Raw genomic sequence first — 57671 nt, 5'->3', positions numbered from 1 at the left:
TGCGCAGGGTGTGCATCATATCATGGGCATTGTAGTCCTTGAAAGTAAACCCGTTGCCCTCCCCTGTCACTTCGTTATAGGAATGCACGGTATCGTTCAGTCCGCCCGTCTCCCGCACTACCGGGATGCTGCCATAGCGGAGGGCAAGTAGTTGGCTGATGCCGCATGGTTCGAACTTTGAGGGCATAAGGAATAGATCGCTTGCAGCATATATTTTGCGAGAAAGACTCTCGCTGAACGTAATCTGTGAAGACACCTTATCAGGATATCTCCAAGCTGCTTCGCGGAACCAACGCTCATAAGACTCATCCCCGGTTCCCAGGACGACAAATTGAAACTCATCATTATAAAGCAGCTCATCCAACACCCGTGTCACAAGATCCAAGCCTTTGGAATCCACGAGGCGCGTAACCATAGCAACTAGCGGAACTTGCGGATTCACTGGTAGACCGAGCTCCTGCTGTAATCCCACCTTGTTCTCGGCCTTCTTGGCCAGATTAGAACGGTAACGGGTAAAGATATGGGAGTCCGACGCTGGATTGTAACTTTTAGTGTCAATACCGTTCACAATACCGCTCAAACTGCCTGCCCGCTCATTCAATAACCCGTCCAGCCCATAACCATAATAAGGTGTTCGAATTTCTTCGGCATAGGTCGGACTCACAGTAGTAATATGGTCGCTATATACAAGGCCACCCTTCATATAATTCACGTTGCCGTAGTACTCCACGCCGAGGAAATAGTTGCTGTCAAGACCAAGTAGCTCGCCCAGCACCTCATAGGGGAACACCCCCTGGTACAGCAGGTTGTGGATCGTAAACACCGTACGTATATCACTGTAAAAAGGGTTATGGCGATAATGCCCCTGCAGCAATAGTGGAATCACCGCCGCATGCCAGTCGTGGCAATGCAGCACATCCGGCTGAAAGTCTATGGCCGGCAAGCATTCCAGCACTGCCCGGTTAAAGAAGGCAAACCGCTCCCCATCGTCCATATACCCGTAAATGGCATCCCGCCCGAAGTAATACTCGTTGTCGATAAAATACACCGTGATCCCGTCATACACAAGCCGTTCAATGCCGCAATATTGGCTGCGCCAGCCGATTGGGACGTTGACTACGGTAACCGGTTGTAGCTGAGATGTGAATTTTTCAGGAATTCCGCGATACTTTGGCATAATGACTCTGACATCCACGCCTGCACCCTTCAGTGCTTTGGGTAGCGCACCAATAACATCGGCCAAACCGCCCGTTTTGATAAACGGATGACCTTCAGCTGCGGCAAATAAAACCTTCATGTTTATTTCCCCCTTCGGCTTCTGTATTTGTTCACGATTACTCAGGCGTTTGGTTCTTCTTGCTGACACGGGCTGCCTTCTTCAGCACCACAAAACTCAACGGTGGAAGAATCAGTTCAATGCTGTTGGTCTGATTGTGCCATTTCAGCTTGCTGCTCTTCAAAGGTGCATTAAGGAGAGCGGAACCACCATAAGCTGGGGACTCCGAACTGAATATTTCCTCGTAGATTCCTGCACGCGGCACTCCAATGCGATACGTGCTGCGTTCCACCGGCTGAAAATTTATGATAATGAGGAGCGTGTCCACTGAACGTTTACCCCGGCGAACGTAAGATACAACGCTCTGGCCGTTGTCATCGGCATCGATCCACTGGTATCCCTCCATGGCGTGGTCCTGTTCCCACAGAGCTTTTTCACTCCGGTATAGCTTGTTCAAAGCTGCAGTGTAAGCTAACATCTGACGATGACGCTCATAATCAAGCAACAGCCAGTCGAGCTGTTCCTGATCCTTCCACTCGATGAATTGTCCAAATTCACCACCCATGAATAATAGCTTTTTGCCAGGATGAGTGATCTGATAACCTAGCAGTTGGCGGAGGCCAGCAAATTTCTGCTCATAAGATCCAGGCATCTTGTCCAGCAACGATTTCTTGCCGTGTACGACCTCATCATGCGATAGGGGTAGAGTGTAGTTCTCGGAATACGCATAACAGATCGGGAAGGTAAGCAAATTATGATGGTAGGGCCGGGCCCCGAAGTCATGTTCTATGTATCCAAGGGTGTCATTCATCCAGCCCATGTTCCATTTGTAGTTGAAGCCAAGTCCTCCCTCATGAGCAGGTGCAGTCACTCCGGGCCAGGCACTGGATTCTTCGGCCATCATTAAGGCATGAGGATAATGCTGGAATATTGCTTTGTTCAAGTGCTGTAGGAAGGAAATAGCTTCCAGGTTCTCCAGCCCTCCGTTGGTATTGGAGCGATATTGGTGGTGCTGTTTCTCGAAGTCAAGACGCAGCATGCTTGTTACTGCATCCACCCGCATCCCGTCTATGTGGTACAGATCAAACCAGAACAGTGCATTGGAAATTAGAAATGAAGAAATTTCAGGCTTACTGAAATCAAAGGAAAGTGTGCCCCAGCCGGGCTTTTCAGCCAACAAGGGGTCGGCATACTCATACAGTGGCGAACCATCAAAACGTCTCAGACCATGGGCATCCTTGGCAAAGTGGGCGGGAACCCAATCTAAAATTACACCGATGTCTGCTTGATGGAGATGGTCAATCAGGTACATTAGCTCATGTGGTTCACCATATCGGCTCGTTGCTGCAAAATAGCCTGTCCCCTGGTAGCCCCAGGACAAATCATATGGATGCTCTGCCAGTGGCATGAATTCCACATGGGTGTAACTCATTTCCACCAAATAGGGAATCAATTGATCAACAAGTTCCTTATACGTATAGAATTGTCCGTCTTCCTTTTGTCGCCATGTGCCCAGATGCATTTCATAAATATTAAGGGGTTTGTTGTACGGAGTCTTGTTCTTGCGCCGCCAGGATGCATCTCCCCAGCGATAGCCCTGAAGATCGGTCACAACCGAAGCCGTTGCCGGGCGAACCTCGGCCTTAAAAGCGTAAGGGTCGGCTTTGAGGAAGCTTGTACCATCAGCGGCAATAATTCTATATTTGTATAACATTCCCAGGTTCATCCCCGGGAAAAACCGACTCCAAAATCCTGAATCGGGTATCTTATATAACGTGTCCATGTCCTGCGTTCCGTCCCAGCCATTGTGATCACCAGCCAGACCTACATATGTCGCATGAGGAGCCCACACGGTAAAGCGCACACCGGAAGTCCCTTCCCAAGCGGCAATGTGCGCACCCAGGATGTTATAGCTGTGATAGTGCGTGCCCTCATGAAACAAATAAATATCAATATCATCCGTTGACGGGAGGGTTTCTGTCCTTGGTGTCTCAGCCAATTCATCACCACCTTTTTATATAGGATGCACCTATAACATTACCCGAAAAAGTTCCATTTGAAAATGATTTGACTTGAAAAGAAATTTTTTATGGATAAGAAAATAATTCATGTAATTTTTGCAGTTTCACAGCAATATACTTCACCTATGTCGTTTCAAGACTGGACCCACAGTTTATATTACAAGCATTGACAAAAAATTGGGAGGGATAACAAATGAGCAAAAAAGAATGTATCGCCATGTTATTGGCCGGTGGGGAAGGACGAAGATTGGCCCCCTTGACGTCCAGCATGGCTAAACCGGCAGTCCCTTTCGGCGGACAGTATAGAATCATTGACTTTCCCCTCAGTAATTGTGTCAATTCCAATATTGACACTGTAGGCGTACTTACGCAATATGAAGCAGAATCACTACACAGTCATATCGGTGAAGGTGAGCCCTGGGGGCTCCATACAGAGAACGGCAAAGGTGTGACTCTTCTCCCGTCCGGGTCTGAAGGAAGAGATCTTTATTCAGGTACAGCCGATGCCATTTATAAGAACATTGATTTTATTGATAATCAGAACCCGGAGAATGTACTGATTCTCTCCGCTGATCATATTTACCACATGGATTATCAGAAAATGCTGGAATACCACATGGACAAAGATGCCAAAGCCACCATCTCTGTGATGGAGGTGCCTTGGGAGGAAGCCAGTCGCTTTGGAGTGATGAACGTGAACGAAGCGCTGAAGATTTCCGAATTCGCCGAGAAGCCCAAGGTTCCGCAAAGCAATCTTGCTTCTATGGGCATTTACCTCTTCCGCTGGGACTACCTGAAGGAGCATTTGCTACGTGATGCCGCCAACACTGATTCCAGTCATGACTTCGGCAAGGATGTCATTCCGAGTATGCTTGAATACAATGATGACCTGTTCGCTTATCGCTTTCAGGGATACTGGAGAGATGTAGGTACTGTAGACAGTCTCTGGGAAGCGCACATGGATCTTTTGACAGCAGATAATGGCTGGAAGCTTGAAAATGAAGTGTGGCCGATGTACAGTCGAGCACGCCGTACCAAGTTATCCGTTCATAAGCCACGCAGCCAAATGTCAGCAACCGACTGCCTGGTGAATGACTACTGCACACAGGAAGGAAACCTGCAGCGCTCTGTCGTCTTTGGAGGCGTTGAGATCGGTAAAATGTCCGTCATCAAACAAAGTGTTGTGATGCCTGGTGCCCGCATCGGACGCGGAGTACACATTGAGAATGCGATTATCGGCGAAGGTGCTGTCATCAAGGACGGAGCCATCATCAAAGGTAGCACCGACAACATTGTTGTCGTCGGGCCGCATGAGATCGTCGCTGCGAAGCCAGTAATTCGGACTCAGCCCTCTCGTCTTCTGCAGGATGTTTATGAGAAGACCGGCCGGCTTCGGGCCGCAGAAGGGTTTCCTTCCTAAGTTCATCGTTCACCGGAACAACACTTTACGTCCTGGGTCTGGTTTAAGGCTATAATGGACATTAATGGTGACTCAAAATAACGATTTTACTCATAACAACTATAAAACGCGCTTACCTCCATTAAAGAGATGCGCGTTTTTTGATGTGTTTTGAGATCTGAACCTCCGGTTAAACGGGCGTGTAGTCCTCTTGATAAATATTCGTGTAACGTTTCACAATATTTTCAGTGCCTACCTATTCGAAACTCAAACTTTAAATACAGCGTCGGCCTTTGGGATGTGCCCCCCAACAATACTTAAAAAGCTGCCTTTAGTACGGATACTCCGCACCAAAAGCAGCTTAATATGAAACATGAATACGCTAAGTTTAACGGGTAAGCTCCTGCCATTCCCGGTCTAGAAGGCTCATTTCAAGGCAATCTACATACCGTCCGCCGATCAGAGCCGCTTCTCGCTGTGTCCCTTCATGGACAAAGCCTGTTGCTTCATAAGACTTGCGAGCGCCGGTATTAAAGTCAAATACGCTTAGCGCAAGGCGATGCAGTCCAAGTCCTGCAAAACCAATCCGCAGCGTCTCCTGCAGCATTCGTGGCCCGATCCCCCGACCTCTAAGCTGTGGATCAACCACCAGTCGGCAGATACGAGCATGGCCGTCCTCCCGGTTGATTTGGCCTAGACTGACATGTCCTACGACCTCACCGCTGCCTCTGTGCACAGCACTATAAATCAGGAGCGGCGATTGTGCCGGATGATTGGTATTCTCCATATATTTCAGCAACTGTTCGTCGTCCAGGGGATAAGTCAGCGAAGATCCTGCCCATTGCTTCAGAAAATCCGGTGACAGACTCCAGCTCTGTAGCAGCGGAAAGTCATCTACTGAGAAATAGCGAAGCAGAATATCGTCTGGATCTTCACTGTTCTCATTATACTGATACAGATTTACGAGACGTCCGCCCCCCGCATCATTGGTACCCTGGTAACGGAAACCCAGGCTCTGATAATAACGGTTCAACTTGACATTATGCGCGACCGTATCCAGTCGAAGTCCCTTATGGCCCAGCCTCAGCGCCTGTTTAGCGGCGAACATGATCATTTGCTCTCCGAGACCGCTACCCCGGTAAGGTCCAGCCACCGTAAGACGGTGCAGATAAGCAAAGGCGTCATTATTCTTGTTCCCCCAATACTGAGGATCGCTGAATTGGAGGGTGAACAGCCCTACAGGAGTCTCCCCATCGAGCGCCAAGTACACTTCCCTCTCGTCAAAATATCCAGCGATCTCCTTGGCCGTGAATTGATCCGGGGACCATTGACGGATTCCGTTATCGACCATCCATTGGGCGGCCGCCTTCAGCATCCGTAGAATATCCTCCGTCCTATCCACACCTACACGTTCGACACGAATTGGATCTTGCGAGGCTTTGTTCTCACCATTCTCTCCTGTAGACGGTATCGCCATGTCCAATTTCCCCTATCCTGATGTTTATCTAAACTTGATCCAATTATTTTAGACCAATGCTTGCTCTGTAGCTAGCGGCAAAATGACTGTGACCTGTGTCCCTTTGCCCAGCTCACTATGCATTTCGATCCGGCCGTTATGCAGCTCGACGATCTGTTGAGTAATGGCAAGCCCCAGTCCGGTTCCACCATTGAGTGCATCCACCTGAAAAAAACGATCCTTGACCTTAGCCAGATGGGCTTCGCTGATCCCGATTCCGCTGTCCCGGACAATGATGGCGACTTCCTGATTAGATAGCGACTGCACAGTCAGCACAATACTGGAATCCTCATGGGAGAACTTAACGGCATTATCTACAAGGTTCAGGAATACTTGCTTCAGACGATTGGCGTCACCCTTAACAAATACAGCGTCATCGCATTCCAGAACCAGATGGATTCTCTTCTTCTCCGCTTTCGCCCAGACATTTAGAATGGTCTCCTGCAGCAGTACCTTCATATCGACGATGCCAATGGACAGCTTCATTTCATTCTGCTGCAGCTTGGAGAAGTCGAGAATCTCCTCCACCAGTCCAATCAGCCGATCACTTTCCTTGGAGATGATCCCCATGCCAAGCTTCGTTTCCTCCGGATCATAGCCTCCAGACACCAGAGTCTCACTCCACCCTTTGATACTGGTGAGTGGTGTGCGCAGCTCATGAGAGATGGACGAGATAAAGTCATCCTTGATCTGATTACTGCGTACTATCTCTTGGGCCATATAATTGATCGTGGTGGCCAACTCGGCAATTTCGTACCTATAGTTGCCCTTGATTCTTGTATTGAATTTGCCTTTCGCCATTTGGGCGGATACAGCCGTAATATTATTCAGCGGCTTAACGATGGAGTTGGCAAGTCCGAAGCTGAACAGCGCAACAATGGTCAGTACAGCTGCGCCGATCCCTACGGAGAGCAGGGTGAGATTCAACAGCCCGCTATTAATAAACTCAACCGAAGTGAGGTATCTCAGAATGTAGACATCCCGACCGTGAATTTGCAGCATTTTGGAGACCGCCATGACACTTTCGTTGGTTCCTGGCTGTCTGCCAACCCAGCGGCCTATACTCCCACCTGCCGCCTCTGGAACATCGCTAGTGGTAATTGTCCGGTCTGGCTGGAACCCTGTAGAGCTGGTGATGATATCACCGTTACGAGTCAGCACCTCAAGCTCTGTGTTATTAAACGAGAAGGTGTCCAGCAGATCCTGCAAGCGAACCGTGGAATCCATGCCCGTAACCTGGTATTTGTTAAAATAGGTCTCTGCCGTACTAAGCTGATTGGTAATCTTACTATAAATGCTGTCGTAGTAGTAGGTCCGAATAGCCAGCAGGAAAATCACTTCTACCAGGAGAAGCGCCAAGAAGACTACAAGAATGTAATGCAGTACGATCTGTCTGCGCATCCCCTTCTTTATCATTGTCCTTGGCCTCTCCATTTGTAGCCGTGGCCCCACACCGTTTGCAGATATTCCGGCTCAGAGGGATTATTCTCGATCTTTTGACGCAGACGGCGGATGTTCACGTCCACGATTTTGGGATCTCCCATATATTCCTTGCCCCACACATGATCCAGCAGCAGATCACGGCTGAGCGGTGTATTTTCCTTTTCCAGGAAGAACTGCACCAGCGAGAATTCGGTCGGGGTCAATTCAATGAGCTCCCCACTACGCTTGAACTGCTTGGAGATCAGATCCAGCGTAAAATGTCCGGATTGGAACGAGACTTTGGCCGATGGCTCCCGGTGAACGTTAACCCGGCGTAACAGCGACTGAATACGGGCAATCAGCTCTGTAGGACTGAACGGCTTGCTAACATGATCGTCAGCGCCTACCGACAACGCGTAGACCTTATCCTGCTCTTGAACTTTGGCTGTGAGGAAAATAATACCCAGCCGCTCGTTGCTCTCGCGTACACGGCGACACACTTCAAATCCATCAATACCGGGAACCATAACATCCAGGAGCGCAATATCAATATCAGGAATCGTAGTCAGCTTGTGCAGCGCTTCGTTGCCATCCGCCGCCTCCAGTACCTCGAACCCGTTACGTTTCAGATTGATGACAATAAAACTGCGGATAGACTCTTCGTCCTCCAGTATGAGCACTTTACTCATCTATTCCCTTCCTTTCGATCGGGGTAGTGATTTTGTTGTTGTTTCCCCCGTTGGTCTTCTGATCCAGCTTCCCTCGGTAGCCAATGAATGTATTTCCGTCGCGACCCCAGAGTTCCCAGTTGCTGTTCTTCAATTGCTCCCATTCATGTGGTGAGAAGAACGATACTTCGGCAACCGTCTCACCGGTATCCGCCAGAATAAACTTCAAGTATTTATCCAGAACAGACTTCGTATCCACCGTGACGTTGCCATGCCATTCCGGCGGAAAATTGATATAGAAACGGTCGGCGGGATCACGATACTGCTGCAAGGCAAACGTCAGGCCGTCCTTGCCATCCCATTTATAGTAGGAATTGAAGTAGGGTACCGTGTTGGGATCAAAATACTCCCAGCCTTTGGGCTTCTCCAGCAAACCGATTTCAATAATACCATCGCCATCGATATCCTCGCTAACAATTTTTCGGTCTTTCAGGGTCCGATCATCCCCAGGCACAACTACCCGCAGCTTGTTGTTCTCCATGACCACCACAGAGGTGTAGGCGGAACTGGACTCCACAGCTGCGTCCAGTACGATACCTTCTTTGTTCTCCGCTACTTTTCCTGCGACAATATTGTAATAATTATTAAAATACGGATCGATGTTATCCAGTTTATCCAGCACCTTGAAGCCGCCATCGGCGTATTGATAAGTCGTAATGGTCGCATATTCATTGCGCTTGAAAGAAACCACGGTAATGTCCTGGATACCATCGCGATTCAAGTCATCTATAATATATTTGGTATAAGGAACCTGCAGCACCTCTTCCAGCGTACCGTTAGAATAACTATAGACTACCATTCCTTTGTCTTCACCACGGGAGTACCCGGCAATAATATCCAGTTTCCCGTCGTTCGTAACATCCTTCAGATCAAGGGATTCAAGCACTGTACCATCACCATCAAAGACCAGCTTCTTGACCCAGGCATCTCCCTGCTTTTCCAGAAGCATGCCATGAATCTGCACAGCCTCTCCTGGTGTCTCATAGAAAACGATCGTCTCCATGATCCCGTCCTTGTTCAAATCCTCCGTACGGATCGAACTGTCATCGTCATTCTTTGGCCGGATCAGCGAAGAACCCGAAGGTATCATCGATGTAATCGCAGTCATCAATGTTGCCTTGTCCGCCGACAACCGCGGCGTTTTCATCTGGGATACCGGGTCGCTGATGAACGTACACCCCGTTAGCAACGACATCGCCAGTGACGCAGTGGCCAGCCGACTTATGATTCTTCTATTCAACATCATCACTCTTTTCCTTGATTAAAGGCTGAGACGCTCCTGCGAGGTCAAGCGACGGCCGTTAACGTTATGCTTGATAAGGCCGTCCTTCAAAACCCACAGACGTGAGGCGTAACGCTCTGCTAGCTCTATAGGCAGAACAGCGATGACCGTCAGGCCACTTTCCTTGCACAGCTTGCGGAGGTTCTCCATGACCCGCTCTGCGGACTTCGGATCGAGACCTGTTACGGGCTCATCCACCAAGATGACCTTGGCGCCATGCACCAGAGCGCGGGCAATGGCCACACGCTGCCGCTCACCACCACTTAACTGGCTTGCCTTAAGCTTCGCTTTGTCTAGCAGACCCAGAGCCTCCAATTCGTCCATGGCTCCCATATAATCATCTGAGCGGACCATTCCTGTTACCATACGCCACAATGGGGTTTGGGCGGATTGGCCGATCAGCACATTCTTCAGTGCGGTCCGATTGGGATTCAGCTCAGCATTCTGTTCAAGATAGGCCCATTCGCGGCGGATTTTCCGTTTGCCGGAGAAACCGCTCTTCAATATATCTTTTCCATCTACGCGGAAATTTCCCCGATCCCATTTTTCCCGTAGCGCCAAACAGCGCAGCAGTGTAGATTTGCCGCTACCGCTCCCCCCGAGCACCGCAACAAATTCCCCTTCTTCCAACTGAAAACCGATGTCATGCAGCACCGGAAGCTTGGTCTCCCCGACTGCTTTGGCTAAATGTTCAACTGTGATCATAGTTCAGCTCTCCTGTCCTCATCTCTATACTATAGTGTATTGGAAAGCGAGATTAAATTCCATGCGAACACCAGTTCTTATCATACTTCAAATTTGCTGGCGTGGCGAGAACAATACTCCCATCAGTCCAAATAAGATGAAGAGCAGCCCCATAAGCCCGAATACACCGCTGCCAGAGCCGAGTTCCAGCAGCAGCCCGCCCAAAGCTGGGCCGAGAATACTACCTGCACTAAAGTGAAAAGATGACACAACATTGGCCGCTGGCAGCAAGTTACGCGGAAGAATATCTGCTGCATAGGCTAGGCCAAGCGAGAAGAAAGAGCCCACAAAACCGCCAGCAAAAGCAAGCAGCACTAGTGAAAGCATGAAATGATCCCCAGCCAGCGGCAGCAGAGCGAAGCCCAGGCCGCCGCCGATACCGGCAAACATAAGAACTTTTTTGCGCCCGAACCGGTCACTCCACATCCCCAGCGGAAGCTGAAGCACAAGTCCCCCGATACCGGCAAAAGGCAACAGTGCAGCAATCTGATCCGAACTATAACCAATCCGCAGGCCATAAATTGGGAAGTTACTGTTCAGACTAGCCTCCATATAACCGTATAGGAGAGCAGGAATCAAGGCATACCAAGCTAGACTGTAACTTCGTCCAAATCGGCGCGCCTGCCCCTCCCTACTCTCTGAGGTTTCCGGGCGGGAGTCCGGGAGCTTGATCAATGACAGCAATAGAGCCATTAAGAACAGCGCAGCTAACACTAGGAAGGGCGTGGCTTGCCCGAAGCGCAACAGACTTATCCCCACAGGACCGAGACTGAAGCCAAGGCCATAGGACATGCCGTAGATGGAAAGATTGCGTCCACGGTTCTGTGCCGGAGTCATCAGCAGCACCCAGAGCTGGGCAGCGTAATTGATGGCCGAGTCCCCGATGCCGACCAGCAGTCGAAGCAAGAACCATGCCTTGATGCCCGGCAGTAGCGGGAATAGCAACAGGCTCACTAGTACGAGCGTGAGTCCTGCGGCAATGAGCTTCTTAAAGCCGATGGCTCCCAGCACCCGCTCGGCGATGAGCGTCATGCCGAACGAACCGATATACAGCGCTGCTGCGTTCAAACCGTTCAGGGACGAGGAGACCCCTTTTTGCTCCAAAAGAATGGATAAAACCGGAAGCAGCAGTCCTTGGCTGAGTCCGGCAGCAATAATAACCATGATGAGAATCAGGTAATTCACGTTGCTATTTCGCTGAACAGCGATTGAATGCGGGTCTGACACAGGTGAAAGCCTCCTACAAAACAAATAAAAGTAAACAAAAATAAACGTTATCCGAACTGCACCCAAAAGGCAAACACCGAACATTATAGTGGACAAGCCTCTTCAAAACAAGAGATAATATATAGAAGTGACGGATTTCCTGGGGGTGCAAGCTTCATGAACTATGAATTGAAAATTGATGTCTCACCGGTCTACGAGCTGATTGACAGCTTTATGTTATATGTTACGCGAAAATGGATTTCCAATCTGGATATCGGCCCCGACTGGGTCAAGGACGTGGAAAGCCGCTTTCCATCGCACCAGGCTGCGGAGATTATGAAGGCTGCTGAATGGCCATTCAGCGATTACGATGTCCTGTATGCCTGGGCTTACAGCCTTGGACCCGCCGAGAAGGTCCTAAGCTACCTGGATGAGCTGGAATCCACTTCGCTCGAAGATTGCTTCCAGCACGTGGCTCCGCTCATTACGGGCTTTACTCTGGAAGAATGTCAGCGTATTAAGAACAGCTACACCCCTCTGCTGCGGCTGTGGTACAGTCAATATTTCCGCCATGTGGAGCACAAGATCCTGCCGTTGCTTATCGAGGACGCCTCCGAGAAAAAAATGCTCCAGAGCAAAATGGACCCCATCGCCCTGATTGAATATGCTTCTGGCGGCGTCGTTATTGAAGATCTACCGAATTTGCAAACCATTGTTCTGCTTCCTACGGTGCACAATCGTCCGATCAACACCTATTGCTTCTATAACACTATGGTTATTATCCAATATCCGGTCGACGTGCCTCTAGATGATGAGGACGAGCCGCCTACTGTGCTGCTTCGCATGACCCGAGCTTTAGCTAATCCCACAAGGCTCAGATTGCTGCGGTATGTGGCTCATGAGCCGAAGACGCTTTGGGAGATGCAATCCGACCTGAACCAGTCGCGGGAGATGCTTATGCATCATCTGATGATCCTGCGGGTAGCTGGTCTACTGCGCATTCATCTGCGCGGTGAGCATAATGAACGCTTTAGCATCCGCCCGGACGGAGCCTCAGAACTGCAGATGTTCCTGGAATCCTATATACGTTTATAATAGAATGGATAGAGACTACAGATGGAGACAGACAGATACAGAATAAGGAGTGAGTGGCGTGAAATATATGACTCAACAAGTCATCTTCGATTTGGACGATACCCTCGTCCACTGCAACAAATACTTCGATCTCATTCTGGGACAATATTTCGAACTGATGGCAGAATGGTTCCAGGATTATGGACTGCCTACCAGCGAGATGCGGAGCAAACAGGCTGAAATTGATGTAGAAACCGTTAGCACAAGCGGTCTAGCCAGCGATAACTTCCCTAAGTCCCTGATTGGGACCTATCATTTCTTCTGTACCAAATTCGGCCGGAAAACCGATGTCTTTGAGGAGAAGCAGTTGATGAAACTGGGAATGAGTGTTTATGATCAGGAGATAGAGGCTTATCCTGGCATGGTTGAGACCCTGGATACCTTGAAACAGGAAGGTCATGATCTCTACCTCTACACTGGTGGAGACGATACCATACAGCAGCGTAAGATTGAACAAATGAAGCTGGACGTTTATTTTGATGACCGTATCTTTATCCGCAAGCATAAAAATGTCGAGGCCTTGGAGAACATCCTAGCCAGCGGTACTTTTGATCGCAAAGTGACCTGGATGATCGGAAACTCTCTACGTACAGATGTACTGCCAGCAGTAACAGCTGGAATCAACAGCATTTATCTCAAACAACAGAACGAATGGCTCTACAACATGATAGAGCTTCAACGCGAAATGCAGCAATCTGTCAAGACTATTTCTTCGATCTACGAGGTGCCTCCGGTCATCCGGACCGCTGCGCAGCAGATTCAAAGCCTTGGGTAAGACGTTCTTCTAGTGTTAGAAATGCCATAGGCTTCCTTTAGCAGATTTGATTATACTGTTCCAATGAATGATCAAAGCGTGCAGGAGGAAGTCAAGAATGAATAAACAAGTAAATTCAAAACATAGCAATAACAAGTTACTACCCATGCTCTTGTCGGTGGTCGGTGTTGTTCTGATTGCAGTTGCTGCCTTCTTCTTCACCGGCAAGAGCAGCACCTCCGAGCTCGACAGCTTGCCTAATTACACTGAGGTTAAAGGCAAGATTGTGGTTGACGGTTTAAGGTATGAGAAGCAGCCCCATCTGGGCAGCAGCACGGCCAAAGTCAAAGTGATAGAATTTGCGGATTTCAAGTGCCCTGCTTGCAAAAAGTGGACTGAAAAGTATCTGGACACCTTCATCAAGGACTACGTAGATACGGGTAAGGCGGAATTCTTCTTCATGAATTTTGCTTTTATTGACAGAGACTCCTATCTGGCCGCGAGTGCGGGTGAAGCTATCTATAGCCAGAGCAACGAAAAGTTCTGGGAATACGTCCACAAGCTGTACGCCAATCAGGGCGATGAAACCAAGATCTGGGCTACCGAGAAGTTCATCCTGAAGTTTGTCAAAGATAACATCGCTGGCATTGATTATGGTCAGTTCGAGCAGGATGTCAAGAACCATACCTACATGTTCGATGTAAAAGAGGATTTCAAAATTGCCGGCGCCTACGGAGTTAACGGTACACCCAAATTCATGGTGAATGGTGTACTGCTCCCCGATTCCTCTTACGAAGGTCTGACTGCGGCGATTCAAGCTGCTTTGAAGGAATAAGAAAGTAATGGAGCTATCCCAAAAGAGTCATCATGACGGTGGGAGGCTCCTTTTCCATTTTATCAAACAAAAAGAAATCGGTTCTTGGCAAAATGGCGTTCTGAGCGGACGAAGCATGCGTTGGAGCTGTCTTCATGATTGTGCTTCAATTGGTTGTGGACAAAATTAGGTGCAGTTGGGAATGGAAGTCAAACGAAGTGGAATATATGTATGTACAGATAGTAAGTAGAGTTAAAATCGTAGAACTATACGTTACTGATTACATGATCAACAATCCCCTTCTTTCTAAAATGAAAAATTATAACTACCCCGTTACGCCTGACTATCTAGGTGATAGCAGATTCGGCTCAACTGGCTTGCTAAGCCAGTGATCATCGGTCTGGACATGATTTTTACGAACGAATTTGGCGACACTGTGTTTAAAATCCTCATACGAAAAAGCGTCAGCCAGCCGCACGACATACCCTTCTTGCTCTCCCCCGCAATCCGATTGCTTGGTGTAACAAGCCTTTGCAACTTCCTCATTCCAAATTCCTTTATACAGCACCGGGACAGTTACCAGTCCCAGACGCTCCGCCCATGCATCAGTTTCCTCCCAAGACAAACATTGGTTACTGTGATCCCACACAGAAAAGAGCATAAAATAGGACGGTAGCGCTGAATAGTACAGCGAATGCTTGGCATAGACATTTTCCCCGCATAACCGATAGCCTTCGGGAATCAGGTACTTAATACCGCCATGCAGCGTCTTAACAAAATGCCTTGACGGATGATCCTTGCTGTCCAGCGACCGGGCATGAATGAAGTGATTGTACATCGTGGTGTTCTCTCCATCCATTTTCTCCGTAATGACCACTTCCCGGCCCTTGAAATGCTCCGTATTCCGCAAAATTTTGTCATCATCAGTATACCCTCTCGACCAGGGCAAGTGCATCGTCTTCGGATATTTCACTTTCATGTTTCTTCACCTCTTTACTTGCCAAAGCTATCGGCTTCAGCGAAAAAATACAGCTCTGCCAGCAGTTCGCCGCCTAGCAGATGATAAATGTTCGAAGCTCCTGCGTCGCCGCCATGCAGAATCTCCATATGGAAGCTGACCAAGTAGACGACATGCAGGACAAAATCGTCATCATAGCCCAGCGCTTTCAGCAGATTGCAGGCAATGATCGCGGAGACATGTTCATGACCGAAGTAAGAGTAATACTCCCGGGTCTGCTTCCAGACCTTGCAGAGCGGTTTACCTGTATCATGCAACAGCGCCGCCAGCTGCATCGCCAGCAAATGCTCACCCTCATAACATTGGTTGATGTATTCCAGCACACTATAGGTATGCTCAGACAACGTCTTGGAGTGGTAAGGGTTTCCCTGATCAAATCCCAGCATAATTGCAAAATAAGGAGATGTAGACAGGTAGCGGAACAACTCATCATGGCCTGCTTCAGCTGCTAGCAGCTGCTCCAATTCCTCACGCACGATCCCGGGATCAGCTTCAGCATGTACGATATGCAAGGCAGAGAAGCCTTCGCCTGGCACCGGAAACGCAAAGTTTTTAGCGTATTTAAGCAGGATTACCTCGTCCAGACGACGCTTTCGCAGCTTGTTCCGCGTAAGGGCTAGTTCGTAAGGAGCATCGCAGACGTGACATTCTATAGGGATCTCGCTGAATCTTTTCAGGAACTTCAGTCTACGTCCCCGGTCAATATTTGTAGCGTCAAAAACAACATTTCGGCCGTCAGCCAACACCTGCTCAATCTCTGCAAAAGCCGTATCAAAGACCAGGTAGTTGTTCTTCTGCTTGGATTCGCTACCGAACAACCGCTCCCGGATGTCATCTGTAGCCACTAGCACTGCCCGTTCACTGCGGCAAAGCTGCTTGGCGTAGGTAGTTTTTCCGCTGCCGGGAATACCGGTCAGCATATGAATGGTACTCATAGTTATCACCTCCTTTCAAATATTTATTTTATTGGCGCTACGGCTGCAGGATCGGCACATCCTTGAAATTATACCATACATATCCGTTGCCGATGGAACGGCTGGAAGCTAGATGAAGGTTGTACATCATCGTAGAATGTAACTCTTCCTCAGTCAATCCAGGATAAATGATCCGCTCTCCACTCGCGGCGAGTTCCCCTATTTCCCAACTAGTTGGCAGCCCATTCTCTACCTCTCTATTAGTCATTTCTATCCCTTCTCTACCGATACAGATAATGTGTACTTCATCAGAACTATGAGTTGCAGCTTTAACACCTAACTTAGAGTATAACGAATAAAGATTGGTCCTCACAATCGACCTAAGGGCTTAATGTAGGATAACATAAAAAAATCAAAGGACACCCGATTAGGCGCCCCTTCATCTTTATATCCGCTCTTTTACTTGAGTAATTGAAATACTTGTTCAACATCCTTATCCCCTCGGCCAGACAAATTGACGATGATTATCTGATCATGACTCATCGTCTGCGCTAGCTTCTTCGCATATGCAATTGCATGTGCGCTCTCCAAGGCAGGAATAATTCCCTCTGTGCGAGACAATTCCTGAAAGGCATTCAACACTTCCTCATTGCTGACTGTTGCATATTCTGCCCGGCCCGTCACCTTCAGGTGGCTATGCTCCGGCCCGATGCCCGGATAGTCAAGTCCCGCAGCGATCGAATAGGTCTTTCTTGGCTGGCCCTCCTCGTCCAACAGAACTAAACACTTGAAGCCGTGAATGATGCTCGGCACGCCTTCGGTTAAGGACGGCGCTTGATCGGGCTCAACACCAATTAAGCGAACAGTCAGCTCGTCGATATAGTGAGCGAATGCACCAATCGCATTGCTTCCACCGCCTGTACATGCCACTACGGCATCTGGCAAACGACCTTCTTTTTCCATAATCTGCTGTTTCGATTCCTCGCTAATAATGGCCTGAAAGTGCTTGACCATCGTCGGGAACGGATGCGGCCCTACTGCAGAACCTAGCAAATAAAAAGTATTTTTATAATTCCGAACCAGATCGTCCAACGCTTCATCTACCGCGTCCTTTAGTCGTCCTTGACCTTTATGTACGGGTACAACCGTTGCGCCGAGCAGTTCCATTCGAAACACATTAAGGGCTTGCCGCCGCGTATCCTCGGCTCCCATGTAGATGATGCATTCCATATTAAACATAGCACAGGCCGTTGCTGTAGCTACACCATGCTGTCCTGCACCGGTCTCAGCGATAATCCGCTTGGCCCCCATGCGCTTAGCAAGCAGGATCTGGCCAATCGCATTGTTGATCTTATGTGCCCCTGTATGATTCAGATCCTCACGCTTTAAGTAAATCTTCGGCCCACCCCAGGCTTTGGTCAGCCGCTCCGCATACGTCAGCGGATTCTCACGGCCAACATATTCACGGAGATAATAACGAAGCTCTTCCTTAAAATCCGGATCGTCTTTATAAGTGTTGAATTGGTCGCTCAGATAACTTAGCACTTCCTGCAATTCCGGCGGAACAAAGCTGCCGCCAAACTCTCCAAAGTATCCCTCTTGCTGCAATTGATCGTTCATTAGAAAGCGCCTCCATTAATCGACATAAGATGGTAACTACTCCTACCATCTTACCATAATTGACTGGAAACAAATCACAATTGACCTTTGTTTAATAAAATTTTGACTTCATTCCGGATTCTATCAGAACTAGTCATCGGACAACTCTCCCTCAAGAAACTTTATGAGATGCAATTCAGGATGCTCAAGGAACTCTGTAAAGCTGCATAAATTAGCATAGACCTGGTGCTCCATATCATAACAGCCTACTAAACCTTTTTTCTTTGGATTCCAAAGCAGTTGCAAGCTAGAGTAATTGTCGATGTCGGCGGAAAGACGCAACAGCTTTTGCCTACCCACTTTCATCTGGATCGTATCGGTCAATGTGAAAAAGTCGATATATTCGATTTCATATTCATTTGGCGCCAGCTCAACGCGTAGCTTGTCTCCTGTAAGAAAGCTGACCAGTTCATGTGTTAATTTATATTTTTTAAGCTCAAGCTTCTTGTTCGCCACATTATGAAAATCAGTCGGTTCCAGCGATTTCAGATAGTCAGCCAAGTCAGTATACTTATTGCTGACCGCAATCGTATACGGCCGCTCGCCATCTTTTTCCGCCAAAGTAACGTCTGCGCCGTGTTCGATCAGAAATTTGACCATAGCCATAGACCCCATACGTGCAGCCACCGTTAACGGAGTTGCTTCATAAGGATAGACCATATCCAGTTTATTATAATTGACCTCCACTCCCTGATGTAGTAAATACCTGAGTGTCTTATAGTCATGATCCGATACCGCTTGACGCAATACAATACCGCCATGCAGCTTGATATCTAATCCTAGCTCATGAATAAGCGGAATGTTCTTTTTGTTGCCATAGTAGGCCTGTGAATATGCACCCGATCCTGTGTGATTGAGCTTGTCCATCTTGGCTCCCTGCGCAACAATATAACGAACGATATCCTCCTTACCATAGCGAACAGCTCGCAAAAAGGCTGGATTATGATGGACATTCAGATTGACGCCATGCTCTACCAGCAGCTTCACAACCTCCGTTTGCTGCGATATAAGCGCCAGATCCAACGGACTAACGGTGATATGCTTGCTAAGTACGATACCCTCTTCAATATCCCAATCTGATGAGATTGCAGCGTGTAAATCCGGAAGATTTCCTTTGTAAATCTGCATCGCCCTTTCTGGCAATTCTTCGAATCTCCCGATATCTTTCAGGACGATCATCTACACCACTCCTGCTTCAAAATCTTATGAAATCGTTTCGCACCCTATCGACAAGAGCCATTGCTTCATAACAGCAATCGCCTGTTGGGCATCCTGTTCGTAGAAGACAGCCACCTCTTGCTGGTAAGTATAATTCAATCGTACATAGCCGCCCAGTTCTCGGTAAAACAGGAAGCAGGCATACGGCTTCTCAATGGACAAATCCGGCGGAAAATCCGCTTGACACACACCGTAGCCAGTTCGCGCAGCGAAAGCTGGTCCTGCCCTGGTGGCAAACGCAAAAAGAGATGGCTCCTAGTGCCTGTCCACGGTTCATAACAGACGTCGTCCGCATACCGAGGCAGCCTGAGCAGCCCAGCCGTCTGGGGATGTACCGCCAGAAAGTCACCGTACAGCGTCGTACCTATAGCGATACACTCGCCGATCTGTTGTTCATGAATGGGGCTGTCTTCGCCATACTCCCACAACCCATACTCGGCAAAAGGTTGTAGCACCTCCGGATCAGGCAATTGGACATTCATCCATCCTCTGTAAGTGCCTTCGCCGGCCTTGTTAAACTCGTGGTAAGCCTCCAGTGTATCCACCCTCTTTGTTACGACATACCCCAAACAGATCGAATCTTACTTATCAATCACTTCCCAGTACAGTTCAGCAGATGTATTTAACAATAATTGGTGAAGTGCAGATTCAATAAGCTCAAGGCTAACGATGTACTTCTGAGGAAATTCACACGCTTGTCCGCCTACTGTAATCTCAACAAACTCGTCTTCGTCCTCCAGTAGGCCGAGAAGGTTGCGAATCGCAGTATCGGTCTCTACAGTAACGATAAACTCGTGACTGCCGCCGCCGATCATAATTATGCTCTCTATGTGCTGAAACGTGACCTGACTGCGCGTGAAGCCATCCATTCGCCGGATGATTTCCAGACATGTTGCAAACGATGCCTCAGTATGCTCGATAGTTTCCGCTACAACTCCTTTCCGCCGTTCCTCATAAACGGTGATCACCGCTCAACACTCCTTTGCCAATTAGTAATTCACTGTTTCTAATACCCATTCATGAACACTTTTCAATCAGTAATCGCGGGCTGCGTCAAACCAGCCTTGAGCCATCTCTTCCGTTATAGGCTGGCCAATTAAATGATGTGACTGGCTGAGTTGCCAGACTGCTTCGCCAAGGTCTTCTCTTTCGGTAGTTTCGATACCTTTGAGGGTATTGAAGCGCATGGTGAATGCCGTAATAGCCGCCTCAGCATCGGCAAAGCTGCGTGCCTGGGCCAAGGTTGCCTGGGCAACCTTGAAAGCTTCATTAGCCAGCTTGGCCTGACGTTTAGGCCAGGACGAGAACGGGCGACCGAACTCAGTCATCCACCATTCAGGCTTTCGCAATTGGCTCACTGAAGCATAATCGGTCCACGGGCGGGTTTTAGCGCGTGCTTTCATTTGCTGTCTTAGGCGCTTGCCGACGGTCTCTTCCACATTGTAAGCGATAAATCTGTCAAGCAACGGCCACGTGTCCAAGGAGGACAAGTCCGCCAAATCAGGGATGAAGCGCAGCTCCAGATTCGTTAACCCGGCATGACGAGCCAACAAGTCCATGTCGCAGAAGTTCCCCCACAAACTCAGGGAGTCCAGGTTTGGGAACCGCTCTAGACAGCTCAGCGAGATGGGCTGTCCCAGCGGCGCGTTGTGCAGCGTCAAACTCGTCACCTGGTGCAATTCACCGAGGCCTGGCAGTATGAAAGAAGGATCATTCTTGCGTCGGCTGGTATGCGGCGCGAGTGCCAGAGAAGACGGCATATCGCCAGTGGCCAAGAAGCGTGATAGATCGCCGGACACGTTCAGGCGGAAAGGTCTCTGCGGAAGCTTCAGGGTCAGGCGCTCTATGGACTCGCCCAACTCGATATGTAAGCCATGCAAAATGGACTGGCTAGCATCTACCACCATATCAGCAGACAGGACCGGAGACCACGTCATCTCTTCAATGGGACGTTTCTGTGCCCAATCCAAGAAGCCCGTGTCACTGCCTGAATAGTGCAGAAATCTCGGCCAGGGCGAGCCTGCAGGCGTAGCAAAGGCATCGAATACGGTCCAATCGATGACCGCGTCTGGTGCAACATGAAGGTCCGCCTTTTTCCACAAGTGCGACGGTCCAATAGATAGGCTGCCCACACCGGGATGAATGATAAGAGTATGGCTGTGAGGACCTGTCAGGTCGAGAGGATAACGACCAACTTCTCTAACGGAGCCAGCAGAGGGACGCGCCTGGTTATCATTTGACATTTCTCTCATCTCCCTATCAAGTTATTCCATTTTCGAAAACCCCGCTGTAATAAGGATTCTTGTATTTCTTGATCTACTTTGCTGTTGGAGGTCGCGAATTCAAATTCGGATAAGGCACTTGGAAGCTCTTGATGGATAAAGGAATCAAAATCGATGGCTGTTTTAAAAATGCGGAGCTTGCGCAGCGTAGGCAAGTGCTTCATTTCCAACAAAGAAGCCAAGCCTTTACAATTCAAAATAGATAGCTCCTCCAGCGCTTTCATCTCCCGGTCAAATCCGATTTCCTGCAGTTGAATTTGATCCTCGATCACGAGCCTCGTTAGGTCTTTAAATTTAGTAATATTGCTCAGGTCATGGAATCCACGGACTCTAACGATCTCCAGGTCGTCGATCTCATTCTCTTCGATTTCCTGAATATGCTCCCGGCCTCCAAGAAGAATGCGAAGGTGCTTTAATTTCTTCAATTGATTAACAAAATGTAATGGTGATTTGCTAATCGAATGCAGTGCGAGGTAATTCAAGTGTTCCAGATGGCCTACAGCATCCAGGTTTTTCACCTTACCCCCAACATGTAATTGTTCTAGATGAGAAAACTCTTTAAAATATGCTAAGTTGAGGAGCTTTTTTTCCGAAATAATCGTTAACTCTCTTAACGATCGCAGAGAGTCTATTCCCAGAATATCCGAGTTCTCCAGCTCATATATGCCCACGTGCAAACTGTACAGATGTTTTAGCGTAGCCAACGTATCGGTGTTATGAGCCTGGGTGAGACTATTGAGATGCAGCATTTTGACATGAGGAATCCTTAGAAGCGTGCCACCATCAAAAGAGAGGGAATAATGCCCATAGAAACGCACTCCAAAATTCTCATCCAAAGTCGCACAAAGCTCATCGACTTCCTCCAAGATAGAACCATAAAAATCCGGGTGGGAGAACTGGATAATCACTTGGTTACCGTCGTGTAAATCCTGCTTAATCTGTGCCGGGTCTAGCGTAACAGGATTATTAATCAGAATCTTTCTTTTCCATTTCTTGCGCATTCGTAACCTCCTATTTGGCATGAAGCAGAAGTGATTTAAATTGGATCACCGGACCCATCCATGGAAATGTCATAACTGGTTCGTAAAATCTCTGCAAAGGTTGGTTCCTTGAATTGCTCCCGGAATGCCTACTAGTGTTCTATTATCTTCCCTATGAAGAAAAATCCTTAATCTCTCCAATAACGAATCTTTCATAAGCTGATCTCCTTCACTGCGAATACCCTTATTTCGCTGCTTCCGACCAAGTCTCTGCTAATTCCTCCAAAGGCAACAGTTCATCTCTCAATTGACCGACGCATGTTCCATATGTATCTAATAAGAAATCTAGCTTCATGCATGTATTTTCAAGGTTAGTATTTTCCAAATTTTTTTTGAGCGTTTCTTCGTACGGTATCCACTCCGAATCGCTCCACAAAGTTAATCTAGTCATCATTGGCGGATTCACATTAATATGTTATAGATAGGTTCTATACATGTTTGATATTTCCATTATAGTGATCGTTAGTCCTGAGTCTACCTACTTTTCACCTCTTCGTCATCATTTATGATGCGGTTCTCTATATCATCGAAACTGAGAAAAGAGCACACCAATTATCTTGTGTGCTCCCGCTTGTTGCAAATAACATAAACATATAATCCTATTGATTCAACGATGTCCTTGATGTCCTTTTCATGATCATCATACACTAAATAAATTTCCATAGTGGAATGGCCAATAAGTTATTTTAACTCCATCAAGTTGTTTACTCCTCTTTAATATAAACGGTTAAATAAAATGCCTCTTTGTTTAGGTACACTTTATCCATTTCTTTCGAAAAATATAGTGTTGAATTTTGAATACTATGAATAATCTTATCTCTTCTAACATCTATGCCAAATTCGTTTTTCATCCTGTTCTGTAAGACGTCAAACTCAAATGGCTCATCATCTTGAATGAGCAACCATTCAATAATGTCTTTCAATGTAAATTCTTGCGCCTGCTGTTTTGAAAATATCGTACATTTCCTTGTATATAACGACCGTAGCTGCGGATGCGTCCAAATAATACGTTCATAAAATATTTCGTCGAATCCATAGTCCTCTACTTCATGCTTAAAGCCTTTGTTTTTCAAATAACGATACGTGAAATATGGAACCTGTGCAAATTCGAACGCCGCGTTGCGATAGGCTTCTAAATCGTCCTTTGTCAAGCCCACTTCTTGTAATCTTCTATTTGTCAAATAAAGATCCGGCGCGATTTTGACAATGTCTAAATTTTTCTCTAAATTGTATAACGCCGATAAAAAATGGTTCGTTTTAAAATGACGTGTTCTACTATTTTTGAAAAACTCATCCTTTAAAATAAGCTGCGTAAAGTATTGATCGACTGAATCATACGCGTGATGGAGGACGAACAGCCCCTTTAAGGAGTAGTTAAACTTCATAATCGCTTGGTTATTGACAAACTTTTCTTTAAAATTATCTATATGCTCAGATCCAGACGCTATAAATTCTTGTATGGTATAAATATCTCGTTTTAGTAATGAGCTGACCAACGCATACTCTTCTTGACTTACCTCCGCATAATCGACCTTAATCTCATTGTTATCAATAAACGCTAAATAATCATTATACAACAAGCTATATAAAGAATCTTGACGCAAGCCATAATGAGTCTCAACATACTCTAAAAACTCATCAACCGCTATGGGCGCTAACTCATAAAATAAGTTTTTTAAAAATTCGTCCTTCGTCGTTTGCACAGCAAACTCTGGCATTCGCGTAAATGTCACGCCTTCGACCTCAATGCATTTTTTATACAAATTGTGCAGCTCATACTCCGAATCAATGTTTAACTCATCCATTAAAGCTTCATTTTCTCTAAATAGTTTCGACATACTATACACCCCAGGGTCTAAATCTAAACGCTCCCTTAGCTGGTTAAAGGCTTCCGGATCAATTTTCACCGTATCATAAAAGCGAAAGCCGTTGCTTTTTGTGCGTAAAATTTTTTGAGAACGATCGCAAATCCCTAACACGCTCCGTTCCGTATATGCAAGCGATGGATTTAACTGATGTTCCGCTATGTACGTATTCGCCACTTCAATAAATTCCTCGCTGCTCACTGCTGTTTGCCCGAGATGGAACATTAAATGTTCAAAAAATGCCAGTTTATTATTGTATGGCATAACTTGTTGTTCGAAGTTAATGTAGCAATCAAAGTGTGCTAAGACGATCTTACGCTGCGCCTCAGTTAACGAAAGCACTTCTAACGCCTCTAATACACTCGTATGACCTCGCTTTAGTTTAACATTCAACAGCTGGTAAACTTCTGGATTTTCGTCAAATACTGCTGAAAACAGCTTCTCATTCCAGTTGTATGCTTCAAAAACGTCCTCATAATATAGTAGCTCTTCAAGTTCCGGTAATTTGCTAAGCAACTTTCCCTCAATTTGTCGAATACGCTCACGCGTTAAATTTAAATTATCGCCAATTTCCTTCAAAGTCTCGCCATTCATGCGTCGAAGCAATATTTCTTTTCCTTTAAAATCACTCTCTAAAAATTCTTTTATTGTTTTATATTTTTTTGCAAATCCAAGATACTGTACGTAAATCAAAAGGTTTTCAGCCGCGTTTTTCTCTACAAATTGTTCAATGCAACAAACATCTACCTCAGTTTTTGGTAGCAAAAGACGTGCACTTATCACGTCACATAGCTCGTCAACCGTCACATAATGACGTGGCGCTAGCTGTTCAAAGTACTGGCTCAAATAAAAATTATACACCTTTGAAGAAATATCCAATTGATATATTGTTTCGCACTCCTTATAGGCTTCCTTAATACGTTCAAAGCTTGATTTTTTGTTTTTTCGACCAATGCAATCAAAGAACTCTTCGTACGTCATAGTTGCAAGCTGCGGATAAGTAATGCCGTGATCCATAAGCAATTGAATATTGACCGATGATAAGCCGGCAGCACCTAACTTATATACCGATTGCTCATACACATCCTCACTTAAAGCAGGCAGAGCGTCTATTACTTTTTGAGTTAATGCTTTCTTCGTGATTTGTAGATGGGCCACCTTGTCCGACACTACTAAAAAATCGTTGATCAAAAACTCTTCTGCCACAAGTTTTTCGATAATATTTTGTGATATATCGAACTCTAGTAGACAGTAGAGTGTGTAAGGATTAAATAAATAATGAAACTGACTACGTTGCTGAAGCATCTATCGTTCTCCTCTCTTTGCATAGCCCTCTCAAAGTGTTCAATCTGTTTCAATTTTAATGTATTTTCATCTAAATACCTTCACCTCTCTAACTACCATGAGCTTGCTTTCGACCTTCGTATCTCAGCCTAATAAGGGTTTAGCCAGAAAATTCGCCCTATTTATGATACGGATCACCATGCTGTCTGGTAACGGCAAGTTTTTTTAGATTCACTTCAGAGCCACCTTTATTGTTGGATCTGAAGTTAGTGACACCGAACGAGTAACATCGCCTCTTGCTTCAGCGTCAAGAAGCTCAAGTTGCCGCAATGTCAAACGTTCTGTAACCATTACCTCTCTCATTTGAATAACTCCATCTATTTAATTATTAGAACGCAAAAAAACCGTCCCATAAGAGACGGAATTACTCCGCGTTAACACCCTGACTGACGTTTACAAAAAACGTCCCCTTAGCCATCGTGCAACAACGTTTATCAATATCATTTCAAATTATGTTTCAGACATATATTCTACGAATCGTTACCACTCCTAAATTGAACCGCACTCACTTTAACTGTCTGTCAACGCCTACCGCTAAACCGTTTGATCGCTTCCTCGGTTACCGGTTCGAAAAGGTTAACGAGGTTACCGTCCGGATCGCGGAAAAGCACAGAACGGTTTCCCCACGGCATTGTGGTCGGTCCCTGTACCCATTCATCGACAAATGGCTTCAAGCGCACGTATTCGGCTTCGACATCATCGACGCGGAACTCGATGATGACAGTATGATTGCTGGCCGCCACTACGGAACCAGCGCCGAATAGCCCCGCCGTCTGGGAGTGGCCGATTGCCAGGGTGCAAGATGGCAGAGCGAGTTCGGCAAACACGGGCGCGGGGCGCTCTGCGGAAACACCCAGGACTTTCTCATAGAACTCGACAAGACGATCCACGTCGTCGGTAATGATACGTACAGAAGCGAAATTCACAAAATATCATCCTTCCTATTAATAAGTGAAACTAATAGTATAATATCGTGGGCTAGAACCAACGACGATACGTTTACATACCCGATTATAAAACAACGCTACTGACAACGTTATGTCAGTAGCGTTTTAACATTTTTTGCGCTTCTTCAGTAATCCTATTTCGGAATGATTCGGGTTCCAATACGATCACACCCGCTCCCCAGCCAAGCACCCATTGCAGCAATTCATCCAGTTGACGAACACGTAAGACCACATGCAATCCATCTTGATGCTCTTCCATATCCTCTATGTAATGATAGTTCGATTCCTTCACCTTATCTGCGATGTCATGGTTAAATCGAAGGCGAACTCGCAAGTGGCGATCATCTGGAGGGGTATACTCCCTTAAGTTAAAATGCGACGGTAGTTCGAATCGTTCTTCCAGTTCGATAAGTCCGGTCATTCGGGACAAACGGAAATGGCGAATGTCTTGACGTAGATCACAACGGGCCACAAGCATCCAAGATCCTTCAACGAGTACCAGGCCATAAGGGGCGACGGTACGATCACTATGATGATTTCCCTTGGAATCCCCAATCCCTTTCGAATAATGAAATCTGATCTTTCGTTCATCTAATATCGCCAGGCGGATCTTTTCGAAATATTCCCTTTCTGTTGACATCACGTCCCGTTTACCAGGAGTGAGCAAGCGCAGCGCCTTGCGCACGCGAGAGGTCTCATTGCGAACGCTGTCCGATAGAATGGCCTCGATTTTCCTCCGAGCGGCTTGAGCCCTGACACGATACTCATCATCAAATCGTTGCTCGATAAAGTCCGTTCCTATAAGCAAGGTCACGGCTTCTTCTACCGTGAAATGGATCGGCGGCAGGAAATACCCTGTCATCAAAGAATATCCTGTGCCCGGGGCACCTATAATCGGCACGCCCGCTTCACTAAGTGCCTGAATGTCACGATAGATGGTCCGCACGCTGGTTTCGAATAGGTCCGCCAACTCTTCGCCCCGTACCACTTCTCTGCTTTGCAGCTCCAGAACGATGGCTAATAAACGGTCAGTTTTGTTCATTGGCTGCCCCCTTGAAACGATCAATTACTTGTCTATCTCTGCAATCTGTCCAATGTACGAGATGCCGTCCCACAAAATAATCCACTTGTTGTCTCATCTGTTGTTTTGAACAAGCATACTGTTAAAGAGCCAGCGAAAGTTCCATCTGAAATACTGGGGCAGATGCCAATCCTCATAGCCTTTTAGTACCCCTTGTTCCAACCAGTAAGACTCTGATTTCCCGCTTGTTACAGCTTTAGAAACATAAGCGATCGTTTCCTCCAAAAAGCGTATAACATCTGTGATTCGATCTGCATTAGACACATCTCCGTGTCCCGGAACGACAGTATCGACCTTGAGGTCTTTTTGAATGCGTTTAAGGATGCGTATCCAAGCATATGGATTGCCGTATGGCATGACCGGAATCGTCTTAGTCGATATTAAATCACCAGCGATCAAGGTTTTCTCTTCTGGAACGTACACAACAGCATCACTTAAAGAATGACCGCCTCCGTAAGATAAAACTTCGATAGTTCGCTTTGTTCCTTGAATAACGAGTTTATCCTCAAAAGTTAGCGTGGGTATCACCCTACGAAGGGAAGGGATAGCATCATACAGAGCTCGTTGTACGGAAAGATCATAGTCGATTTCGGTTAGCATGTGGGGATCTCTTTGCTGTGAACGTACATGATTTAGACTAGTTATTAACTTTTGAATGTTTTGTTGCATGAGATCAATATTCACTTCGCCCATACCAGATAGCAAATCTCTTGTCCAAACGGTAGATATAAATTCGCTTTTCATAAATTCCTGATTGCCGTTGACATGATCTCCATGAAAATGTGTATTCACTACATATCTAACCGGTTTGTTTGTTAATTGTTCAGCAGTATGACGTAACAAAGCACCAGAATGCGGCAGGTTGGTTGTATCCACTACAACGGTTAAATCCCCAAGATCAATAATTGCTGCATTTCCCAGAGAACCGCTGCCTGGAACCGAAATAGCACCCCAGATACCTTCCGATGCTTGTTGAATCGTGAAATATTCGTTGTTCATTATTATACCCCTTTAGTGTTTATTGTTATATCCCTCAAGTGTTTACTATTTCCTGTATTTCAATTAGTAAATTTAACTTACAAGTTAGAGTCAACTAGAAGTCAAGAGATTTTTCAGGTTGAAATTAGGGCGATTATAAATATTGACTTTGAGTTAACTGCAAGCTGTATAATAGTTTTCAATATCAGCATAAAAAAGGAGGAGCAGAAATCGGATGCTTACCATAAGCCAAGTGTCAGAAAAAACGGGATTGACTCCCTATACGATTCGTTATTATGAAAAAATTGGGGTACTACATGAACCCATGCGTAAAAATGGAGGGGCACGTGTCTACAAAGAAAGCGAGGTTTCCTATATTCAATGTCTAAATAAACTAAAAAAATTGGGATTATCGCTTGAGGAGATTACGGAATTTACTCGTGAGGGCTGTGTGATGGATAAAATTCAACAAGGGGAGAATCTTTCTAATTATACTCCTACCTTAGAAAAACGGATTGAAATCCTTGAGAAGCATCTGATAGGACTGGAAGCCAGGCGGCAAGAAATTGATTACATTATTTCTCTCACCGAAGAGAAACTTGCCCTATACCAAGAACTTATGAAAATTCCAGATGAAGCTGAATTCAAAGGGATTAATCCAGACCAGAAAATACCATGAACTGCTGTTCTATTGAGATGTTTTGTTTAGACAAAAAGAACACCGAAATAACCGGCGTCCTGATTTTGGAATCTTCAATTTATGCGAATGTTATAATTTTTGAATATGCGTATCTTTAAACTCCGTTTCGTATTTCAACCCAAAGCCCATCATTCGGTCCATCCCGATATGAACCATCCAGATGAAGCCGATCATCATGAGAAAATCGACCGAGAAAACCAGTCCCAGCAGCAAGAACAGCAAAGGTGTGACGAATGTATGGGCAAAATTATACGTATACGCTCCTGTCTTATTGCTAACCACATATCCGATCATGGACAGGTCGGGCAGCATTAATAGCAGCAGGAAGATAGCCCAGTTGTATCCGTTGGAAAAGTACAAATAGGTGCCTAAAACCAGAACGACTAATCCTTCGATTCTAATCAATTTCTTATTCATGGTCTTATTCTCCTTTTTCCTGGGCAGCAGCAGATCGAATCCCGTCAAGCATCCATCCGATTCCCCGCGACACCTGCTCGTAGGAGAGCGGCTCCGGAGACAGCGGTACAGGAGCTTGAAGCATCAATCCATCGAAAACGGCCTGGATCAGTGATGCAAAAGTCTCCTTTTCGCTCTGGACCAGCTGCAGCTCCATGCGATCGATGATCTCTACAATGCCCGCCTTCATTTCCTTGTATAGTGCCAGCAACTCTTTAGCGAGCTTCTCGTTGTTCACGCTCTCCGTCCAAAGGCTGATTAATAACGTGAACCACTCCGGGTTCTCTTTTCGAAATTCAACTACATGGCGCAACCCCTGCTGAAGAATCTCCGCTGGAGATACCTGCAGATCCAACTTTGCGAAGGCCGCCTTCATTCCTTGATTGATCATCCATTCCCTGACCACTTCGACCAGCAACGTTTCTTTTGTGCTGAAATGGTACCCGATCAGCCCTTGAGCCACGCCTGCTTTAGCCGCTATGTCTTTCATCGTCGCTTTCGTGTAGCCCACTTGCCCGAATAATGTGAATGCCGCTTGCATGATAGCACTTCTTCGTTCGTCCTGGTTGGACGGTTGTGTTTTAGTCATTTCTCACTCACTCCAATACTGTTTGGTTGAACAGTCAGTTGTTATGAACCTATATTAAAACTGTTTGTTCGAACAGTCAATAGATTTTGTATGCTCAGGCAAGCTATTATTTATAATCACTCTCCAAAGATGCCCCTGCCAAAAACGATTAACTCACAAAAGCACGAAAGAAGAAGGATCGCGAACGACTCCTTTCTTGGACAGAACATCAAACGAGAAAAGCTAAACTTCCCGATTCCAAAAACTAGTTTGTTCTACTTGTATAGAAACGAAAAAAATCCTCCTCAAATCATTCTGAGGAAGATTATCTCATGCTTTAATAGGGCCTATTCCACAGTCAATTGCCCTGTGCCACTGTTGGTCAGTACCAGCTTGCCCTCCAGCGGAGAGCCATCTTCGGCGGTAAGCTTCAGCTTACCCGTCTTGCCTTTTTCGATCAAAGCTTTGACCTGAGTGTCCGTCAGGCTGCGTCCATAGCATTCTTTCCAGATCACGAACTTGCAACCTTCCTTGTAATGAGAGCAGCCGTATCCCTTGCGTCCCATAAAAATCATACCGCCGCAGCCCGGACTTGGGCACTGGCCGATGATCTTCGGCCCGGTGTCAGCGGACGCCTTGGCAGGAACAGTTTTCGTCCGGCTACCGCTTGCTCCGCCGTCGTCATCCGTCTTGCGCTTGCGCGGCGCCGCCGACTTACTCTCGGTCTTCCGAGCGGCTCCGCTCCGGCTTTTGCCACTTGCAGCGGGCGTCTCTCCTTCAAACGAAGTCTTGTCCGCACGGGACTGCACCTTAACCTTCGTCACGATCATCGTGGCGAATCTCTTAACATTCTCCATGAACTGTCCGTCAGATGCTGTACCACGTGAGATTTCCGTCAGCCGCCGTTCCCATTGTCCGGTCATCTCTGGCGAGGTCAGCAGCTCAATACCGGCACCACGGATCAGTTCGATCGCAGTCCGGCCTTTTTGAGTAATCGCAATTTTCTTTCCTTGCATTTCCACGTATCCGACATTCTTCAGGCGTTCAATCGTAGCCGCACGTGTGGCTGGTGTCCCCAGACCCGAATCCTTCATCGCATCACGCAGTTCTTCATCCTCAATCTGCTTCCCGGCACTCTCCATCGCTTTAAGCAATGTTCCCTCCGTGTAGTGCTTGGGCGGCTGCGTGTCCTTCTCTTTCACGATGGCATCACTGCAGGTCAATGGATGGGAAGGAGCGACTGAGAATGGTTCATTCACTTCAATCTCTTCCTCTTCTTCCTCGTCCTTACCTTTGCCTTTGGAAGTCTTCGCCTTGTCCTTCTTCTGGTCGGCATAAATACCCTTCCATCCCAGGCTCAGTAGCTCCTTTACCGTGGTCTTAAATTTCTCGTTCTCTACCTCTGTAATGACTGTATGTACCTTATATTCCGCAGCCGGGTAGAACTGTGACAGGAAACGGCGCACGATGAGATCGTACAGCTTCTGCTCATCCGCACTGAGTCCCGATGCTTTGCGATTGGTGGGCAGAATGGCATGGTGGTCCTCGACCTTCGCTGGATTACAGATGAACTTATTACCTTTGTGCACCAGATTCCGGTTAGCCCCCTTCACCCATTCGTCATAAGCCGTGCCTTGCAGCGCAGATAAGGTCTTGTGCATCTCGGGAATGTTCTGTTCGGTCACATAGTTGGAGTTCGTCCGCGGGTACGAGATGACTTTATGCTTTTCATAGAGCGCCTGCGCGACATCCAGCGTTTTTTTAGCGGAAAAAGCATACTTGCCGTTCGCTTCCCGCTGCAGCAGCGTCAAATCATACAGCTTGTTCGGATACTCCTTGGTCTCCTTAACCTCGTACGAAGCAATCCGTCCAGGCTTGCCCTTCACCTTAGCGGCTAACGCCTCAGCCTTGGCCCCGTCGGTCATACGCTCGCCCTGCCACATGCCTTTATACGTCATCTCTCCCTGCGTAAAATGCCCTTCCACTTCAAAAAACTTCAGCGATGAGAACGCCTCAATGGTCTTCTGCCGGTCATAAATAAGCGCCAATACCGGGGTCTGTACTCTGCCCACCGATAACAGCACATTGTGCTTCGTCGTAAATGCGCGGGAGCCGTTCATCCCGATCAGCCAGTCCGCCTCACTGCGGGCTTTAGCCGCCTTGGTCAAATTCTCATATTCCGCTCCGTCCTTCAGCTCCTGAAAGCCCTTGCGGATCGTTTCTGGCGTCAAATCAGAGATCCATAGGCGCTTAACCGGATGCTTAAGCTTCAGGTGCCGTTGAATGAGCGAAAAGATATGTTGCCCTTCCCGCCCGGCATCGCAGGAGTTCACCAGCAGATTGCTCCGTTTCGCGAGCTCCGCAATCACCTTAAGCTGATCCAGCGTTCTGGCGTTGGGCACTAGCTTGAATTCATCAGGAATAATCGGCAGATCGTTAATGTTCCATTTTTTGTATTTATCATCGTAGGCATCGGGTTCAGCCAGTCCGATCAAATGACCGATTGCCCAGGTAATAATGTACTGCTCCCCTTCTAAATAGGAACGGTGATTTTTGGCCTTCGGTTCTATTGCGGCGGCGATATTCCGCCCCATATCCGGTTTTTCCGCAATAATAAGTGTCTTCAAAAATATTCGCTCCTTACGTCTCTCGTTTCCCCCACAATACGTCCAGTAGTCTATTATACCACTATGTCCCTCTACTTTTCAGCGATTCAGACCTGAATCTGGTCCAATCTTTTTAATAACCTGCCGTATTTCTCCAGCTCAGCTGATGCCTCCACCCTGACTCCTGATTGGTAAAACTCCAGATTACCGCTGCCCTGATTCAGCTCACCTGCTTCTGCCAGCGTTCTTTTGAGATGATTGACCGTTCCTCTGTTCCCATCAATAATATGGATTTCTGCCGGAAGCAGCTTCCTGAACATATCCTTGTAGAAAGAAAAATGGGTACAGCCCAAAACCACCGTCTCATAGTGGCTCCAATCATAACCTTGCAGTTGTTCCTTAAGATAAGGCAGAACTGCTTCTTCACTAAATTCTGACTCCTCTGCAAATTGAACCAGACCAGGGAGTGCCAGCAAATCAACGATATGTTCGTTATCCAGCTTAGTTATCAGGTTTTGCAGCTTCTCTTCCTTGAGCGTAAGCGCCGTGGCAGTTACTAGCACACGCGTATTTCCCCTTCTATTATGTTCAACCGCTGGCTTGACCGCTGGCTCCATGCCGATGATCGGAATGTCGTAGTGCGTTCTCAGCTCGTCTATCGAGACGCTAGTAGCTGTATTGCAGGCAATCACCACTGCCTTAACCTGCTGTTCAACAATGAACTCTACGGCGTTAGAAATAAAGGTCCTTACTTCTTCTTTCGGTTTGGGACCGTATGGGACATGCAGTGTATCTGCGTAATATATGTAATCCTCCATGGGAAGCAGCTTTAATGCCTCATGCAATACCGTAATACCGCCTACCCCGGAATCAAAAATTCCTATTCGCATTTTTCCCCTCCAATAATGCAATCTTTAGAATTCACTCGACCTGCGGAAGCTGAAGCTCGCTCGCACTTTCGCAAGATATCTTCCATGTACGCTGGGCAGCTACCCCATCACGCCTGTTTCTCCCTCAATGCTCGGCCGGCTGCTCGCCCTCATTGTGGGAACGGATATACTGCACAGGTGACAACCCGAACAGCCTCTTATACTCACGGCTAAACTGCGTCGAGCTTTGGTAACCCGTACGCAGCGCCGTTTCCGTTACATTGGCACCGTCAAGCAGAAGCCTGCGCGCTTCCTGGAGGCGAAGTCGTTTCTGGTATTGCAAGGGAGTCATGCCCGTCACTTCTTTAAATTTGTAATGCAGGCTGGAGACGCTCATATTCCCCAGTTCAACCAACTCTTCAATCGAAATGGTGCTGTCAAAATTATGAGTAATCCAGTCAATCACCTTGCTAATTCCAGAAGCTTCCTGATGCCATAACATGTTGTGGTAAAAGCGCGCGCCTTCCTCGCCTTCCAGTAGCCAGTAGATGATTTCCCGTTTTACTGCTGGCGCGAGGAATTTGGCGGCCTTGGGGTTCTGTGAGAGCCGAAGTAGCTTCTCGAAGCCCTCCAAAACTTCAAGCCCTGGTTTGCCGACAAAAATGCCCGGATGAAGCTCATCCTTCGGCTGGAGCTTCAGATCAGCCTCTATTGCGACAGCGGCCACCTCGCCGGGTGGCAATGCGATCTGCAGTGCCAAATATGGCGCATCTGTGGCAGCCTCCAATACCTGGCCGGTAACCGGCATACTCACGCTTGTGGCTAAAAAATTCCCCGGTTTGTACTCGATTCGGTCTTCTCCAAACTGTATGCGCGTTTTCCCCTGCAAAATAATACAGAGAGAAGGCTTCAAGGGACCCTTTGACAATAATGTCGGACTGTTTTCCTTCAAGATCTGGAGAAAAGGAACGGCTGTCTGAAGTCTGTTTGTACGCAAAGGTATTTGTAAGCTCAGATTCAATAGACGATCCAGAGCCTCCTGAGTATCAATCTGACTAATGTGCATAGCATTTATTCCTTTACATTTTGAAATGTAATCTTAGGAAATATTAAAACACGTACTAGCTGAGAAAACAATTCGCTTTGGATTATTAGGCAGACATTCCGTACGAATGAACTATCTATCAAAAAGAGAAAGGAAGATAATTACGATTGTACCGAACAGACATATATAGCGATTGCTAAGCAGGCGTTATGGTCATGGTATAGATTATCACATATCTAAGGAGGCTATCTCGAATGAAGTATAAACAACTTGGAAATACAGGACTTTTGGTTTCACAGCTTTCGTTAGGGACGATGACGTTCTCCAGTGGAAAGGATAACTTTAAAATTGTCGGTTCAATTGGACAAGATGAGGCCGACAAGATGATACGGAAGAGTGTGGATGTCGGAATTAACTTCTTTGATACTGCTGATGTTTATGCAGATGGTGAAAGTGAAATTATACTTGGACAATCCTTTCACAATCTTGGTATTGCTCGAAAGGATGTTGTGATCGCTACCAAAGCGGCCGGGCGGATTGGCATGGGACGTAACGATATCGGCGCTTCAAGAGGACATATTATGAATGCAGTGGAAGCGAGCTTGAAGAGGCTGCAAACCGATTACATCGATTTGTACCAAATTCATGCCGATGATTTCTTGACACCGGTTGAAGAAACCTTGGGCGCGCTGAATGATTTGGTATCACAAGGCAAGGTGCGGTATATTGGAGTTTCAAACTGGCAGGCCTGGAAGATTGCTGATTCGCTTGGTATTTCGGAGCGCAAAAACCTGGCCCGCTTTGAAACGTTGCAGGCGTATTATTCGCTCGCCAGCCGGGATTTGGAGCGGGAGCTGGCTCCTATGATGGAGGCGAAGAAGATGGGACTCCTGGTGTGGGGTCCGCTTGCCGGCGGTCTGCTGTCGGGGCGGTATGACCGACACAATCAGAAAGCAAAGGATTCGCGCCGCTCAGTGGCTGATTTCCCGATTGTGGATAAGGACCGTGCCTGGAATATCATTGATACGCTAAAACCGATTGCAGAAGCACATGAGACGAACCCTGCCAGTGTCGCCCTCGCCTGGCTGCTGACGAGACCAGTCGTAACCTCCGTTCTTGTTGGAGCAAAGCGGCTTGAACAGTTGGAGGACAATTTGGCAGCAGCAGACATAGAGCTGACGGATGAAGAAATTCGCCGTCTTGACGAAGTGAGCGCGCTGCCGCCGGAATATCCAGGCTGGATGATTGAACACCAAAAGAGCGACCGACTGGAGCCATAAGGGAATTGTTTGATCCAGTAAAGATCGGCTTAAGTTTAAGAAGAGGCTGTCCCAAACCAGCCGATTGTATCTCATAACAACGCCAATTGTTGCCACGAGCACGTATAATGCGGGTTGGAGGCGATATTGTAGGTTATTGCAACACAGCTACCTTAGATCCGAAAAAACAATAGAACAGCACATCCCCCAACATCCGGGAGACGTACTGTTCTTTTGTTTGCAATGGTATTTTCTAGTCCAAGTAAACCGCTTGGCCTGTGCGTGCGGATTCATAGAGGGCTTCCAGGATCTGTGACACCACATAGGCCTGTTCAGGCGTAACTACCGGATCTTTGTCCTCTTCGATCGCTTCAATCCATTTTCTCATCTCGATGTCCGGCGCACTTTCTGCACGACCTTCGTAGAAGGCTACGCCGCCGGCGCTCAGCTCGACCTCATTCGTGTATAAGCGGCCGTACTTCTCGCCGTTGATGCGCAGACCATTCTTCATGTCCGCTCCGGCTTCGGTTCCGCTCAGACTACATTTTGCCTCATCTACTTCGAGGGAGTTCAGCGCCCAGCTGGATTCCAGCATAATGGTCGCTCCGTTCTCCATCACGATCATACCAAACGCCGAATCTTCCACTTTGAACTGGCTCGGGTCCCAAGGTCCCCAGGCATTGGCAGCATTTTCTCTCTTGGAAAGCTCATGATACTTCGTGCCAAGCACTACCTTAGGCTTATAATTGTCCATCATCCATAGGGTCAGATCCAGCGCGTGGGTTCCGATATCAATCAACGGCCCGCCGCCTTGCTTCTCCTCATCCAGGAAAACACCCCAAGTAGGGACAGCTCTCCGGCGGATCGCATGAGCCTTAGCCATGTAGATATGGCCGAGCTCGCCTTCTTCGCAAAGCTTTTTCAAATACAAGCTGTCTTCTCTGAAACGGTTATTATAACCAATAGTCAGTTTTTTGCCAGTCCGCTTAGCTGCTTCTACCATCGCTTTGGCCTCCTCGGAGGTCTTCGCCATTGGCTTCTCACACATGACATGCTTGCCAGCTTCGAGCCCCGCGATGGAGATTTCAGCATGGGAGATATTTGGTGTTAGGACATGCACAATGTCAATGGAAGCGTCTTGCAATAGTTCCTGATAATCCGTGTAAACCTTGGCATCCACGGCCCCGTATTTTGCTGCCGCTTCTTTAGCCCGTTCCTCTACGATATCGCAAAAAGCTACCAGTTCAACATTCTCCAGCTTGCTTAAACTCGGCAAATGCTTTCCATTGGCGATCCCGCCGCAACCAATAATCCCAACCTTGTATACTTTGCTCATATCCATTCTCCCTCACTTGTGGTTTGCTGTTTCATATTCCGGTACACCGCGGGCGTCAACCCCATGCGTTTGCGAAAAACGGCATGCAGGTAGTTGGCATTCGTAAAGCCTGCTGCCTGCGCAATCTGCTCTATCGGAGACGTACTCTCCTCCAAACTGCGACACACTGCCTGCAGCCGGATATCTTCCAAGACCCTGCTAAATGGCCGTTTCGGATCAACCTGATTGAAAATCCGCTGCAGCTGCCTGCTGCTGATATTCAGCTTCTCTGCTACATTGTCCAGTGTGACAGCGGACGAATGGTTCGCTTCCATATACTGCACAGCATACTCATACCGATAGGTCGACATGTCCCGGACTGGCGCTTCACTCACAATCTCGCCCGTGTCATAAGCTCTTGCTGCTTTGATCAATATGCTGATGACCAGGTGCCTAATCGAAGTATAGTAGCCGATGAGCTTGCCGTCACAGGCTGTATAGGCTTCCAAAAAACATTTCATCGCCTGATGATAATCATACGCTGGCGTCAAGGGCAGCGCCCGGAGCTTCGCGACGAATTCGTCGGCTTCCGCAGCTTCCCATGGATCCACATCATCCCTCGGCTTCTCTATAATGTCTACATGCAGACACAGCTCTTCCATAGACTCTTCGGAGTCAGCCTCCTGGTAATGAACGACCCCTGGTCCAGTCATATAAAGCATCCCTTCGGACAACGGGTACATTTGATCGCCGAGAATAACCTTTCCTTTTCCTCTCGGGATAAAATGAAATTCGAATTCAGCATGAACGTGGAAATCAATGACCTTTCCTGGTGCAAAAGAGGTCAGGTGAAACCGCAGCACCCGAAGCTCATAATGTCCCCATGGGATGGTGAGATCCAGCCGCTCCAGAAGTTCATGCTTCTCGAACATAATCTCGAAAGGAAATCTGTTCATTGTAAGCGTCCTCCCAAAGGCATTAGGAGCCGAGCTCTTCCAGCTTGATCTTACGTCCTTCTTGAACGGAGCGATTCGCCGCTTCCATCAGAGAAGTAAGCTCGGTGGCTATTGCCAGATTCTCTTCAGCCAGCGTGTTCTGCTGAATGTGGCCAACCCATTGATGGAACGCACTCTCCCGGTTATCCGGCAGTGTCAGCTCATTCCACTCTGGCGAATCCTGTGGACCGACATTTGTCTTAAGCAGAAGTTTGGCCTCCGGGGTTCCGAACAACAGCGTCCCTTCAATTCCATGTACTTCAATGGTAAACGGCGAATGACTGTTCACGAATCCGGCTTCTACCACACCAATTGCACCCGATTCGGTATGCAAGGTAGCCACCGCATTGTCTTCCACTTCCTTACCGGTCACATAACCAAAGTTAGCGCTTACACCAGTAACTTTCTCCCCCAGGAATAACCGGGTTAGATACATTGGGTGACAACCCAAATCGATCAATGCGCCGCCCTGACATTGCTCTAAATTATAGAAATGAGATGGCAACCAGTTCGCCGTGGCCCCATTGTGGGATAAACGAACTCTGACATATGTGATTTTACCCAGTAATTTCTGTTCCAGAACCTCTTGTATCTTCAAAGTGTATGCATCGTTTAGACGAGGTAGAGAAACCGTCAGCTTGACCTTATTGTCGTTAACAGCGGCAAGGATATGACTGGCTTCCTTCTGCGTGGAGGCGATCACTTTTTCCGTGAAAATATGTTTGCCCGCCTTGGCCGCAGCAAGTATAACCTCTTCGTGCCGATTCGTCGGCGCATCTACAATTACGGCATCAATGTCTTCTTGTGCCAGCATCTCATCCAGGGATTCAAAAAAAGGAACATTCAGTTTCGCAGCAGCCTCTGCCCCGCGCTCAGCATCTTCATCCCACACCGCAGCGATAACGGTATCTTCATGCTCTTGGGCTTGTTTGACATAGTCCCAGGCATGGACGTGCCAAAAACTGATTTTACCAATTCTAATGGTCATTTCGCTTGGCCTCCAAGTATATATTATTCTGACATCCACCTATAAGGTATCACATCTTCCGGGCATTTTTAATAGGAATATGCGACACCTACTATATAAAATTACGACGCACTTATGAAGATATGATTTCACTCATTAAAAAACCTATCACAACTACCAGGGCTATTCGTCCATTGTATGCTAGAAAGCTTCGGTCAGTTGGGTAGAATGCAAGAACCTGTACCGTTAGTGAATAACCAGCACGGCTACGGGAAAGTTATACAAAAAACTTGTCTTGATAGGGAGTGAGCAAGAGATGGTAATGAAAACAGCGGTGGGCAACTCTAAACCGACAACTGGAACAGCGCAAAAAACACTTGGCCAATATTTGTTCGATTGCCTGAAGCTGGAGGGGATTACCGAAATTTTCGGCGTTGCCGGAGACTATAATTTCACACTACTGGATGCACTGGAGCAGTATAACGGGGTTAATTTTATTAGTGGACGAAACGAATTGAACTCAGGCTATGCCGCAGATGGATACGCAAGAATCAAAGGTCTCTCCGCTCTGATCACGACTTTCGGGGTCGGGGAGCTTAGTGCCTGCAATGCGATAGCAGGAGCTAACAGCGAGCATGTGCCGCTGATTCACATCGTAGGTGCACCTCCCGAGAAGGATCAACAAGCACACAAGCTGATGCACCATACGCTGATGAATGGGGATTTCGACATCTTCCACAAAGTGTATGAGCTGATTGCGGCTTATACCGCGAAATTGACGCCAGAAAATGCCGAAATTGAAATTCCTGCCGCCATTCGCATTGCCAAGGAAAAGAAAAAGCCGGTCTATCTGGTTGTGGCTGATGATTTAGTGTCTAAGCCGGTCATTGCCCGTCAAGAGCCCGCTCCGCCGCGTCCAGCGTCCAATCTGAAAACCCTTCACGCTGCAACGGAACATGTCCGCCAGCTACTGGAGCGTGCCCACCGGCCAGTCATTCTGGTTGATGTCAAAACAATACGGTTCGGTCTAGAGACAGCGGTTCGACGGTTGGCTGACACCATGAATGTACCCGTTGCGACAATGATGTTCGGAAAAGGGGCTTTCGACGAAACCCATCCCCATTATACTGGGATGTACCAGGGCTCTTTCGGAAGTTCTGAAGTCCAAACCACAGTAGAAAACGCAGACTGTATCCTTTCGATAGGCTTAGTATTGGCAGACAATAACACTGCGAATTTCACTGCGAAGTTGAACCCACTGGTGACCGTCGATATTCAACCGGATAAGGTCAAGGTCGCAGAAGCGGAATATGCGAATGTGTTCGCTGCTGACATGCTGCTTTCGTTACAGAACGTTGGTTACAAAGGCCAAGGTTTGGCTGGAAAACCGACATTCCCGTATGACCAAATCACCGGCAGTACCGATGAACATCTAACGGCGGCCATTTATTATCCTCGTTTTCAGCAGATGCTGAAAGAAGGGGATATTGTGATCGCGGAGACCGGTACGTTTTACAACGGAATAGCTCAAGTAAGACTACCGCGCAATGTAACTTATATTGCTCAGGGAGGCTGGGAATCCATTGGTTATGCCACACCCTCGGCATTCGGTGCCAGTATCGCCGCCCCCGACCGACGGGTGTTGTTATTTACAGGTGACGGCTCCCTGCAATTGACCGCCCAAGAGATCAGCTCCATGCTCTATTATGAATGCAAGCCTATTATCTTCATCTTGAATAACGATGGTTATACGATCGAGAAATATTTAAATGTTAAACAAGAGAATCAACAATATAACAAAATTCCGCGCTGGTCATACACGAAGCTGGCCGAAGCTTTTGGAGGCGATGCATTCACCGTGACTGTCCGGACCTATGGAGAGCTTGACCAGGCTATAATCCAAGCGGAGAAGGAACGTGCCGAAAGGCTCTGTATCATAGAAATGATCGCCGCCAATCCCATGGACGCACCTGAAAATATGCGCCGGATGCGCAAGTATTTGGAAATGCAGGAGAAGCAGCAAAGCCAGAATTAAAATCAACGGAACACGGGTTATCCTTTTTTCACTTCGTACACATGAGCTACTCTGAGCTCATCTTACAAAGGTTGGTGACTTGTCCGCTCTGGCCGATAAGGAAAAAAACTCATCTCAACAGGTGACACGGGCTTTGCTTTTGGCTCTCCCATCACTTTTTCTGATATACCGTCCTGAATTTCATCCGAGTAGTCTCGTCGGTATCTCCCTTCCTCTAACTTCATGTCGATAAAATCGACGACCTGCTGCAGAGAGGTTATTTGGCTGACTACATTTTCCCGGTGGCTCTTTAAGTGTTCTATCAGTTCGGGATATTCTGCGGGATCAGCACCTCATCTTCAGCGCTAAAATTTACGAAAGAGTTTAATATCGAAATCCTAGAGCGCCCCAAAACCTTCCGCAAACTGATTGGTCCTTACGCCGCCTCAAAGCTAGCGCTTTCGCTGTGGACTCAGGCCATCGCCGCGCAGCTTGCCAAGGACGACATCAAGATCCGCAGTGTTGATCCAGGTAATAACAATACGTTAAGAAAAGGGAAAAACTCCGGACTACCCCTATTGGTCAGACCATTGATGAAGCTGTTTTTCTCTCCGCCTACGCACGGTGCCAGCAAGCTGTATGAAGGCGCGCTCGGCGAACACCGTAATGAAACCAGCGTGTTTTTGCTGAAAGATCAGGTTGCGGGATTAAAATTTAAAGATCAAGCGCGGAACGTTTTGGAAAGGATAAATGCGATTTACGAACACGAACATTTATAACGTAATTCTAACCTTACGCCAAAGTACGCTTGAAATTAATAATAAAACCTCCTGTTAGAGCAATTAATTTTAGTTTGCTTCTAATAGGAGGATTTAGATTATTGATTCAACAATCATTCACTCTTAACAGAATGATCAAGACTCCAAATAACCTAAGTTTTTGCAGATCCCAATATATAGAAATGTCCGTTCCATAAAGGTGAAACTGAAGGCGCCTTGCAACGGACTGCAAAGAGTAGCTATCCCATGATGTACCCTCGATAGCCCTCCAAGTAGAGTTTGTTATCCTCGGTGACCAAAGTAGCATCAATGTAGTCCGGATCGTTTTCTTTAAATGTGTACGCAGGATCAATCCAAATTTGGCTAATTTTCTTATCCATTTCTAATACGTTAATTACATTGGACAGTTGTTCAGTCGGACCATACCTATCCATTATTTTCACGATGTCACGAACCACGTTATTTGAAACATCCTTTTCACTTTTAATAATCATCAACGATTACTCACTCTCTCCGTATTCTACCCCCTAATTGAACAAAGGCAGCCGACCATTTAGACCGACTGCCTTCCTAATGCTTTTTAAGAAGCTTTTAGCTAAAGTTCACCGAACACTGAACCCCCCTTCTTTCTGATACGCAGGATTGTATCTTGACCAGTTATGTCATCCCTATTGCGGCATTACTGCGCGGAAATCTCGAACTTCGTGCCAGCATCTCCGGCGAAAACAATGGATCCTCCTGCGGGCAGTACGACTGGATCCTTGCCTCTGATGACACTGAAGTAGATGCATGTTCCCCTCACATCATAAACAGCGAAGGAGGCGTTCGAGGACATGTTCACCTTAACGGTTTTGCCCCCGTCTTTGTCACTTATCGTGTACCACCTGGCGTATCCGCTGAGCGGAATCGTAACGATTGATTTCTTAGTGACGTAGATAGGCTTCACCGCGTTTTCGTTCACTAAGATACTTCCACCAAAATTAAGATGCTCAACGCCATTCTCTGTAACGAACGTATAACCTGAGAGATCACGCCCGCTCATTCCCGGAATTTGCAATTCGGAAACTGCCGAATTCGGGCCTGTAATTCGCTTATCGAGCACATACCCCGGCAATTGCTTCGACACATTCAATTGGATAATTCCTGCACCCAGGTAACCAACTGAAGTGTACTTCTCATTCAGCAGATAGTACTTTTTGCCGTCACGCTGACTCCATGCTGCTTTTGTCTCTGCCGGAAGTTCTTGAGACTGGAGCTTCTCGGCGTTGTACACTGACGTAACCATTTGCCCAAGACCCGGCAATGAAGCATATTGACGAACCCATAAGTAGGTACGGCCGTTCTCCTTCGTCACGAAGCTGATCTTCGTATTCCCGTCTGCACTCCGAAACGTGTCGTCCGCTGAATACTCGAAGATTTGGGCCGGATTACCGGGTGACTGCTCCGAAGTGATAGAAATGACACCGCCTTTGGTGATATCGACCTTTATCGTTACATTGGTCGCGCCATAAATTCCCGAATACTGCAGCACGGATTCCGGCATATTCCCCTTTACCGGCGCGCCGAATGATTTCTCAGGTTTGAATTCGACTATTGTCCCTTTCTCCTTCAGCGCCTGAAGCAGGATTTCGTTCGCCATAAGCCGGTCGAACGTACCATTCCCTCCAGAAGTGATAACCGCTGCCGCCATGTTCTGTTCGGGAAGCACAACGAGCGATGAGTGATAGAGCAGCGTATCTCCGCCTTTAGTGAGCCCCTTCATCCCATATTCGCTGAATGGATACAGATTGACGCTATCCCAACCGAGACCGTAAGCGTAATCGAATGAAGAGGCCGTATCGTCAGGCCACAAAGGTGTCTTATATTCGTCTTGCGCCATGGCAGCAGCCGACTTTCCTGACAAAACTTCTACCGCTTCACCTGTGAAAATTTTCGAGAATCTAGCCAAGTCTTCCGCCGTGGAATAGATGCCTCCCGCTCCGATCACATTGGCTGTCTCGTTCGGAAGTTGTCCTGAGTAGGCAGGATAATAGAGTCCCGCCATCTTTGCTGTGCTTGGAGAATCGAGTGGCGTCTTCGTATTGGTCATACCCAGAGGCTCCGTAATATTTTGATGGATATAAGAGGTAAAGTCCATGCCGCTGACTCGCTCAATCAGAATCTCGGCCAGTGTAAATCCGTCATTGCAATAAACCGAATATGCGCCCGGGTCCGCCTTCAAGGTCTGTCCAGCCAGTTGCTTCAGCAGTGTATCGTGGGCGTAAGTATCGTTATCTTCGAACAAAAAGGCATTTGTTAACGACGATCCGTTCAGACCGGAAGAATGATTCAGCAGCATGCGCGGCGTAATCTGCTTGTAGCGTTCATCCTTCATCGTAAACCCGGGGATATACCGGACGACCGGCGTATCGAGATCGATTTTTCCTTGGTCAACCAATTGCATGGCGGCAACCGTGGTAAACATTTTACTCGTTGAGCCGATCCCGTACATCGTGTCTTTCGTGAGCGGCTTCTGTCCCTTCTCATCATTCTTGCCGGATTGGCCGGATACGACGATGTTGCCGTGATCGATAATGGCGTACTGCACGCTGTTCGTGCCGTAAGCATTCGTGAGGAGATCTGCCTTCTCCTTTGTAGTTTTCCTGGTTCCTTCGTAGGTGAGCAGAGCCTTATTCGAAGGCGAATCTTTTACTGCCGTTTGCACGGTTAAAGGTACAGCGCCTAACTCGATCGCTTCAGATGTATCCGGTGCCACTGTTATGTTGTGCATTTCTGCCAGTGCAGTGTTGCCCCCCCATGAGGTTAATAGCAAACACGCAGATAGCACAACTGCCATTATCCATCGACTTTTTATCATTTGAATTCTCCTTTCGAAGATTCCTTTATTTATCGAAAATTGAAAATCATTACGAGAATGGCGGTCACCAGAACAGCGATCATCGCAGCGGCTATGATCTTACCGAGAGAATTAGCCATATTGATCGTCCATCCCAAACCGTATCTATCCGGAACGAACAATGCCGAGTCTTCAGGGTTCGCGTAAATGCTGCCCAGCCACTTCCAGTGCCTCTCCTCCTGTGACGGAACGTCCCTTTGCTGATCAAGACCTCTGAACCGCAGGTAAAGGAAGACACCGATCAGCGTCAAGAATAATAACGCTAGGAACGAGATGTTGAAGCGCAAAAGCAGATTGAGATTCCAGCCGTACAGCATTACGGCTTGCAATAATCCTTCGTTTGCAATGCCCAGTAGTGAAATACCCCAAGCCGTAATCGAGTAGATCTTCTTACGCTTCAACTGTTTTCGCAACGAACCTTCCCGGTCTTGAGGATCCAGTGATGTCCTGGCACGTTTAATCATCAGATTATAGCCGGCGAAGAATACGATCATCAACCCTTGCACGATGTTGATCATGAACACGGTCCGAACGGACTTGTAAGTGTACTGATCCGGAATGTCGTTCGGTCCCATATGCACCGCGATTGACTGTGGAATCGCATCCCATCTCATAACGACAAAGAAGATGCATAGTACCATCACGGCGACATGTGCTGAATACCACCACGAGCTCAGCACCGAACTATGCGTTCGGCCGACCACGAGGCTTGCTGTGCGCTTTGACTGCACGGCAATCTGCCAGCCTCTGGCCGCCTTCAAACGCCAGGCAGACATCCGGCTGATCCAAACGGCGAAGAACGACACAATGATTAAAAGCAAGGTGGCTATTGCCCAACCAAGGATACTCTGACTCATCGTTTGATGACGCGTCACTACAAAGCAAGTTACTCCGGTGACGATCGCAAAACCGCCGGTGAGCAAAACGTAATTTCGGCGAATACCTTGGACAGCCGTATCCTGCAGAGCCTCCACCGGGAGTGAGATGCCGAACAGCAGGGTCCGCAAGCCTATAAAGGCCTGCACACTGATCATCAACCCGATAAACAAATAAAAGCTAGATATTATGATCGTCTCCAGTACATTCAACGTTGTTCCCCTCCGCGATTTGTAATGGTAGCCCGGTACACCGACCTGCTCTCCTGTGCAAATGCCTCTTCCGACATGCCTCGTACCGCAGCAGCTGCCACAAGAGAACGTAACTGCCGCCTAAGCTTCCCTTCGAAAGCCTCAGTCACTCCGGGCATCCCGTCTGGCTGAACGATAACGCCCTTTTTCCGGTGTACTTGAAGAAATCCCTCCTGCTTAAGCAAATTGTAGGATTTATTGACGGTATGAAGATTGATTCCCAGTTCCTCCGCCAACCTCCGAACCGACGGAAGCGGATCCCCCGGCTTTAACTCGCCCGAAGCGATCCCTTCAATGATTTGGTCAACCAATTGTGCGTAAATCGGGGTTTCCGATTGTAGATCGAGCTCTATGAACAAGAATATCCCTCCTTATGGCAGTTGCTGCGTGTCTTCAAGAAGCGAGTGCGGCCGATAATACCGTGCATAAGCAAGTCGGTCGCAAGTACGTTTGCCATTATGTGAAAGAATGAGGGAGTTGAAGCGCTTTTGACGCGTTTCAGCTTTGCGAGCAACCATGTGAACAGTGATAGTGACGGCTTCTCGACTTCAGAAGCACTTCGAGGGAATAGGACATTAATAGCTCACTAGCAATGGCACAGGCTTTCATTAAGCATGCGCCATGTTGACATGTCGCAGCTGTGTCATATCACATCACCTCCTATCTGTTATATTGCATATATAACACAAATGGAAATTACATACAAGATAAATTTGGAAATCCGTCCATCTTACATAGTATGATTTTTAATAATCTTAAAAGTTTGAACTAAAATGTCATAAGAACTTGCGTAGGCAATAGCACTAAACAAAATTCCTATTGATATCGAGTGCACAGAAAAAAGGAGACGGTTAAAAACCGCCCCCTTGGATCAAGCAAAACATTTTAAAATACACTCGACGCAAATTATTATTCCAACCTATCTCCCGCTTCACCTAGTTATCCTATCAATTAAATCGCAGACGTCTCTGATCGCTTGTTCCTGAACTGCCGATACGCTGCTGAGAAACACATCAAAACACCTGTTGTGACAAAGAAACCGACTGGAAACCACCAGCTCCCCCATGCCGGGTTGATGAGTGGCATCAACGAGACACCAAATGCGACAGGAACAGGAACTTTGAACAATGTACACAGAATAATTGGAATCAGAACATTTATAACACCAACCACAATCGTTGAACCGGGCAACAAGTGATAGACACCGATTGACAGAATAGCTGTAATCGTCAATACCGCTATACGCGATGGAATCAACTTCCACGGAAAATATGCATTAGAAAGACAATAATCATAAGACCTAACCATATTTTCAGCAAAGGTGCCAGGGGTAAGCTGTTCAAGGAAGTCCCTATGAATGCAGCTATTGTTGGTGACAGCCACACATGAAGGGGCTTCTTCGTCCAACTTGGTACTTTAAACACCATAATACCCAGGGCGATCCCTGCAATTTCCGGGAAGAGAATATCCTTGTGCCCTAGGAGTACAGAGCCTGCAAGCAGGATAATAACTACGATGTAGGCTAATAGACTAAAAATCATAATAAAACTCCCTACTAGAGCAATTAATGTTATTTTCCTTTAACTAAATCTTATGGATTGTTACCTGCCCCAACCACAACTGAGAAAACACCATTATCATCATGCTTCAAGATAACCATGAAGGTACCAGGTTTTAACTCGGGATTAAGCATTGTAGCGAAATCATAATATCCTTTCAGCCGATCTGCTAGGAGTTCACTCTCATACTGAAAAACATCACGGCCTTCGTCAGCTTTATATTCCTTGACCTTGACAGCGTCACTTGGAATGACCGAGGAAGACTCATTTAATGCCTCCTCTGCAGTGCGTCGTCCCTTATCCGTAGCTTCAAATGACAGGGTTACATTGTTCGCTGTATTGTTCTTCGTATCATCATCTTCGCTATACATTACGAGAATTGTATTGTTCTGATAAGAACTGATTGCAGCATCAGCGCTGTTCTCATCTGCTCCCCGAACCTGCTCGATAGCTTCCTTAGTATCGCCAAGACCTCCTGCTTTAGTGATCAATGAGCTTTCCGCTTTGGCTGGCTCTGGTGTGTTCACTGCTGCGGCTTGTTCTTCGGCTGGCTCTGGTGTACTCACACTTTCTACATATGTATTGGTTTTTTCTACTATTGCAGTCTCAGCAACCTCACTCATTTTAGCCTCTTCCGTTTTTGCATTCTCTGTATTGCCGTTGGCCGCCCCACCGCAACCAGCTACGGCTACTGATAAAGCCATAAGCCCAACCATGACAAACAATTTCTTCTTTTTGATACGCATAATCTCCCGCCCATCTTTATGTATACAATTCTACGGTAGTAACATGATATTGTTTAAATGAGAGGTACAACTATGAATAACGGCAACCGATCGTGGCCGGCTGCCGTTGTATCTTATTGAACAAACATCCCCGTTAACTCAATAGCAATGAATTACAACTCGTTACCTCTCCCAAAGCTCGATCAGTCGACCTTCAGGATCTTCAATCCAAATAAACTTTCCAAATTCACTAATCTCTTCTTTCTTTGCAAGAGGCACACCAATATGTTCAAGATGCTTGATAGTCTCGTTTAGATTATCTACTTGGAAATTTAACATCACTTGTTGTTCTGTTGGAAAATAACTGTCATCCTCGCTAAAGAAAGAAAAGATAGTCTCATTTCCTAATTGGGGTTGTATTACAGCCCCATTCCAATTTTCAATTTCAATCTTCAACACCTCACTATACCATTTTTTTATAACTTCAAGATTCTTAGTTCTCCAGAATATACCTCCGAAACCTTTTATCATCGTATCTAACTCCTGTCTGTCATCTAATTTTCAACTATCCGATTACCTATTTAAAAGCTTTAATAACATCGACTTACTCGTACTCTGGAATTCTGTCTAAAAGTATTAACTCATAAACCATTCTACCTAATCCACTTAAGATTAAACCTTCAGAAGTTATAGCAGTCGGAGTAACCCCCTTTAACATAAAAAATAAGTGGGCTTTTACCGTATCAGTATATCATTCAATTTGAAGTTATCTGTCCGTTCAAAAACCAAGCAACTTAAAAATAAACCCCACCTTAATGTCCTCCGCTTTGTAGCAGTTTTCGAATTTCCCTTTAAGCAATAAACTTCGGCAGGCAGCTCCAGATTCTTCATATATATCCGTATTTACATTCAAATCAATGTTTCTATATTCATTATATTTAGGAGTTTCATTGTTTATAGAGAGGATGTCTGATGGTTTCCAGGATAGCGAAAAATCATCTTTATGGTTACTTGAATATACCGTTTTCTTTTCACCAGTTTGAGACTGTTCAACCTCGACAATATAAATCACCCCACCTGCTGCACCGCCATAATCTAAATAATACGAGCTAGCTTTATATTTACCATCTGGTGATTCTATGGGACCTAAAAATAATGTTGCGTTTTCAAGGCTTTTGAAATTATAAAAGTACCTATTATAGCCAATTAACAGTAAAATACCGAAAAACAATAGTAAAATAACAACATATCTTTTTTTCATACAGACCTCCAGTTCGTATCGAATCCATTCCTCTCCATAAAAAGTTTTACTTCATCAATGTTAAAATAAAATGCTCCTGTAAATCGACCTTTATCGTTATGATTAAACACTCCTGTCTTCTAGAACTCATTTATTGTATCCAAGTTATCATTAGGCTTCCAAAATTGTGGATATTGTAAAGATGTAATTGTAATTGTCATTCTCATCCGACTTTGGAGAGCGACAAAAACGATGCCGTTCCGCTTTGTTACACGATGCAACTCCCCAATTGCTGATATTCGTTCCTCTTCCTTTTGTTAATGGTATAGAGGACCAAGCATCAAAGAAGCATCATACATCTCATCTGGTATCCCCTCTAAATCTGTTGCATTTAATACATGAAACCCATTAAACCGTTCTGTCAATCCTAATTCAGATACCTTCTGTTGCGCTATTTCAACTAACTTAGGTGTTAGGTCAGATAGCGTTACGTTATATCCAAGCTTCGCTAACTCAATTGAGTATTTACCTGGTCCTGCGCCATTATCTAGTACAGTTCCGGATGAAGCTAAATACTGTTTTATATAATGCAGATTGATAGTAAACTCAAGCGGCTCCCTATCCAACCTTCCCCATTCATCAAATTGGGAGTAATAATCAATAACATTATCCATTGACCCAATACCTCTCTTTAACAGTATTTTTGCAGAAAAAACAGAAAAAACCTATCGCCTACAAAGAGGCGATAGGTTTAACCTTCGCGGTACCACTCTTCTTGATCGTTGTTATAAGTAATAAGACAACGAATCTTAGTACCCGATTACGGAGGTTAGCCGTTAAGATCTACAAAGGTTCGGCCTTACCGCTCATGGGCGAGTTGGGGGAAGCATTGACTGTCTTGCACCAATCGACAGCTCTCTGGGCAATAGTTATTCCTTAATACTCCCAATCATTGCGTTTAATCATATTCTAATTGGACTTAGTATATATTTTACAAATATTACCTGTCAACAGAAACTTAATTTTAACTATTCTTCGCATTCAAACTCGTCAAAAGCTCAATTCACCGCTTAATACTATTAGTTATGCGGTTCTCCTCGCTGACTGTACAGGAAATTATCATTTTACGCTTTAGTCTCATAGCGCAAAATCAGCCCTGTCTAATCCGGAGTATAGCTTCCTCCAGACCCATGCTTTCCTTCGTCAGTACTTTGCGTTCAATAAACTCTACCTGACCTTCAGCAGCTCCCTTGCCGATCACAATGGTGAGTGGGAGACCGATCAGCTCCACTAGCGCGATCTCCCCGGCTCCCACTGATTTTTTCATCTTGATTTTTCATTAACTTCATGATCACCCTGACCAGAACGGCAAATACTTTGCCTCCGCCGGAATAGATCAGGGTCTTGATGATTTCCTGAGGCTGTATCCCCACAGCTGCGACTCACTTTCCCGAATGGGATACATTAAACTCCACCGAATGCCCTGGCAGACAAGGCTTTCCATATGAATTCGAGGAAATTCTCATGTCTGTATTACTCAAATTCAATCGTTTCACAAGCATTACACGAATGAGCAAACTTGAGACCTGCGACCGCAGAAAATCTTCTTAAGACTGAATCGGTTTAGACGCTCAACTTTCTCTCTCGATAGAAACTTCAAGTAAAACATATATTCATTTATCGAGATCATATGTTCAATTCCTGAAATTCGAACACAAACAACATCCATAACAGACTCCTCTAAATATTTGACATCACTTGAACCGTAATATCGTGTTCCCCAGTTGACTTAACAATATTCCAAAAAAAATCTAGCTCAACGTTTTTTTTCCGTCTTGAAGACAAACGATATGACTAATAGCAATGCAGAAAAAGCAATCAAATATGACAATTCCCTAACGGCGCCATTCAAACCTTTACCGTACAGAACGGTCTCTCCAGCTTTTAAAAACCAAGTGGTTGGAATAAAATCAGCAATTTTCTGCACAGCTTTGGGCATAATCTCTCGAGGCCAGAAGCAGCCGCCAAGCATTAGCAGCGGGATGTTAATAAATGTCGTAAGAGCATTGGCCATCAATGGAGTTCTTGAGAATCTGCTGATTGCAACACCTATGGCTACACAAGACAAGGCGAATGCCCAGCACACCACTACGATCTCCTGCTGCTGATTCGGAGTCGCGCCATAAGAGACATTTACTAATTTAGGCATTAAAGTTATTAACACCGCGGCCTGGATGGACGCTACCAGAAAACTGGCTAATAAATGCTGCGCAAAGTAACTGAAGCGCGTCAAAGGGGTAACGTTGACTCGGTCAAAGACACCGGTAAGCTTATCTTCCAGAATCAGCGCGGTAGAAAAAGTCACCAGAAACAACATGCCAAACGCAATATACCCCAAAGAAGTTATTGCATTGCTTATATCTTTGGCCGAATTGCCCAAATTGGAGATTTCCTTGTATTCTACGTTAAATGTACTTTTTTTATAGGTGTCCATTCCCTTATAGAATGTATCGGAGTTGCCTTTGGCAGCAGCAGCAATCTGTTTGGCAGAGGATAGATAACTGGATATGTACATTTGAACTGGCTTGCCAACATTAGAACCGTCCAGAGCATAGTTCAGAGCCGAAACATCATCTCCGCCAATCATCTCAGCTGTGAATCCCGGTTGAAACACTAAAGCATTGTCCAGCTTTCTATTGACAACCATGCTTTTCACATCATCATTTGGAGTCAGCATTGTCACATTGTATTGTTCTTTCAATTGCGATACCAAGTTTTGTGTAAATAGGGTTGAATCTTGATCCAGAATACCTACGTTATATTTCACTTCTTTGGTAGCCACAGAAATGAGAAACATATTCAGCAGGATGGGAACCACAAGCATAAACAAAATGTTCGTTCGCTTCCTAAATATCCGTTTCAAGCAATTGCGTAATATCGTCATGCTCTCTTCCTCCTAGAAACGACAATGCTGATCAACGCAAATAGCAGCGTGATAGCCAACATCTCACCGATATTTACAAAGGCCCTATCCAAGTGATCATTGTAAATCACATTAAAGATAGCCGATTTAGCATAATAACTGGGGGATATATGAGCTAAGGTCCCAAAATCCAAGATTACAAACCCCCCAACGATAAAGGTTGCCCCCAGCGTTACGATATTGGCGATAGAATCCGCTTTTACTGCATCTTTGGTTAGAATCGTCAACATAGCACCCAAGGTCGTGGTTAATAGGGAAAATACAAATACGATCAATAGGATAACAGCAAGATGTTTCCCCCAATCAACACCGTATGCATACTTGGTAAACAGGATAATTATTAGGCCCTGTAAGAAGGTTATCAACGACAAGGCAATGATTTTACCAGCATACTGTTCGTAGGGTTTAATAGGCGAAAGCTTCATTCGATCACCTAAAGTACCCAAATAGTCTTCTCCCATTCCGGCTGTCCCGTATTCCTGCCCGCGTAACAGCAACATCAACAGCATCGCAATGGAGTAATACCCCATCGCTGTTGCCGATACGGAATTTGACAACGGTTCATCCTGCAGGCTGTTGCCTGTATTAGAGAGTTCTGCCGGCGGACTACCTGTCATGGAGTAGATCACAATTGAGGTATTCATGTAATTCGTCAAGCTCTCCAAGACATTTTTTATGACTGTAGTATTCACGCCCGTGTATTTTGACAAATACACTTCAACCGTTCTGCTTGTATCTTCATTTCCCTTCAGCGCGGAGAAATCCTTCGTAATATAGACGAGGGCATCTGCTTTTCCATCATTAACGATCTTCTGCCCCTCCTCCATAGAGGATACTTCGGTGAATTCCGTCAATGATTTAATCTCGTCCGAATGAATCAAAGAATCGATGAACATAGTACCATACTGGCCGGAATCCTGATTAGAATAAGCAATTTTGACTTTATCCAGGGAGGTGATATTGAACTGATTCTCAAACACAGTCCCCAAGATCAGAATAATCACAATAAAACTTAATAACCGGACAAAAATCGGTTTGGGGTCCATCAATATCCGTTTGCATGAATACAAAATTTGAGTGGGTATATTCATCATTTCATCACCGCCACTTAATCTCTCAATTTTTTCCCGGTCAGCTGTAGAAACACCGTTTCCAGATTTGACTTTTCTAATGTCATGGATTTAATTTTAAATCCGTTTTGGATTAAATTTTCTAATAAAGCAGTGAGATACATTTCATCTTTTTCCATCCGTATTCGAAGCATTCCCTCGTTGTTGTTACATGCAATAACCCCTTGAGCTTTCTCAATCAACGTTACAGCTCTCTCGGTGTTTGCCACAAATCCCATATTTATCCTGTTCTCTTCCGAAATAGAATCGATCAGTTCATCGATCGTCCCGAGCGCGATAATTTTACCAAAATCCATAATAGCGACACGTCCACAGATGGCTTCAATCTCCTCCATGTAGTGCGTAGTATAGATAACAGTCGTTCCATTTTGGTTCATTGTCTTTATCGATTCCAAAATGCTATTGCGCGATTGAGGATCGACCCCCACGGTAGGTTCATCCATAAATAGAATTCGCGGTTTATGCACTATTGCACAAGCAATGTTCAATCTTCTTTTCATTCCGCCAGAAAAAGTTGAGGCTCTATCTTTTCTTCTGTCCCAGAGTCCAGTAAATTCAAGGGCTTCCTGAACGGCTTTGTCCAGCTCATCACCGCGCAACCGGTATAATCTTCCCCAATAGGTCACATTGTCTATGGCGTTTAACGTTTCAAAAAAAGCGATCTCCTGGGGTACGTATCCAACATAACGTTTAATTTCTCTTGCGTGTTTGGAATAATCCTTCCCGAACATTTTCACAGTACCGCCGTTCATTTTGAGCAAACCCAACAACGCATTCATTGTTGTCGATTTCCCTGCACCGTTTGGTCCCAGCAATCCAAAGATTTCTCCTTCATGTATACATAAATCGAGTCCGTCCACAGCCGTATGCTCCTTGTATTTCTTCACCAAATTCGTCACTTCGATGATCATCCCTAATCCTCCTCAACCGTTGTGCAACGCAGAATTGATGATATCCACTACATGCATGCTCTCATCCATGATAAAGAAATGGCCTCCCATTACCTTTTTGACCTCAAACTGCTTCCCTGCATAGAACCTCCATTCATTCATATCGAAGTTTGCAATGCTCAAATCGCTAATCCCGTTAATTATAGTAATATCGCAATTAATCTTTTCACTTTTTTCTCGATAATCATATATTTCTGAAATCCGAAAATCCGCACGCAAAATGGGCAGAAACAATTGCAGCAGCTCTTCATCTGCAAGGATTTATCTGGTATTTCCACCATAACTTAATACAACTTGCATAAATTTGTCATTCGGCAGGAGGTGGTACTCTGTCTTGCCACGGACGACTTGAGGCGCTTTTCTTCCGCTAAAAAACATATGCCTTGGCGTAGGACACCCTCTCTCCAGCAACTTGTAATAGGTTTCAAAAGCAAGGATAGAACCCATACTGTGCCCATAAATCGCATAACGGTCACCTGGCTCCAGCTGTTTGATCATAGTAGAAGCCAAATCTTCGCTTGACCGGTTTCATTTAAAGTCCCACCTTCACTTTTCCAGCTTCATTCACTTCATCCAATTCATTCATTCTCACTGCTTCAGCATTTAATTGTACCACTTTTTTCCAATTTTCCTGTAAGTAATAAGTCACATAGGTAATCGTGCTTATTCCTTAACTTATAATCAATGCCGCCCCATCCCCTCCTCCCCTCAACATGGAAGAGGTTAAGGAGAATGATGTTGAAAAAATAAAACTTAAGAAAGTTATCTTCATTTATCTGGACGTAACGTTGAGGATATCTTCAGGTGTCCCCATTGCCCGCAGCAAATGATCGCTGAACAAAATGCCTCCCGTGGTTACCAACAGAATCAACGTCCCTGTGATAAACCAGGCGTTGAACACAACACTCTTTATCTGAGCTTCTTCTCTTGCTCCGAAACATCCGGCTATTAAAATAGATACAGCCGTTGTAATTCCTGCCGCAAAGGCACTTGCTAATTGGATAATGGGCATAGTCACTGCTACTCCGGCCATGGCGTTATTCCCCATGATCTGTCCCACCCAAATCGCATTAATGATGCTGTAACCCATCGTTAGCAGCGATCCAACTACAAAGGGGAATCCACATCCCGATCAGGAGGCTTCCGGCATTTCCATCTGTTAAGTTTCTTCCAACTTTGGTTTCCAAATTCCCACCCCCAGTTTCGTCATTTTGATGCGTCAATGGCCCTTTCCACAAGGGCCATTGACGCCTAGCCTACTTAAGAACTTCCTTCTTGCCAACCAGCAGCTCTGAACTTACAGCTTGGCTGAACAATACCGCCAGCTCAACAACATTAGAAGAAGCAATTATAGAATAATGGTCTCCGTCTACTTGATGAACATGGACAGCATTGCAGAAGCTTGTCCATACCGATGCATGATGAGGCGGGTACATCTCTGCCTTGAAGTAATGTATAGGTACTTGAACTTTACACTCAGGGTTGTAACGAATCTGAGCGTTATGGAAGGTCCTGATGATGTTGAAGTACCTAAACAGTTCCGGAATCCCCAATGTCTCGGCATGGGGGATGGCCTGCAGAATCTCCTTAGGCAGTTCACTACGTAAGGCGTGGAGATCGGGATTCTGTTGCTGCAGGTATCTGACGTACAATGACCAGAGTCGTTCGATTTGTTGAATTTCGTTGAGTTCCTCTTTGTAAAGCTGCATTACCATTTGGTTGACCAGCAGTTCCCGTTCATTCTCCAGCGTAAATTCAGCAAAATCTTCCGAATCGTCACACTGAGGCGCCAAGGCATCTATAAGACCAAGGAAGCTCATAGTTTCACCTTCCTGCTCAAGCTGTCTGGCCATTTCAAATGCTAGAACTCCGCCCTCTCCAGTATGGATAAAGAAGAGAATCCGCTCCTGGTTATGTCCCTCCACCAATAGAACAAGATTATCTTCCTCGGCGGCTACCGATCCACTATGAATATATCGTGCGACGCCCTTTACCGTTGGATCTTTAAAAATTTGGCCAAGTGAAATCTCTGTCTTGAAAGTTCCCCTGATAATAGCCATAAGTTGGGTTGCTTTCAATGAATGCCCGCCGAGTTCAAAGAAATTGTCATTGATTCCAATGCGGTTAGAGCCAAGTAGTTCACACCAGATCTCCAGTATCTGCTTTTCCAAATCTGTTGTGGGCGGCGCATATTCAACTCCGGTATTTAAATACTCATCCGGCTCAGGCAATGCCCTCCTGTCTACTTTTCCGTTAGATGTAACAGGCAGAACGTCAAGCAGCACCAAGTGAGAAGGAATCATATAATCCGGTAGTTTGTGAGACAGATATTCTCTGACAGCTCTTACCGTCAGCTCTTGTTCAGACACATAATATGCGCAAAGATACTTAATTTTCTGCTTATCTTCTTTGGCGAGAACGATAGCATCTTGAATCGCATTATGCTGGAGCAGATGGTTCTCAACTTCGCCAAGTTCAACCCGGAAGCCACGAATTTTGACCTGATGATCGGTTCGGCCAAGGTATTCGATGTTACCATCGGGCAACCATCGCGCCAGGTCTCCCGTTCGATACATTCTTCTTTCTGCAACAAACGGATGCTTCAAGTATTTTTCAGCGGTCAAATCGGATTGATGGAGATACCCCCTTCCTACACTCTCTCCAGAGACAAACAGTTCGCCTTTTACGCCTATAGGCACCGGCTGCAAATTCTCATCCAAGATATAAATCTCTGTATTTGAGATCGGCCGCCCAATTGGCGGACGCTCATTCGCTTCCATCCCTGGAATGATAGTATACACGGTGACTACATGGGTTTCAGATGGTCCATATTGATTATGCAGATA

The 57671-nt window shown here is 46.3% G+C and carries 53 protein-coding genes, 3 pseudogenes and 1 other annotated feature (2 of these 57 running past the window's edge); of the genes and pseudogenes, 9 read left to right on the top strand and 47 right to left on the bottom strand.

Annotation, left to right across the window (positions count from 1 at the left end):
* Together glgA and glgB are read right to left on the bottom strand one after the other, a co-directional pair.
* Nucleotides 1-1297 carry the 5' portion of a glycogen synthase GlgA gene (glgA, locus tag ACFVRY_RS21185; RefSeq protein ID WP_387502288.1) on the bottom strand. 128 nt of this gene lie to the left of the window's left edge, so the window shows 1297 of its 1425 coding nt (coding positions 1-1297); its start codon is at nt 1295-1297; its stop codon lies off the left edge, out of view.
* Nucleotides 1298-1334: 37 nt separating this feature from the next.
* Nucleotides 1335-3275, bottom strand: a complete 1941-nt coding sequence (glgB, locus tag ACFVRY_RS21180; protein ID WP_387502287.1) for a 1,4-alpha-glucan branching protein GlgB — start codon at nt 3273-3275, stop codon at nt 1335-1337.
* Between the two features lie 215 nt (nt 3276-3490).
* On the opposite strand from glgB, the gene ACFVRY_RS21175 reads away from it, so the two are divergent.
* Entirely contained in the window at nt 3491-4717 is a 1227-nt protein-coding gene (locus ACFVRY_RS21175) for a glucose-1-phosphate adenylyltransferase (protein ID WP_387502286.1), read from the top strand.
* A 367-nt stretch (nt 4718-5084) separates the two neighbouring features.
* On the opposite strand, the gene ACFVRY_RS21170 is transcribed toward ACFVRY_RS21175, so the two are convergent.
* The 6 genes from ACFVRY_RS21170 to ACFVRY_RS21145 all read right to left on the bottom strand — a co-directional run bounded on the left by ACFVRY_RS21170 (nt 5085) and on the right by ACFVRY_RS21145 (nt 11552).
* Nucleotides 5085-6173 (bottom strand): GNAT family N-acetyltransferase, encoded by a 1089-nt coding sequence (locus ACFVRY_RS21170; protein ID WP_387502285.1) that lies wholly within the window; start codon nt 6171-6173, stop codon nt 5085-5087.
* A 48-nt stretch (nt 6174-6221) separates the two neighbouring features.
* Entirely contained in the window at nt 6222-7628 is a 1407-nt protein-coding gene (locus ACFVRY_RS21165; RefSeq protein WP_387502284.1) for a sensor histidine kinase, read from the bottom strand.
* On the bottom strand, nt 7625-8323 hold the full coding sequence (locus tag ACFVRY_RS21160) for a response regulator transcription factor (protein ID WP_066361525.1): 699 nt from the start codon (nt 8321-8323) through the stop codon (nt 7625-7627). The genes ACFVRY_RS21165 and ACFVRY_RS21160 overlap by 4 nt, the downstream gene beginning before the upstream one ends.
* Nucleotides 8316-9608 (bottom strand): hypothetical protein, encoded by a 1293-nt coding sequence (locus ACFVRY_RS21155; protein ID WP_387502283.1) that lies wholly within the window; start codon nt 9606-9608, stop codon nt 8316-8318. Before ACFVRY_RS21155 ends, ACFVRY_RS21160 begins: the two co-directional genes overlap by 8 nt.
* 15 nt (nt 9609-9623) lie before the next feature.
* Nucleotides 9624-10349: a phosphonate ABC transporter ATP-binding protein gene (locus ACFVRY_RS21150; RefSeq protein WP_387502281.1), complete on the bottom strand. Its 726-nt coding sequence runs from the start codon at nt 10347-10349 to the stop codon at nt 9624-9626.
* Between the two features lie 87 nt (nt 10350-10436).
* Entirely contained in the window at nt 10437-11552 is a 1116-nt protein-coding gene (locus ACFVRY_RS21145; protein WP_483875155.1) for an MFS transporter, read from the bottom strand.
* 219 nt (nt 11553-11771) lie between these two features.
* Here ACFVRY_RS21145 and ACFVRY_RS21140 point away from each other — a divergent pair, with 219 nt between their 5' ends.
* From ACFVRY_RS21140 to ACFVRY_RS21130, 3 genes are all read left to right on the top strand, one after another.
* Entirely contained in the window at nt 11772-12689 is a 918-nt protein-coding gene (locus tag ACFVRY_RS21140; RefSeq protein ID WP_387502277.1) for an ArsR/SmtB family transcription factor, read from the top strand.
* Nucleotides 12690-12747: 58 nt separating this feature from the next.
* Entirely contained in the window at nt 12748-13503 is a 756-nt protein-coding gene (locus ACFVRY_RS21135) for an HAD family hydrolase (RefSeq protein ID WP_387502276.1), read from the top strand.
* Between the two features lie 97 nt (nt 13504-13600).
* Entirely contained in the window at nt 13601-14317 is a 717-nt protein-coding gene (locus tag ACFVRY_RS21130) for a DsbA family protein (RefSeq protein WP_387502275.1), read from the top strand.
* Nucleotides 14318-14639: 322 nt separating this feature from the next.
* Here the strand turns inward: ACFVRY_RS21130 and ACFVRY_RS21125 are convergent, their stop codons facing one another.
* The 14 genes from ACFVRY_RS21125 to ACFVRY_RS21060 form a co-directional block, all read right to left on the bottom strand.
* Nucleotides 14640-15275 carry an RNA ligase family protein gene (locus ACFVRY_RS21125; RefSeq protein WP_387502274.1) on the bottom strand — a complete coding sequence of 212 codons (636 nt, stop codon included), beginning with the start codon at nt 15273-15275 and terminating at the stop codon, nt 14640-14642.
* Nucleotides 15276-15289: 14 nt separating this feature from the next.
* Nucleotides 15290-16249 carry an AAA family ATPase gene (locus tag ACFVRY_RS21120; RefSeq protein WP_387502273.1) on the bottom strand — a complete coding sequence of 320 codons (960 nt, stop codon included), beginning with the start codon at nt 16247-16249 and terminating at the stop codon, nt 15290-15292.
* Nucleotides 16250-16286: 37 nt separating this feature from the next.
* Nucleotides 16287-16496, bottom strand: a complete 210-nt coding sequence (locus ACFVRY_RS21115; RefSeq protein WP_387502272.1) for a hypothetical protein — start codon at nt 16494-16496, stop codon at nt 16287-16289.
* A gap of 191 nt (nt 16497-16687) precedes the next feature.
* Nucleotides 16688-17848: a tryptophan synthase subunit beta gene (gene trpB / locus ACFVRY_RS21110; RefSeq protein ID WP_387502270.1), complete on the bottom strand. Its 1161-nt coding sequence runs from the start codon at nt 17846-17848 to the stop codon at nt 16688-16690.
* Between the two features lie 129 nt (nt 17849-17977).
* On the bottom strand, nt 17978-19066 hold the full coding sequence (locus ACFVRY_RS21105) for an ankyrin repeat domain-containing protein (protein ID WP_387502269.1): 1089 nt from the start codon (nt 19064-19066) through the stop codon (nt 17978-17980).
* A gap of 134 nt (nt 19067-19200) precedes the next feature.
* Nucleotides 19201-19650 (bottom strand): hypothetical protein, encoded by a 450-nt coding sequence (locus ACFVRY_RS21100; RefSeq protein ID WP_387502268.1) that lies wholly within the window; start codon nt 19648-19650, stop codon nt 19201-19203.
* 36 nt (nt 19651-19686) lie between these two features.
* On the bottom strand, nt 19687-20073 hold the full coding sequence (locus ACFVRY_RS21095) for a hypothetical protein (RefSeq protein ID WP_387502267.1): 387 nt from the start codon (nt 20071-20073) through the stop codon (nt 19687-19689).
* 66 nt (nt 20074-20139) lie between these two features.
* The gene (locus tag ACFVRY_RS21090; protein ID WP_387502266.1) at nt 20140-21348 is read right to left on the bottom strand and encodes a hypothetical protein; all 1209 of its coding nucleotides are present in this window, start codon (nt 21346-21348) and stop codon (nt 20140-20142) included.
* A gap of 5 nt (nt 21349-21353) precedes the next feature.
* Nucleotides 21354-22388, bottom strand: coding sequence for a hypothetical protein (locus ACFVRY_RS21085; RefSeq protein WP_387502265.1), 1035 nt, complete (start codon nt 22386-22388; stop codon nt 21354-21356).
* A gap of 743 nt (nt 22389-23131) precedes the next feature.
* Nucleotides 23132-25597, bottom strand: coding sequence for a sigma factor-like helix-turn-helix DNA-binding protein (locus ACFVRY_RS21080; protein WP_387502264.1), 2466 nt, complete (start codon nt 25595-25597; stop codon nt 23132-23134).
* Nucleotides 25598-25807: 210 nt separating this feature from the next.
* On the bottom strand, nt 25808-25939 hold the full coding sequence (locus ACFVRY_RS21075; protein ID WP_387502263.1) for a hypothetical protein: 132 nt from the start codon (nt 25937-25939) through the stop codon (nt 25808-25810).
* A 218-nt stretch (nt 25940-26157) separates the two neighbouring features.
* The gene (locus ACFVRY_RS21070; protein WP_387502262.1) at nt 26158-26562 is read right to left on the bottom strand and encodes a VOC family protein; all 405 of its coding nucleotides are present in this window, start codon (nt 26560-26562) and stop codon (nt 26158-26160) included.
* A 115-nt stretch (nt 26563-26677) separates the two neighbouring features.
* Entirely contained in the window at nt 26678-27625 is a 948-nt protein-coding gene (locus ACFVRY_RS21065) for a helix-turn-helix transcriptional regulator (RefSeq protein ID WP_387502261.1), read from the bottom strand.
* A gap of 93 nt (nt 27626-27718) precedes the next feature.
* Complete coding sequence (locus ACFVRY_RS21060; protein ID WP_387502260.1) at nt 27719-28663, bottom strand: MBL fold metallo-hydrolase; 945 nt, start codon at nt 28661-28663, stop codon at nt 27719-27721.
* A gap of 214 nt (nt 28664-28877) precedes the next feature.
* Here ACFVRY_RS21060 and ACFVRY_RS21055 point away from each other — a divergent pair, with 214 nt between their 5' ends.
* Nucleotides 28878-29321 (top strand): MerR family transcriptional regulator, encoded by a 444-nt coding sequence (locus ACFVRY_RS21055; RefSeq protein ID WP_387502259.1) that lies wholly within the window; start codon nt 28878-28880, stop codon nt 29319-29321.
* 90 nt (nt 29322-29411) lie between these two features.
* On the opposite strand, the gene ACFVRY_RS21050 is transcribed toward ACFVRY_RS21055, so the two are convergent.
* The 5 genes from ACFVRY_RS21050 to ACFVRY_RS21030 form a co-directional block, all read right to left on the bottom strand.
* Nucleotides 29412-29759, bottom strand: coding sequence for a DUF4260 domain-containing protein (locus tag ACFVRY_RS21050; protein WP_387502258.1), 348 nt, complete (start codon nt 29757-29759; stop codon nt 29412-29414).
* 4 nt (nt 29760-29763) lie between these two features.
* Nucleotides 29764-30387, bottom strand: coding sequence for a TetR/AcrR family transcriptional regulator (locus tag ACFVRY_RS21045; protein WP_387502257.1), 624 nt, complete (start codon nt 30385-30387; stop codon nt 29764-29766).
* 326 nt (nt 30388-30713) lie between these two features.
* Nucleotides 30714-32993 carry a type IA DNA topoisomerase gene (locus tag ACFVRY_RS21040; RefSeq protein WP_387502255.1) on the bottom strand — a complete coding sequence of 760 codons (2280 nt, stop codon included), beginning with the start codon at nt 32991-32993 and terminating at the stop codon, nt 30714-30716.
* Nucleotides 32994-33079: 86 nt separating this feature from the next.
* Nucleotides 33080-33862 carry a glutamate racemase gene (gene murI, locus ACFVRY_RS21035; protein WP_387502254.1) on the bottom strand — a complete coding sequence of 261 codons (783 nt, stop codon included), beginning with the start codon at nt 33860-33862 and terminating at the stop codon, nt 33080-33082.
* Nucleotides 33863-33986: 124 nt separating this feature from the next.
* The gene (locus ACFVRY_RS21030) at nt 33987-34907 is read right to left on the bottom strand and encodes an AraC family transcriptional regulator (protein WP_387502253.1); all 921 of its coding nucleotides are present in this window, start codon (nt 34905-34907) and stop codon (nt 33987-33989) included.
* Nucleotides 34908-35140: 233 nt separating this feature from the next.
* Here ACFVRY_RS21030 and ACFVRY_RS21025 point away from each other — a divergent pair, with 233 nt between their 5' ends.
* Nucleotides 35141-36166: an aldo/keto reductase gene (locus ACFVRY_RS21025; protein WP_387502252.1), complete on the top strand. Its 1026-nt coding sequence runs from the start codon at nt 35141-35143 to the stop codon at nt 36164-36166.
* A gap of 232 nt (nt 36167-36398) precedes the next feature.
* On the opposite strand, the gene ACFVRY_RS21020 is transcribed toward ACFVRY_RS21025, so the two are convergent.
* From ACFVRY_RS21020 to ACFVRY_RS21010, 3 genes are read right to left on the bottom strand one after another with little or no spacing between them, the layout of a single operon-like run.
* Nucleotides 36399-37481, bottom strand: coding sequence for a Gfo/Idh/MocA family protein (locus tag ACFVRY_RS21020; protein WP_387502251.1), 1083 nt, complete (start codon nt 37479-37481; stop codon nt 36399-36401).
* Entirely contained in the window at nt 37478-38416 is a 939-nt protein-coding gene (locus ACFVRY_RS21015) for a helix-turn-helix domain-containing protein (protein ID WP_387502250.1), read from the bottom strand. The genes ACFVRY_RS21020 and ACFVRY_RS21015 overlap by 4 nt, the downstream gene beginning before the upstream one ends.
* 22 nt (nt 38417-38438) lie before the next feature.
* Nucleotides 38439-39443, bottom strand: a complete 1005-nt coding sequence (locus ACFVRY_RS21010; protein ID WP_387502249.1) for a Gfo/Idh/MocA family protein — start codon at nt 39441-39443, stop codon at nt 38439-38441.
* A gap of 295 nt (nt 39444-39738) precedes the next feature.
* Here ACFVRY_RS21010 and ACFVRY_RS21005 point away from each other — a divergent pair, with 295 nt between their 5' ends.
* Both ACFVRY_RS21005 and ACFVRY_RS21000 read left to right on the top strand, forming a co-directional pair.
* A complete protein-coding gene (locus tag ACFVRY_RS21005) occupies nt 39739-41457 on the top strand; it encodes an alpha-keto acid decarboxylase family protein (RefSeq protein ID WP_387502248.1) in 1719 nt (572 codons plus the stop codon).
* A gap of 323 nt (nt 41458-41780) precedes the next feature.
* A pseudogene (locus ACFVRY_RS21000) lies at nt 41781-42215 on the top strand (SDR family NAD(P)-dependent oxidoreductase); the annotation flags it as partial.
* 239 nt (nt 42216-42454) lie between these two features.
* Here the strand turns inward: ACFVRY_RS21000 and ACFVRY_RS20995 are convergent.
* The 4 genes from ACFVRY_RS20995 to ACFVRY_RS20980 form a co-directional block, all read right to left on the bottom strand.
* Nucleotides 42455-42712, bottom strand: a complete 258-nt coding sequence (locus tag ACFVRY_RS20995; RefSeq protein ID WP_387502247.1) for a hypothetical protein — start codon at nt 42710-42712, stop codon at nt 42455-42457.
* 182 nt (nt 42713-42894) lie between these two features.
* Entirely contained in the window at nt 42895-45072 is a 2178-nt protein-coding gene (locus tag ACFVRY_RS20990) for a serine hydrolase domain-containing protein (RefSeq protein ID WP_387502246.1), read from the bottom strand.
* A gap of 29 nt (nt 45073-45101) precedes the next feature.
* Nucleotides 45102-46199, bottom strand: coding sequence for a DUF5808 domain-containing protein (locus ACFVRY_RS20985; RefSeq protein ID WP_387502245.1), 1098 nt, complete (start codon nt 46197-46199; stop codon nt 45102-45104).
* Nucleotides 46196-46597 carry a GntR family transcriptional regulator gene (locus tag ACFVRY_RS20980; protein WP_387502244.1) on the bottom strand — a complete coding sequence of 134 codons (402 nt, stop codon included), beginning with the start codon at nt 46595-46597 and terminating at the stop codon, nt 46196-46198. Before ACFVRY_RS20980 ends, ACFVRY_RS20985 begins: the two co-directional genes overlap by 4 nt.
* Before the next feature lie 668 nt (nt 46598-47265).
* Between ACFVRY_RS20980 and ACFVRY_RS20975 the strand changes: the two genes are divergently transcribed.
* Entirely contained in the window at nt 47266-47436 is a 171-nt protein-coding gene (locus ACFVRY_RS20975; RefSeq protein WP_387502243.1) for a hypothetical protein, read from the top strand.
* Between the two features lie 55 nt (nt 47437-47491).
* On the opposite strand, the gene ACFVRY_RS20970 is transcribed toward ACFVRY_RS20975, so the two are convergent.
* The 13 genes and pseudogenes from ACFVRY_RS20970 to ACFVRY_RS20910 form a co-directional block, all read right to left on the bottom strand.
* Nucleotides 47492-47779: a hypothetical protein gene (locus tag ACFVRY_RS20970; RefSeq protein WP_387502242.1), complete on the bottom strand. Its 288-nt coding sequence runs from the start codon at nt 47777-47779 to the stop codon at nt 47492-47494.
* A gap of 50 nt (nt 47780-47829) precedes the next feature.
* Nucleotides 47830-48543, bottom strand: coding sequence for a hypothetical protein (locus tag ACFVRY_RS20965; protein WP_387502241.1), 714 nt, complete (start codon nt 48541-48543; stop codon nt 47830-47832).
* A 162-nt stretch (nt 48544-48705) separates the two neighbouring features.
* On the bottom strand, nt 48706-49053 hold the full coding sequence (locus ACFVRY_RS20960; RefSeq protein ID WP_387502240.1) for a VOC family protein: 348 nt from the start codon (nt 49051-49053) through the stop codon (nt 48706-48708).
* A 247-nt stretch (nt 49054-49300) separates the two neighbouring features.
* Entirely contained in the window at nt 49301-49783 is a 483-nt protein-coding gene (locus ACFVRY_RS20955) for a DUF5412 family protein (RefSeq protein ID WP_387502239.1), read from the bottom strand.
* A gap of 296 nt (nt 49784-50079) precedes the next feature.
* Complete coding sequence (locus ACFVRY_RS20950; protein WP_387502238.1) at nt 50080-50436, bottom strand: class I SAM-dependent methyltransferase; 357 nt, start codon at nt 50434-50436, stop codon at nt 50080-50082.
* Nucleotides 50437-50497: 61 nt separating this feature from the next.
* Nucleotides 50498-50724: a binding site (T-box leader), on the bottom strand.
* A gap of 188 nt (nt 50725-50912) precedes the next feature.
* Nucleotides 50913-51089, bottom strand: coding sequence for a His/Gly/Thr/Pro-type tRNA ligase C-terminal domain-containing protein (locus ACFVRY_RS20945; protein WP_387502237.1), 177 nt, complete (start codon nt 51087-51089; stop codon nt 50913-50915).
* Nucleotides 51090-51204: 115 nt separating this feature from the next.
* Nucleotides 51205-51360, bottom strand: coding sequence for a 4'-phosphopantetheinyl transferase family protein (locus ACFVRY_RS20940; RefSeq protein ID WP_387502456.1), 156 nt, complete (start codon nt 51358-51360; stop codon nt 51205-51207).
* 218 nt (nt 51361-51578) lie between these two features.
* Nucleotides 51579-52646 carry an ABC transporter permease gene (locus tag ACFVRY_RS20935; RefSeq protein WP_387502455.1) on the bottom strand — a complete coding sequence of 356 codons (1068 nt, stop codon included), beginning with the start codon at nt 52644-52646 and terminating at the stop codon, nt 51579-51581.
* 56 nt (nt 52647-52702) lie between these two features.
* Nucleotides 52703-53815 (bottom strand): ABC transporter permease, encoded by a 1113-nt coding sequence (locus ACFVRY_RS20930; RefSeq protein WP_387502236.1) that lies wholly within the window; start codon nt 53813-53815, stop codon nt 52703-52705.
* Nucleotides 53816-53853: 38 nt separating this feature from the next.
* A complete protein-coding gene (locus tag ACFVRY_RS20925) occupies nt 53854-54786 on the bottom strand; it encodes an ABC transporter ATP-binding protein (RefSeq protein WP_387502235.1) in 933 nt (310 codons plus the stop codon).
* 12 nt (nt 54787-54798) lie between these two features.
* Nucleotides 54799-55323 (bottom strand): annotated as a pseudogene (locus ACFVRY_RS20920) (thioesterase II family protein).
* A gap of 274 nt (nt 55324-55597) precedes the next feature.
* Nucleotides 55598-55930 (bottom strand): annotated as a pseudogene (locus ACFVRY_RS20915) (MATE family efflux transporter); the annotation flags it as partial.
* 151 nt (nt 55931-56081) lie between these two features.
* Nucleotides 56082-57671: the 3' portion of a non-ribosomal peptide synthetase gene (locus ACFVRY_RS20910; RefSeq protein ID WP_387502234.1), read on the bottom strand. 1527 nt of this gene lie beyond the right edge of the window; the window shows 1590 of its 3117 coding nt (coding positions 1528-3117); its start codon lies off the right edge, out of view — the gene reads right to left on this strand; the stop codon is at nt 56082-56084.

This window comes from Paenibacillus sp. NPDC057934 (genome assembly GCF_042887565.1).
Lineage (GTDB): Bacteria > Bacillota > Bacilli > Paenibacillales > Paenibacillaceae > Paenibacillus_AQ.
This window is presented reverse-complemented; position numbering and strand designations above follow the sequence as displayed.

What these genes read in the sequence shown, in the direction of transcription:
- ACFVRY_RS21175 (WP_387502286.1), top strand. Translation starts at nt 3,491, where the DNA reads ATGAGCAAAAAAGAATGTATCGCCATGTTATTGGCCGGTGGGGAAGGA.
- ACFVRY_RS21170 (WP_387502285.1), bottom strand. Translation starts at nt 6,173, where the DNA reads ATGGCGATACCGTCTACAGGAGAGAATGGTGAGAACAAAGCCTCGCAA.
- ACFVRY_RS21165 (WP_387502284.1), bottom strand. Translation starts at nt 7,628, where the DNA reads ATGATAAAGAAGGGGATGCGCAGACAGATCGTACTGCATTACATTCTT.
- ACFVRY_RS21160 (WP_066361525.1), bottom strand. Translation starts at nt 8,323, where the DNA reads ATGAGTAAAGTGCTCATACTGGAGGACGAAGAGTCTATCCGCAGTTTT.
- ACFVRY_RS21155 (WP_387502283.1), bottom strand. Translation starts at nt 9,608, where the DNA reads ATGATGTTGAATAGAAGAATCATAAGTCGGCTGGCCACTGCGTCACTG.
- ACFVRY_RS21150 (WP_387502281.1), bottom strand. Translation starts at nt 10,349, where the DNA reads ATGATCACAGTTGAACATTTAGCCAAAGCAGTCGGGGAGACCAAGCTT.
- ACFVRY_RS21145 (WP_483875155.1), bottom strand. Translation starts at nt 11,552, where the DNA reads ATGGTTATTATTGCTGCCGGACTCAGCCAAGGACTGCTGCTTCCGGTT.
- ACFVRY_RS21140 (WP_387502277.1), top strand. Translation starts at nt 11,772, where the DNA reads ATGAACTATGAATTGAAAATTGATGTCTCACCGGTCTACGAGCTGATT.
- ACFVRY_RS21130 (WP_387502275.1), top strand. Translation starts at nt 13,601, where the DNA reads ATGAATAAACAAGTAAATTCAAAACATAGCAATAACAAGTTACTACCC.
- ACFVRY_RS21125 (WP_387502274.1), bottom strand. Translation starts at nt 15,275, where the DNA reads ATGAAAGTGAAATATCCGAAGACGATGCACTTGCCCTGGTCGAGAGGG.
- ACFVRY_RS21120 (WP_387502273.1), bottom strand. Translation starts at nt 16,249, where the DNA reads ATGAGTACCATTCATATGCTGACCGGTATTCCCGGCAGCGGAAAAACT.
- ACFVRY_RS21115 (WP_387502272.1), bottom strand. Translation starts at nt 16,496, where the DNA reads ATGACTAATAGAGAGGTAGAGAATGGGCTGCCAACTAGTTGGGAAATA.
- trpB (WP_387502270.1), bottom strand. Translation starts at nt 17,848, where the DNA reads ATGAACGATCAATTGCAGCAAGAGGGATACTTTGGAGAGTTTGGCGGC.
- ACFVRY_RS21105 (WP_387502269.1), bottom strand. Translation starts at nt 19,066, where the DNA reads ATGATCGTCCTGAAAGATATCGGGAGATTCGAAGAATTGCCAGAAAGG.
- ACFVRY_RS21090 (WP_387502266.1), bottom strand. Translation starts at nt 21,348, where the DNA reads ATGTCAAATGATAACCAGGCGCGTCCCTCTGCTGGCTCCGTTAGAGAA.
- ACFVRY_RS21085 (WP_387502265.1), bottom strand. Translation starts at nt 22,388, where the DNA reads ATGCGCAAGAAATGGAAAAGAAAGATTCTGATTAATAATCCTGTTACG.
- ACFVRY_RS21080 (WP_387502264.1), bottom strand. Translation starts at nt 25,597, where the DNA reads ATGCTTCAGCAACGTAGTCAGTTTCATTATTTATTTAATCCTTACACA.
- ACFVRY_RS21075 (WP_387502263.1), bottom strand. Translation starts at nt 25,939, where the DNA reads ATGAGAGAGGTAATGGTTACAGAACGTTTGACATTGCGGCAACTTGAG.
- ACFVRY_RS21065 (WP_387502261.1), bottom strand. Translation starts at nt 27,625, where the DNA reads ATGAACAAAACTGACCGTTTATTAGCCATCGTTCTGGAGCTGCAAAGC.
- ACFVRY_RS21060 (WP_387502260.1), bottom strand. Translation starts at nt 28,663, where the DNA reads ATGAACAACGAATATTTCACGATTCAACAAGCATCGGAAGGTATCTGG.
- ACFVRY_RS21055 (WP_387502259.1), top strand. Translation starts at nt 28,878, where the DNA reads ATGCTTACCATAAGCCAAGTGTCAGAAAAAACGGGATTGACTCCCTAT.
- ACFVRY_RS21050 (WP_387502258.1), bottom strand. Translation starts at nt 29,759, where the DNA reads ATGAATAAGAAATTGATTAGAATCGAAGGATTAGTCGTTCTGGTTTTA.
- ACFVRY_RS21045 (WP_387502257.1), bottom strand. Translation starts at nt 30,387, where the DNA reads ATGACTAAAACACAACCGTCCAACCAGGACGAACGAAGAAGTGCTATC.
- murI (WP_387502254.1), bottom strand. Translation starts at nt 33,862, where the DNA reads ATGCGAATAGGAATTTTTGATTCCGGGGTAGGCGGTATTACGGTATTG.
- ACFVRY_RS21030 (WP_387502253.1), bottom strand. Translation starts at nt 34,907, where the DNA reads ATGCACATTAGTCAGATTGATACTCAGGAGGCTCTGGATCGTCTATTG.
- ACFVRY_RS21025 (WP_387502252.1), top strand. Translation starts at nt 35,141, where the DNA reads ATGAAGTATAAACAACTTGGAAATACAGGACTTTTGGTTTCACAGCTT.
- ACFVRY_RS21020 (WP_387502251.1), bottom strand. Translation starts at nt 37,481, where the DNA reads ATGAGCAAAGTATACAAGGTTGGGATTATTGGTTGCGGCGGGATCGCC.
- ACFVRY_RS21015 (WP_387502250.1), bottom strand. Translation starts at nt 38,416, where the DNA reads ATGAACAGATTTCCTTTCGAGATTATGTTCGAGAAGCATGAACTTCTG.
- ACFVRY_RS21010 (WP_387502249.1), bottom strand. Translation starts at nt 39,443, where the DNA reads ATGACCATTAGAATTGGTAAAATCAGTTTTTGGCACGTCCATGCCTGG.
- ACFVRY_RS21005 (WP_387502248.1), top strand. Translation starts at nt 39,739, where the DNA reads ATGGTAATGAAAACAGCGGTGGGCAACTCTAAACCGACAACTGGAACA.
- ACFVRY_RS20990 (WP_387502246.1), bottom strand. Translation starts at nt 45,072, where the DNA reads ATGATAAAAAGTCGATGGATAATGGCAGTTGTGCTATCTGCGTGTTTG.
- ACFVRY_RS20970 (WP_387502242.1), bottom strand. Translation starts at nt 47,779, where the DNA reads ATGATTTTTAGTCTATTAGCCTACATCGTAGTTATTATCCTGCTTGCA.
- ACFVRY_RS20965 (WP_387502241.1), bottom strand. Translation starts at nt 48,543, where the DNA reads ATGCGTATCAAAAAGAAGAAATTGTTTGTCATGGTTGGGCTTATGGCT.
- ACFVRY_RS20960 (WP_387502240.1), bottom strand. Translation starts at nt 49,053, where the DNA reads ATGATAAAAGGTTTCGGAGGTATATTCTGGAGAACTAAGAATCTTGAA.
- ACFVRY_RS20955 (WP_387502239.1), bottom strand. Translation starts at nt 49,783, where the DNA reads ATGAAAAAAAGATATGTTGTTATTTTACTATTGTTTTTCGGTATTTTA.
- ACFVRY_RS20950 (WP_387502238.1), bottom strand. Translation starts at nt 50,436, where the DNA reads ATGGATAATGTTATTGATTATTACTCCCAATTTGATGAATGGGGAAGG.
- ACFVRY_RS20945 (WP_387502237.1), bottom strand. Translation starts at nt 51,089, where the DNA reads ATGAAAAAATCAGTGGGAGCCGGGGAGATCGCGCTAGTGGAGCTGATC.
- ACFVRY_RS20935 (WP_387502455.1), bottom strand. Translation starts at nt 52,646, where the DNA reads ATGCTTGTGGTTCCCATCCTGCTGAATATGTTTCTCATTTCTGTGGCT.
- ACFVRY_RS20925 (WP_387502235.1), bottom strand. Translation starts at nt 54,786, where the DNA reads ATGATCATCGAAGTGACGAATTTGGTGAAGAAATACAAGGAGCATACG.